Origin of the sequence: Pseudomonas lini, from assembly GCF_030812475.1 — a bacterium.
GTDB classification, from domain to species: Bacteria; Pseudomonadota; Gammaproteobacteria; order Pseudomonadales; family Pseudomonadaceae; genus Aquipseudomonas; species Aquipseudomonas lini_A.
This window is the reverse complement of the sequence record NZ_JAUSSR010000013.1, coordinates 55,532-113,202: the sequence shown is the minus strand read 5'-3', so window position 1 is coordinate 113,202 and position 57,671 is coordinate 55,532. Positions and strand designations below refer to the sequence as shown.

53 protein-coding genes (2 of these 53 running past the window's edge) are annotated in these 57,671 nt (G+C 59.5%); 36 read left to right on the top strand and 17 right to left on the bottom strand.

What is annotated here, in order from left to right; all coding sequences use genetic code 11:
• A protein-coding gene (locus tag J2W17_RS23540; RefSeq protein WP_307340150.1) for a LysR substrate-binding domain-containing protein crosses the window boundary here: on the bottom strand, positions 1-8 show its start. Its footprint begins 856 nt before the window's first position; the window shows 8 of its 864 coding nt (coding positions 1-8); its start codon is at positions 6-8; its stop codon lies beyond the left edge, outside the window.
• Between the two features lie 96 nt (positions 9-104).
• On the opposite strand from J2W17_RS23540, the gene J2W17_RS23535 reads away from it, so the two are divergent.
• On the top strand, positions 105-1,019 hold the full coding sequence (locus tag J2W17_RS23535; RefSeq protein WP_307340147.1) for a DMT family transporter: 915 nt from the start codon (positions 105-107) through the stop codon (positions 1,017-1,019).
• A 203-nt stretch (positions 1,020-1,222) separates the two neighbouring features.
• Here the strand turns inward: J2W17_RS23535 and J2W17_RS23530 are convergent, their stop codons facing one another.
• The gene (locus tag J2W17_RS23530) at positions 1,223-1,453 is read right to left on the bottom strand and encodes a hypothetical protein (protein WP_307340144.1); all 231 of its coding nucleotides are present in this window, start codon (positions 1,451-1,453) and stop codon (positions 1,223-1,225) included.
• 195 nt (positions 1,454-1,648) lie between these two features.
• Between J2W17_RS23530 and ampC the strand changes: the two genes are divergently transcribed.
• Positions 1,649-2,791: a class C beta-lactamase gene (gene ampC / locus J2W17_RS23525; protein WP_307340141.1), complete on the top strand. Its 1,143-nt coding sequence runs from the start codon at positions 1,649-1,651 to the stop codon at positions 2,789-2,791.
• Between the two features lie 79 nt (positions 2,792-2,870).
• Here the strand turns inward: ampC and J2W17_RS23520 are convergent, their stop codons facing one another.
• Entirely contained in the window at positions 2,871-3,230 is a 360-nt protein-coding gene (locus tag J2W17_RS23520; protein WP_307340136.1) for a DUF6124 family protein, read from the bottom strand.
• 520 nt (positions 3,231-3,750) lie between these two features.
• Between J2W17_RS23520 and J2W17_RS23515 the strand changes: the two genes are divergently transcribed.
• Positions 3,751-4,941: an AAA family ATPase gene (locus tag J2W17_RS23515; RefSeq protein WP_307340133.1), complete on the top strand. Its 1,191-nt coding sequence runs from the start codon at positions 3,751-3,753 to the stop codon at positions 4,939-4,941.
• 482 nt (positions 4,942-5,423) lie between these two features.
• Here J2W17_RS23515 and J2W17_RS23510 read toward each other — a convergent pair whose 3' ends face one another.
• Positions 5,424-5,972 (bottom strand): DUF4174 domain-containing protein, encoded by a 549-nt coding sequence (locus tag J2W17_RS23510; RefSeq protein WP_307340131.1) that lies wholly within the window; start codon positions 5,970-5,972, stop codon positions 5,424-5,426.
• Between the two features lie 179 nt (positions 5,973-6,151).
• On the opposite strand from J2W17_RS23510, the gene J2W17_RS23505 reads away from it, so the two are divergent.
• Positions 6,152-6,520 (top strand): VOC family protein, encoded by a 369-nt coding sequence (locus tag J2W17_RS23505; protein ID WP_307340128.1) that lies wholly within the window; start codon positions 6,152-6,154, stop codon positions 6,518-6,520.
• A gap of 19 nt (positions 6,521-6,539) precedes the next feature.
• Here the strand turns inward: J2W17_RS23505 and J2W17_RS23500 are convergent, their stop codons facing one another.
• Together J2W17_RS23500 and J2W17_RS23495 are read right to left on the bottom strand one after the other, a co-directional pair.
• Complete coding sequence (locus J2W17_RS23500) at positions 6,540-7,325, bottom strand: sulfite exporter TauE/SafE family protein (protein WP_307340124.1); 786 nt, start codon at positions 7,323-7,325, stop codon at positions 6,540-6,542.
• A 338-nt stretch (positions 7,326-7,663) separates the two neighbouring features.
• A complete protein-coding gene (locus J2W17_RS23495; protein WP_307340121.1) occupies positions 7,664-8,413 on the bottom strand; it encodes a hypothetical protein in 750 nt (249 codons plus the stop codon).
• 363 nt (positions 8,414-8,776) lie between these two features.
• Here J2W17_RS23495 and J2W17_RS23490 point away from each other — a divergent pair, with 363 nt between their 5' ends.
• Together J2W17_RS23490 and J2W17_RS23485 are read left to right on the top strand one after the other, a co-directional pair.
• Positions 8,777-9,598, top strand: coding sequence for an aldo/keto reductase (locus J2W17_RS23490; protein WP_307340118.1), 822 nt, complete (start codon positions 8,777-8,779; stop codon positions 9,596-9,598).
• Positions 9,599-9,628: 30 nt separating this feature from the next.
• Positions 9,629-10,078 carry a DUF1810 domain-containing protein gene (locus J2W17_RS23485; RefSeq protein WP_307340116.1) on the top strand — a complete coding sequence of 150 codons (450 nt, stop codon included), beginning with the start codon at positions 9,629-9,631 and terminating at the stop codon, positions 10,076-10,078.
• On the opposite strand, the gene J2W17_RS23480 is transcribed toward J2W17_RS23485, so the two are convergent.
• Positions 10,064-12,424: a DNA polymerase II gene (locus tag J2W17_RS23480; RefSeq protein WP_307340456.1), complete on the bottom strand. Its 2,361-nt coding sequence runs from the start codon at positions 12,422-12,424 to the stop codon at positions 10,064-10,066. The two genes, J2W17_RS23485 and J2W17_RS23480, sit on opposite strands and share 15 nt — an antisense overlap.
• Before the next feature lie 225 nt (positions 12,425-12,649).
• On the opposite strand from J2W17_RS23480, the gene J2W17_RS23475 reads away from it, so the two are divergent.
• Positions 12,650-13,990, top strand: coding sequence for a phosphate ABC transporter substrate-binding/OmpA family protein (locus J2W17_RS23475; protein WP_307340113.1), 1,341 nt, complete (start codon positions 12,650-12,652; stop codon positions 13,988-13,990).
• 237 nt (positions 13,991-14,227) lie between these two features.
• On the opposite strand, the gene J2W17_RS23470 is transcribed toward J2W17_RS23475, so the two are convergent.
• Positions 14,228-14,746: an ankyrin repeat domain-containing protein gene (locus J2W17_RS23470; protein ID WP_307340111.1), complete on the bottom strand. Its 519-nt coding sequence runs from the start codon at positions 14,744-14,746 to the stop codon at positions 14,228-14,230.
• A 96-nt stretch (positions 14,747-14,842) separates the two neighbouring features.
• Positions 14,843-16,678 carry a long-chain-acyl-CoA synthetase gene (locus J2W17_RS23465; protein ID WP_307340108.1) on the bottom strand — a complete coding sequence of 612 codons (1,836 nt, stop codon included), beginning with the start codon at positions 16,676-16,678 and terminating at the stop codon, positions 14,843-14,845.
• Positions 16,679-17,023: 345 nt separating this feature from the next.
• Here J2W17_RS23465 and J2W17_RS23460 point away from each other — a divergent pair, with 345 nt between their 5' ends.
• The gene (locus J2W17_RS23460; protein ID WP_307340106.1) at positions 17,024-17,302 is read left to right on the top strand and encodes a DUF3509 domain-containing protein; all 279 of its coding nucleotides are present in this window, start codon (positions 17,024-17,026) and stop codon (positions 17,300-17,302) included.
• A 268-nt stretch (positions 17,303-17,570) separates the two neighbouring features.
• Here the strand turns inward: J2W17_RS23460 and J2W17_RS23455 are convergent, their stop codons facing one another.
• The 3 genes from J2W17_RS23455 to aroC are packed head-to-tail and all read right to left on the bottom strand — an operon-like array spanning position 17,571 to position 20,419.
• Entirely contained in the window at positions 17,571-18,116 is a 546-nt protein-coding gene (locus tag J2W17_RS23455; RefSeq protein WP_307340103.1) for a 1,2-dihydroxy-3-keto-5-methylthiopentene dioxygenase, read from the bottom strand.
• A gap of 31 nt (positions 18,117-18,147) precedes the next feature.
• Entirely contained in the window at positions 18,148-19,293 is a 1,146-nt protein-coding gene (locus J2W17_RS23450) for an MFS transporter (protein WP_307340100.1), read from the bottom strand.
• Between the two features lie 34 nt (positions 19,294-19,327).
• Entirely contained in the window at positions 19,328-20,419 is a 1,092-nt protein-coding gene (aroC, locus tag J2W17_RS23445; RefSeq protein ID WP_307340097.1) for a chorismate synthase, read from the bottom strand.
• Between the two features lie 129 nt (positions 20,420-20,548).
• Here aroC and J2W17_RS23440 point away from each other — a divergent pair, with 129 nt between their 5' ends.
• Together J2W17_RS23440 and J2W17_RS23435 are read left to right on the top strand one after the other, a co-directional pair.
• Positions 20,549-21,502: an alpha/beta hydrolase gene (locus tag J2W17_RS23440; RefSeq protein ID WP_307340094.1), complete on the top strand. Its 954-nt coding sequence runs from the start codon at positions 20,549-20,551 to the stop codon at positions 21,500-21,502.
• A gap of 99 nt (positions 21,503-21,601) precedes the next feature.
• On the top strand, positions 21,602-22,393 hold the full coding sequence (locus tag J2W17_RS23435) for a hypothetical protein (protein WP_307340091.1): 792 nt from the start codon (positions 21,602-21,604) through the stop codon (positions 22,391-22,393).
• 205 nt (positions 22,394-22,598) lie between these two features.
• Here the strand turns inward: J2W17_RS23435 and prmB are convergent, their stop codons facing one another.
• Complete coding sequence (gene prmB / locus J2W17_RS23430; protein WP_307340088.1) at positions 22,599-23,507, bottom strand: 50S ribosomal protein L3 N(5)-glutamine methyltransferase; 909 nt, start codon at positions 23,505-23,507, stop codon at positions 22,599-22,601.
• Positions 23,508-23,747: 240 nt separating this feature from the next.
• Between prmB and J2W17_RS23425 the strand changes: the two genes are divergently transcribed.
• The 9 genes from J2W17_RS23425 to J2W17_RS23385 all read left to right on the top strand — a co-directional run bounded on the left by J2W17_RS23425 (position 23,748) and on the right by J2W17_RS23385 (position 34,918).
• The gene (locus J2W17_RS23425; RefSeq protein WP_307340085.1) at positions 23,748-24,338 is read left to right on the top strand and encodes a cysteine hydrolase family protein; all 591 of its coding nucleotides are present in this window, start codon (positions 23,748-23,750) and stop codon (positions 24,336-24,338) included.
• A 131-nt stretch (positions 24,339-24,469) separates the two neighbouring features.
• Positions 24,470-24,790: a hypothetical protein gene (locus J2W17_RS23420; protein WP_154852609.1), complete on the top strand. Its 321-nt coding sequence runs from the start codon at positions 24,470-24,472 to the stop codon at positions 24,788-24,790.
• 76 nt (positions 24,791-24,866) lie between these two features.
• Positions 24,867-25,424, top strand: coding sequence for a Smr/MutS family protein (locus tag J2W17_RS23415; protein ID WP_307340079.1), 558 nt, complete (start codon positions 24,867-24,869; stop codon positions 25,422-25,424).
• A 78-nt stretch (positions 25,425-25,502) separates the two neighbouring features.
• Positions 25,503-26,048: a GTP cyclohydrolase I FolE gene (gene folE, locus J2W17_RS23410; protein WP_154978015.1), complete on the top strand. Its 546-nt coding sequence runs from the start codon at positions 25,503-25,505 to the stop codon at positions 26,046-26,048.
• A gap of 100 nt (positions 26,049-26,148) precedes the next feature.
• Positions 26,149-26,520, top strand: a complete 372-nt coding sequence (locus tag J2W17_RS23405) for a glutathione S-transferase N-terminal domain-containing protein (RefSeq protein WP_307340074.1) — start codon at positions 26,149-26,151, stop codon at positions 26,518-26,520.
• Between the two features lie 485 nt (positions 26,521-27,005).
• Positions 27,006-28,355, top strand: coding sequence for an NCS2 family permease (locus tag J2W17_RS23400; RefSeq protein ID WP_150749124.1), 1,350 nt, complete (start codon positions 27,006-27,008; stop codon positions 28,353-28,355).
• Between the two features lie 64 nt (positions 28,356-28,419).
• Positions 28,420-29,049 (top strand): LysE family translocator, encoded by a 630-nt coding sequence (locus J2W17_RS23395; protein ID WP_307340071.1) that lies wholly within the window; start codon positions 28,420-28,422, stop codon positions 29,047-29,049.
• Positions 29,050-29,406: 357 nt separating this feature from the next.
• Positions 29,407-32,718, top strand: a complete 3,312-nt coding sequence (locus J2W17_RS23390; RefSeq protein WP_307340068.1) for a hypothetical protein — start codon at positions 29,407-29,409, stop codon at positions 32,716-32,718.
• Between the two features lie 295 nt (positions 32,719-33,013).
• On the top strand, positions 33,014-34,918 hold the full coding sequence (locus J2W17_RS23385; RefSeq protein ID WP_307340065.1) for a hypothetical protein: 1,905 nt from the start codon (positions 33,014-33,016) through the stop codon (positions 34,916-34,918).
• Between the two features lie 199 nt (positions 34,919-35,117).
• Here the strand turns inward: J2W17_RS23385 and uraH are convergent, their stop codons facing one another.
• Complete coding sequence (uraH, locus tag J2W17_RS23380) at positions 35,118-35,471, bottom strand: hydroxyisourate hydrolase (RefSeq protein ID WP_008146146.1); 354 nt, start codon at positions 35,469-35,471, stop codon at positions 35,118-35,120.
• Positions 35,472-35,903: 432 nt separating this feature from the next.
• Between uraH and puuE the strand changes: the two genes are divergently transcribed.
• The 8 genes from puuE to J2W17_RS23340 all read left to right on the top strand — a co-directional run bounded on the left by puuE (position 35,904) and on the right by J2W17_RS23340 (position 44,049).
• Entirely contained in the window at positions 35,904-36,830 is a 927-nt protein-coding gene (gene puuE, locus J2W17_RS23375; protein WP_307340060.1) for an allantoinase PuuE, read from the top strand.
• A complete protein-coding gene (gene uraD / locus J2W17_RS23370) occupies positions 36,827-37,342 on the top strand; it encodes a 2-oxo-4-hydroxy-4-carboxy-5-ureidoimidazoline decarboxylase (RefSeq protein ID WP_307340057.1) in 516 nt (171 codons plus the stop codon). Before puuE ends, uraD begins: the two co-directional genes overlap by 4 nt.
• 91 nt (positions 37,343-37,433) lie before the next feature.
• Entirely contained in the window at positions 37,434-38,429 is a 996-nt protein-coding gene (gene alc / locus J2W17_RS23365; protein WP_154852592.1) for an allantoicase, read from the top strand.
• Between the two features lie 132 nt (positions 38,430-38,561).
• The gene (locus J2W17_RS23360; RefSeq protein ID WP_008146154.1) at positions 38,562-39,065 is read left to right on the top strand and encodes an ureidoglycolate lyase; all 504 of its coding nucleotides are present in this window, start codon (positions 38,562-38,564) and stop codon (positions 39,063-39,065) included.
• Positions 39,066-39,115: 50 nt separating this feature from the next.
• Positions 39,116-40,420, top strand: coding sequence for a urate hydroxylase PuuD (locus tag J2W17_RS23355; protein WP_307340048.1), 1,305 nt, complete (start codon positions 39,116-39,118; stop codon positions 40,418-40,420).
• A gap of 139 nt (positions 40,421-40,559) precedes the next feature.
• Positions 40,560-41,918, top strand: coding sequence for a nucleobase:cation symporter-2 family protein (locus tag J2W17_RS23350; RefSeq protein ID WP_307340045.1), 1,359 nt, complete (start codon positions 40,560-40,562; stop codon positions 41,916-41,918).
• A 185-nt stretch (positions 41,919-42,103) separates the two neighbouring features.
• The gene (locus tag J2W17_RS23345) at positions 42,104-42,889 is read left to right on the top strand and encodes an outer membrane protein OmpK (protein ID WP_307340042.1); all 786 of its coding nucleotides are present in this window, start codon (positions 42,104-42,106) and stop codon (positions 42,887-42,889) included.
• Positions 42,890-43,263: 374 nt separating this feature from the next.
• Positions 43,264-44,049 carry an outer membrane protein OmpK gene (locus J2W17_RS23340; RefSeq protein WP_307340038.1) on the top strand — a complete coding sequence of 262 codons (786 nt, stop codon included), beginning with the start codon at positions 43,264-43,266 and terminating at the stop codon, positions 44,047-44,049.
• A gap of 252 nt (positions 44,050-44,301) precedes the next feature.
• On the opposite strand, the gene J2W17_RS23335 is transcribed toward J2W17_RS23340, so the two are convergent.
• Positions 44,302-45,474, bottom strand: a complete 1,173-nt coding sequence (locus J2W17_RS23335) for a patatin-like phospholipase family protein (RefSeq protein WP_307340035.1) — start codon at positions 45,472-45,474, stop codon at positions 44,302-44,304.
• Positions 45,475-45,649: 175 nt separating this feature from the next.
• The gene (locus J2W17_RS23330; protein WP_307340032.1) at positions 45,650-46,582 is read right to left on the bottom strand and encodes a lipid A biosynthesis lauroyl acyltransferase; all 933 of its coding nucleotides are present in this window, start codon (positions 46,580-46,582) and stop codon (positions 45,650-45,652) included.
• 117 nt (positions 46,583-46,699) lie between these two features.
• Here J2W17_RS23330 and minC point away from each other — a divergent pair, with 117 nt between their 5' ends.
• The 9 genes from minC (at position 46,700) to J2W17_RS23280 (ending at position 56,194) form a co-directional block, all read left to right on the top strand.
• On the top strand, positions 46,700-47,437 hold the full coding sequence (gene minC / locus J2W17_RS23325; RefSeq protein ID WP_307340028.1) for a septum site-determining protein MinC: 738 nt from the start codon (positions 46,700-46,702) through the stop codon (positions 47,435-47,437).
• Between the two features lie 201 nt (positions 47,438-47,638).
• Positions 47,639-48,451: a septum site-determining protein MinD gene (minD, locus tag J2W17_RS23320; protein WP_307340026.1), complete on the top strand. Its 813-nt coding sequence runs from the start codon at positions 47,639-47,641 to the stop codon at positions 48,449-48,451.
• Positions 48,452-48,706, top strand: a complete 255-nt coding sequence (gene minE, locus J2W17_RS23315) for a cell division topological specificity factor MinE (protein WP_307340023.1) — start codon at positions 48,452-48,454, stop codon at positions 48,704-48,706. It begins immediately after the preceding gene.
• A 193-nt stretch (positions 48,707-48,899) separates the two neighbouring features.
• Positions 48,900-49,535: an RluA family pseudouridine synthase gene (locus tag J2W17_RS23310; protein ID WP_307340020.1), complete on the top strand. Its 636-nt coding sequence runs from the start codon at positions 48,900-48,902 to the stop codon at positions 49,533-49,535.
• 33 nt (positions 49,536-49,568) lie between these two features.
• Positions 49,569-50,672: a hypothetical protein gene (locus tag J2W17_RS23305; RefSeq protein ID WP_307340017.1), complete on the top strand. Its 1,104-nt coding sequence runs from the start codon at positions 49,569-49,571 to the stop codon at positions 50,670-50,672.
• A 75-nt stretch (positions 50,673-50,747) separates the two neighbouring features.
• Entirely contained in the window at positions 50,748-52,037 is a 1,290-nt protein-coding gene (locus J2W17_RS23300) for a M18 family aminopeptidase (protein WP_307340014.1), read from the top strand.
• A 209-nt stretch (positions 52,038-52,246) separates the two neighbouring features.
• Positions 52,247-52,423, top strand: coding sequence for a hypothetical protein (locus tag J2W17_RS23290; RefSeq protein ID WP_307340011.1), 177 nt, complete (start codon positions 52,247-52,249; stop codon positions 52,421-52,423).
• Between the two features lie 77 nt (positions 52,424-52,500).
• Positions 52,501-54,657: a mechanosensitive ion channel family protein gene (locus J2W17_RS23285; protein WP_307340010.1), complete on the top strand. Its 2,157-nt coding sequence runs from the start codon at positions 52,501-52,503 to the stop codon at positions 54,655-54,657.
• A gap of 199 nt (positions 54,658-54,856) precedes the next feature.
• Complete coding sequence (locus tag J2W17_RS23280; protein WP_307340007.1) at positions 54,857-56,194, top strand: amidohydrolase; 1,338 nt, start codon at positions 54,857-54,859, stop codon at positions 56,192-56,194.
• 76 nt (positions 56,195-56,270) lie between these two features.
• Here J2W17_RS23280 and J2W17_RS23275 read toward each other — a convergent pair whose 3' ends face one another.
• Positions 56,271-57,671, bottom strand: partial view of a DEAD/DEAH box helicase gene (locus tag J2W17_RS23275; RefSeq protein WP_307340004.1) — the 3' portion only. The gene runs 273 nt beyond the window's last position; only the last 1,401 of its 1,674 coding nucleotides appear in the window; its start codon lies off the right edge, out of view; its stop codon occupies positions 56,271-56,273.

Sequence of the window (57,671 nt, the reverse complement as noted above, 5' to 3'; positions counted from 1 at the left end):
AGCTCCATACATCACCCAAAGTGAACGGTTAACGCAGTATAAGTCAGTTGTAGTGAATGGTTCGAATTCCGATACTCGGTGCACAGGCCCACAGGTATCCGACCATGCAAGCGCTCACCGCTGTCTCCCCCTCCCCCGTCAAGATCGTGCTGGCGATGGCATTCGTCGTCGCCTGCTGGGGCTATTCCCCGACCGGTATTCACCTCGGTTTACAAGCCTATGATCCGGGCCATCTGGCGTTGCTGCGGTTTCTGCTGGCCTCGGCATTCATGGGCGTCGTCGCCCTGATCCGCGGTATCCGCCTGCCGAGCCTAGGCGATCTGCCGCTGCTGCTGGCCCTGGGTTTCTTTGCGGTCAGCCTGCACCACGTGGCGTTGAATTTTGGCCAGCAGGGCGTCAGCGCTGGAGCGTCCAGCGTGTTGGCGCAATCCACGCCGCTGTTCAGCACACTGCTGGCGCGCTTCGTGTTCAAGGACCGGGTGACTGCCTGGCGCTGGGGCTGTGTTGTCCTGGGATTGCTCGGCGTGTTGATTGTGGTGGCTGGCGATCACGGTCTGGGCAGCATCAACAGCCACGGCTTGCTGATTCTGCTGGCGGCGTTGTCCTGGAGCTTTTACTTTGCGCTGCAGAAACAGCATGCCCGGCGCTACGACGGGTTGACGCTGGTGTGTTACACGGTTTGGTTCGGGACGCTGTTGCTGTTGGTCTATTTACCTGGTCTGGCAAGCCAGGTGGCCGCAGCGCCGATCGATGTGCAAGTGGCGGTGATCGGGCTGGGCGTGTTTCCGAGCGCCCTGGCGTACCTGGCCTGGGCGTATGTGTTGGCGCATGTGGATTTGAGCCGGGCGACGATGACGCTGTACCTGATACCACCCACTGCCATGGGGATCGCTTCTTTTGCGTTGGCAGAGCAGCCCACGTTGATGGTGTTCATGGGGTCGGCGATTGTGCTGATCAGTGTGCTGGCGTTGAATCTGGAGCGGCGGGTGGTGGTGGTGGTTCAGGGGGCCAGTGTCTGAAAAAAACCGCCACACTGACCAATGCCGGTCAGTTAAGCGAATGCGGTTCACTGTGGGAGCGAGCTTGCTCGCGATGGTCGTTAACGAAAACGCACGTTTACTGGCTAAACACGGCGCTCTTGAGTCCATCGCGAGCAAGCTCGCTCCTACAGGGGCTCCATTCGCTTTACTGACTGGCGGAAGGCGCACTGGCCGGGTTCTGTTTATCGCCTGTCATCGGAAAGCGGAGTAGGCTCATCCGCCGGTGGCACGTCCTCATCCGCCGTCGGGTCCATCCAGTCTTCCGGTCGATCGGCGTCTGCGCCGGTTGGGTCCCGGGTCGGGTCCATGCCGGGCGGTGCATCCTGATCCATGCTTGGCTCATCGGTACCGGGCATGGGCCTGGTGGGGTCGGTATCGGGTGTTCCACCCTGGAACGTTGATTCGTTAGCCATGACGCACCTCACAGGTGAGGTCCAGCAAATCTGGGCCGTACTGGTTGGAAGCAACGCCGTTGACGAGGTGCTATCGGGTAGACGGACGGTGATCCGCGATCCGCCGGGACCGGGACCGGGCGCGGCAGCCAGTTTGGAAAGCAGCCCGGCGTTTAGCGGTTAACATTATTGAAACTCAAGGACAGTGGCTCAGTCATGCTTGAAAAAAACCTGAAAAAACTCGCTTTCATACTGTTGCTCGGTGCCGGTCACTGCATGGCGGACGACCGCATCGAATCCATCGTCAACACCGCCATCGAACCGGTCATGCAGCAACAGCAGATACCCGGTGTCGCGGTCGCAATCACCGTCAACGGCGAGGCGCATTACTTCAACTACGGCGTGGCCTCGAAGGACAGCGGCAAGGCTGTCACCGAAGACACCCTGTTCGAGATCGGTTCGGTGAGCAAGACCTTCACCGCCACCCTCGCCGCCTATGCTCAGGCGACAGGCAAACTGTCCCTGTCCGACAAGGCCAGCACCGTCCTGCCGGAGCTGCGAGGCAGCGCGTTCGACAACATCAGCGTATTGCAACTGGGCACCTACTCGGCCGGTGGCCTGCCGTTGCAATTCCCCGAGGAGGCCGATGCACCGGACAAGATGCTAGGCTATTTCAAGCAGTGGAAACCGACTTACACCGCTGGCAGCCATCGCCAGTATTCGAACCCGAGCCTTGGGCTGTTTGGCTATCTGGCGGCCAAAAGCATGGGCGCGCCTTTCGATGAGGTGATGGAAAACACCCTGCTGCCGAAACTCGGATTGAAGCACACCTTCCTCAAGGTGCCGCAGGATCAGATGGGCCTTTATGCCCAGGGGTATAACAAGGAAGACAAGCCGGTGCGGGTCGGGCCCGGGGCGCTGGATTCGGAGGCGTATGGGGTGAAGACCAGTGCGGCGGATCTGCTTCGTTATATTCAGGTGAACATGAAACCGGCAGGGCTTGAAGCACCGTTGCAGCGGGCAATTGCCACCACGCACACGGGTTACTACAAAGTCGGTGACATGACCCAGGGATTGGGCTGGGAACTCTACGGCTATCCGGTCACCCTTGATCAGTTACTCGACGGTAACTCGACGCAGATGGCGATGGAAGCTCACGAAGTTCAGTTGCTGAACCCGCTGCAACCTCAACCGGACGTTGTGCTGGTCAATAAAACCGGCTCGACGGGCGGCTTCGGTGCTTATGTCGCGTATGTGCCCTCGAAAGCTATCGGCATCGTGATCCTGGCCAACAAGAACTATCCGAACGCGGAGCGGGTGAAAGTGGCGCATGGGGTATTGGGCGCACTGAGCAAGTAACTCAGAGCCCCCGACCTGTAGCAGTCATCAAAATGGGCGACCCCTTGAGGTCGCCCATTTTCATTGGTGCGCCTGCTGACTAAACAGCTGACGCGCCGTCGGGTGGATCGATATTGTCCAGTGCCCGGTTCACCAATAACTCGCCCACGACGGCCAACTGCTGAATGGATAGCGCCACGTTGCGGTTGGAGCTTTCCAGTTTGCAGGCCAGGTCCGTGACGAGGACGTTCAGCGAAGCGAGGGTTTCGCAGGCGTGGCATAGCAGGGTTACGGAGTCGACGTCGGGGACGATGGTGAAAATGTGGCTGACCGGGTCGGCGTGGTTGGGGTTGCGCAGACGAGCGCTGATGGCGGGCTCGGTGATGTCAGCAAGAGGAACGGGGTCGAGGGGGTCGGAATTCGCGGGGATTTCAGGGGGATTGGGACTTACTTTTTTCATGGGAGAAGATCCATTGGGGATTGTTGAAAAAACTACCCATCTCACTTCCACATGAGGGTGGCAGCTGTACGCAGGTGTGGAAGACCAGGCCAACCCACCAATACCCGGCGCACTCGAAAGTGCTCCCGCGTACAGCCGCCATAACGCGGCAATGTTGACATAAAAATGTCGACACGCGCTCTACGGGCATTGGTAGATGACTTTTACCAACGGACTTCCACATCCGACCACTGATTTTGCAGCGGCGGAACAAGGTTATCGGTGCGGTTCACAGAGCACCAGTTCACCAACACCGCCACGTTTTGCAGGAAATCTCCGAAGCAGGTGAAGGCCTTTGCCTACGTTCATTTTTCGGGCATGCCATTACAAATAACTTTTTACTTTTGATCGTTGTGATACAGCTGAAACCGTTGTATCTAATGGTCCTCGCAGCCCCAAACGGCATCGGATCAGCCCACGGCCGGGAATGACATACTGCGCGTTCAATAATTCAAACCGACTGACCCCAAAGTGCGTCGCAATGGAAATTTTCAGTTTCAAACTCACGGATGTCGGTCGGTTTACCGAATTGGACATACAGCTGGCCCCCACCGCCAAACACCCCTCGAACGTGACGGTGTTAGTGGGGGAAAACGGTGCCGGGAAAACCACCCTTTTAAAGTCACTGGCCACCTCGCTGAGCTGGCTGGCAGCCAGAATTCGTACCGAAAAAGGCAATGGCAGCCACTTGGCAAATGAGGACATTCGAAACGGCGCCTCACTTGCCACTGTTACGATTGCGGTAGTGGGCCGCTCACAGATACGTTCAGGTCTTACTGATGCAGTCCCTGAAGATATTCTGTTCATTTGGACCACTGCCCGCGTAAGACAAGGACGAAAGAGCGTTGTCCATAGCCAGTTAATGGATGCCAGTCGCCTAGCGGACCATTATCGGAACCAACTGACCGCCAATGATAAAGCCTCACTCCCATTGATCGCCTACTACCCAGTCGAGCGCTCGGTTCTGGAAATCCCGCTAAAAATCAGAACCAAACATACCTTTGATCAACTAGACGGCTACGACAACTCATTGAATCGCAGAGTCGATTTCCGACAATTCTTTGAATGGTTTCGCGAACGCGAAGACAGCGAAAATGAAAGCGGTGTGTCCGACACTGCGCTGGCCGAAATTTCCGAAAGGTTCGGCAAGGACAGTGACATCTGGAAAACCCTTTTCCAATTACAAGCCTCATCCCGCGATCGTCAGCTGACGGCGGTTCGCTCTGCTATCGCAGCGTTCATGCCTGGCTTCAGCAACCTGCGGTTGCAGCGCAAGCCGCGCCTGCACATGGCCATCGACAAAGAAGGCATGACGCTCAACATCGCTCAACTCTCGCAGGGAGAAAAGTCGATGATGGCGTTAGTTGGCGATATCGCTCGCCGATTGGCGATGATGAATCAGTCTTTGGACAATCCGTTAGAAGGTGACGGGATCGTACTGATCGACGAAGTCGATTTGCACCTGCACCCCAAATGGCAGCGCAGTTTGATTCGGCAGTTGAGCGAGACCTTCCCCAACTGCCAGTTTGTGCTGACAACCCAATCGCCGCTGGTCATCAGCGACGCAAAAGATGTGTTGGTTTACGTGCTGGACGATGGGAACCGTCCAAAACATTGGCAGCGCGCAACACGCCACCAAGAACCCCCGGGCGACACAATAGTGGAGTCATAGTGATGGCGGCTGACAAGCACAGCCTGTTCGTCGAGGGGATACACCAAGAGCAGCTTTGCCCGCGAAGGCAATTGATCATTCAACATCGATGCTGAATGACACGCCGCTTTCGCCGGCAAGCCGGTCTCGCTCCCACAGAGAATCTTCAGCGCACACACCAGATCGGTGAACGACGCTGATCCCGTGTAGGAGCCGGCTTGCTGGCGAAGACGCTGGCACATCCAGCAGAAGTGTTTGCTGGCAGACCGCTTTCGCTGCGGTGCGGCGAACCGACAAGCCAGCTCCTGCAAGGGGCTTCGTTGGACGCAAAATTGGCGAACGCCGGCGATCAACATGTGGGAGCGAGCTTGCTCCGGGCGGCGTTCCGACGATGGTCTCGAGGACGATGCGTTCATTCGGGGAAAACGCGTTATCGTTAACGTCCATCGCGAGCAAGCTCGCTCCTACAGGGAATTCATTTACCGTGAAGTTTCTGCGCGGATTCAATCGTCCGGCATTTCTGGCGGCTTGGCGGGCTTGGTCGGTTTGACCGGTTTTGTCGCCTTGGCGCCTTTGGCCGGGGCGGGTTCGGTCACCGGTGGTGGTGTCGGCGCCGTGGCCTCTTTCTCTGTCGCCGGCAATTCATCGATGGTTTTGAAAATGGCTTGCAGGTCGACCGCATCCGACTGCTCCAGTTTCTTTTCACCGTCCTTGCCGACCAGAATCACCTTGGTCTTCGCGCCGGCGCCCAATTTGAGCGAGCGGATCAATGCCGCCGTGTCTTGTGGCCCCAGGTCTTTGCCTTCGCGCTGGCCCATCAGGTTGAGCACGGTGTACAGGACCATGTTGCGATCGTCGAAACCCTTGCGGTTGGCCGGCTCATCCAGTGCCTTCTTCAAGCTGACCCATGTGGGATCGACCGTGCTCGGGGCGATGACGATCAACGGCCGGGCCCTGCCCTTGTCCATGTCCAGCGGTGAGTCGCCATCGGCGGCGAACAAGGTACCGGCGAAAGCCAGCAGGGTAGCCAGGGTCAATGACCTGATGAGCATGCGCATCTCCTTTTGATATCCACGCTCTAATGATTGCGCATCGCGGCGTTCGTTCCGGGGACGCTTCGCAATTATGTTTCGCCCTGACCCAAGCTTAGGTCAGGGCAGTCATTGCGCAACAGACTGGACTAATCTCATGGTTCAGTACTAGACACCTGAAACGCCGTGAGGGCCACGCCATGAGCGCTCAGCTGAATCACACCATCGTCTGGTGCCGCGACAAGCAGACGTCGGCCAATTACCTGACAGACATCCTCGGCCTGCCCGCTCCCGAGCCCTTCGGGCCGATGCTGGTCGTCAAACTCGACAACGGCGTGTCGCTGGATTTCTACAACAACGACCCGCCGATCGCGTCCCAGCACTATGCGTTTTTGCTTGGGGACGATGAGTTCGATGCGGCCTTCGCCCGTCTGCAGGCGCGAAAGCAACCCTGGTGGGCCGATCCCGGCAAGCAGCGTCCGGACGAAATCAATGACTACGGCGGTGGCCGGCGGGTCTATTTCGATGACCCGGACGGGCACCTGCTGGAGATTTTTACCCGTGAGTGATTGAGGCCTGCGGCAAACATCAGAACGCCAGTTTGTAGCCGATCAGCACCAGCATCGTGGCCAGGCATGGACGCAGCACTTCGTCGGAGATGCGGCCGGTGAGATGACTGCCCAGGTAAATGCCGGGCAGCGAACCGACTAGCAAATAGCCCAGCACGTGCCAATCCATGTTGCCCATGCTCGCGTGACCGAGGCCGGCGACCAGGGTCAGCGGTACGGCGTGGGCGATTTCCGTGCCTACCAGGCGACGGGTTGGCAGCATGGGATAAAGAATGAACAGGGCTACGGTGCCCAGTGCGCCAGCACCGATGGAGGTCAGGGCGACCATGGTGCCGAGCACCAGGCCCGTCAGCACGGTCATGCCGTTCAGGCGTGGGCCACTGGGATTGTAATTGCCGCCCGCCCGTTTGTGGGCGAAATCGAGCAAGCGCTTCTTGAAGAAAATCGCCAGGGCGGTGGCAAACAGAACGAAGCCAAGGGCCTGTTTGATCACGGCGTTCATGGCATCGGGGGATGTCTGCAGGGTGCTGAGGAACCACAGCGTCATCAGCACCGCCGGCACACTGCCGAGCGTCAGCCAGCCAGTGATTGCCCAATCGATGTTGTTGTTCTTTTTATGAACCAGAACGCCGCTGGATTTGGTGATGGCGGCGTACAGGAGATCCGTGCCCACCGCCGTCGCCGGATTGACCCCGAACCACAGCAGGATCGGCGTCATCAATGAGCCGCCGCCCACGCCGGTCATGCCGACGATGAAACCCACCACCAAACCTGCGACTACCAACCCGAAGTTAACGAATTCCATTAACACGCCCACAAAAATCGCATGAAAAAACTGGTCCGCAGCATAGCGATTTTTCTTATAACTACTTATATCGATGCGGTCTATCGTTATGCCTATGTGCGCTTAGATCCCTGTAGGAGCTGGCTTGCCAGCGAAGGTCTGAAGGGCGACGCGTTCATTCAGGAGAAACGCGTTATCGTTGACGTCCATCGCGAGCAAGCTTGCTCCTACAGGGGGATCGGGTACGGTCGAAATGGTTGCGTTGGCTGTCAGGACGCCTTCGCTGCGGTTCGGCGTTCCGACAAGCCAGCTCCTACAGGGGGGGGGCGGTTGATGGATCGGGGGGCAGGCCGCCAACGTTATTGTACGGGCAGGAAATTGAGGAACAGCAGGCTCTGGGCGTAATTCAGGCCGATCCGCCGGTAGCGCTCGTCGAGCATCTGGGTCAGCAGATCGAGGCGCGCGACGATCTTGCCGAACTCCACGGCAAAACTCAGGTTGCTGCCCTCCTCCGAGATCTCGTTGGAAAACAGCAAGGGCTCGCCTTGCTTGTTCTGCCGCTGGCTGAGGATCCAGGTGGCTTTCTCGATGTTGCGCGCGGCGTTGTTGACGAAGGTCGGGTTGATCGCATCGGTCATGTAGAACTCGAGACGATTGCCGTGGGCGGTGACCAGCATGCTGCCGATGGCATAGATGAAGGCGCCGACCCGGTCGCCGAGAAATTCCGGGCTCATGGCAAAGCTCAGTGCCGCCAGGTCTTTTTTACCGCCCAGGGTCGGCAGCGGCTGTTGCATTTCGATGGCCATGCGCACTTGCTGCCCGGCGGTGCGGGCGTCGAGGAAGCCGGACTTCTTCAACTCCTCGGGGTTGCGCAGGTAGAGCTTGCTCATGAGCAAATAGAGGCTATCGAGGTTGTCGCGCATCGCCAGGGTGGCCATGCGGTCGACGCTGGTCTGGAGGAATTCCTGGGGTTTGCCCTGGCGGAACTGGTCGATGATGTCGCCGCCCTGTTGATGGCTGCATCCGGTGAGGCAGAGCGTCGACAGACAGGCCAGCAGCAGGCTGCTACGGCGGATGTGCATCGTGATGTGGGGTAACACTCGAAACATGGGTGATTGAACTTGGACATGGGCTTGCGGTGGGGGGTCGCCGCAGGCTGGCCATGGATAGAGCCGGGAAATGGGGAAAAGTGCAGTACCGATGGTCTGTAAATGCTGGTAGGCGGACAGTTGAATCAAAAGATCAGCAGCCTGCGACAGCTCGCGCCGTACGCATACCCCTGTAGGAGCTGGCTTGCCAGCGAAGGCGGTGGATCAGGCAACATCGTGTTCGACACAAAGGCCGCCTTCGCTGGCAGCCCAGCGCCTGCAAGGGGGGCGGCGTACACTGGGATATTTGAGCTTTGCACGGAACCACTGCGCTATTGTGCTGCCAACCGAAGAGTATCCATCGAGCGAACAAAGGAGACGTGCATGCGCACCCTCGAACTGGCAGGCGTCAACGTACCGGTCATCGGCCAGGGCACCTGGCACATGGGGGAGGATCCATCGCAGCGCAGCCAGGAAGTAGCGGCGTTGCGCTTGGGCATCGAGCTGGGCATGACCCTGATCGACTCCGCTGAAATGTACGCAGAAGGTGGCGCCGAGCAGGTGGTGGGTGAAGCCATCGCCGGTTTGCGCGACCAGGTGTTCCTGGTCAGCAAGGTGTACCCGCACAACGCCAGCCGCAAGGGTATTCCCCAGGCGTGTGAGCGCAGTCTGCAACGGCTGGGTACCGACTACATTGATTTGTACCTGTTGCACTGGCGTGGCCAGTATCCCCTGGAGGAAACCGTCGAAGCGTTCGAACGCCTGCGCGAAGCCGGCAAGATCGGCCGCTGGGGCGTGTCCAATTTCGACCTGGCTGACCTGCACGAACTGGCCGCGCCGGCCTGCGCCACTAACCAGGTACTCTACAATCTTGAAGAACGCGGCATAGAATTCGATCTGCTGCCCTGGTGCCAGCAGCATCGCCTGCCGATCATGGCCTACTGTCCGATCGGCCAGGGTGGGCAACTGCTGACGCACCCGACGCTCCAGCGGGTTGCCGCCCATCACGAGGCGACGCCGGCCCAGATCGCACTGGCATGGATTCTTCGCCAGGACGACGTGATCGCCATCCCCAAAGCGGTCAGACCTGAACATGTGCGACTGAATGCGCAAGCCGTGCAATTGCGGCTTGAAGCCGGGGATCTGGAGGCGCTGGACCACGCGTTTCACGCGCCGCAACGAAAGCAGCGATTGGCCATGGTCTGAGCCATCGCGGTTTGGTCAGAGGGTTTGCGCATGAGAAGCACCGATCCACTCGACAGGTTCGACCTCAAACGCTTCATTCAGGCGCAGGACCCGGTGTTCGACCGGGTTCAGGATGAGCTCAGTGATGGCCGCAAGCGCAGCCACTGGATGTGGTTCATCTTTCCGCAATTCACCGGACTTGGCGACAGTGAGATGTCCCGTCGCTACGCGATTCGATCCGCCGCGGAGGCGCAGGCCTACCTCCAGCACCCCGTGTTGAGCACGCGCCTGCGCACTTGCACGCAATTGGTCCTGAACATCGAGCATCGCTCGATTGCGGCCATTTTCGGCCATCCAGACGAGCTCAAGTTTCACTCCTCGATGACGCTGTTTGCCCAGGTCGATACCGAGGACAACCTTTTCAACCGGGCGCTGGATCAGTATTTCCACGGCATTCCCGACGCCTGGACGCTGACGCTGATGGACTCAAAACAGGCCTAGTTGACCGCCAATCAGGGTTGAGAAGTCGTCGTCGACGAAGGGCAGGATCGCATCCGCCACCGGTTGCAATTGCCGGGTGACGTAGTGGTCGTAATCGATGGGCGCGCTGCGGATCTCCAGCGGTTCGGGCCCGGCGACGCTGATCACGTAGCTGATCCAGCCGCCGTTCTGATACTGCCGCGGCCGGCCCTGACGGTCGTTGTAGTCGTCGGCGATCCGCGCCGCGCGGACGTGGGGCGGCACGTTGCGCTGATAGTCGTCGAGGGTGCGGCGCAGGCGCTTGCGGTAGATCAGCCGGTCATCGAACTCACCGGCCAGGGTCTTGCGCACATAATCGCGCACGTAATCCTGATACGGCTGGCGATTGAAGATGCGCAGGTACAGCTCCTGCTGGAATTGCCGGGCCAGCGGCGACCAGTCGGTGCGCACGGTTTCCAGGCCCTTGTAAACCATTTCATCGCTGCCGTCGGCGCGGGTCACCAGCCCGGCATAGCGTTTCTTGCTGCCCTCCTCCGCGCCGCGAATGGTCGGCATCAAAAAGCGTTTGTAGTGGGTTTCGAACTGCAACTCCAGGGCGCTTTCCAGGCCATATTCCTGCCGTACATGTTCGCACCACCACTGATTGACGTGGCTCACCAGGGCGTGGCCGATCTGCGCCGCTTCCTGCTGACCGTGGGCGCGACGCAGCCAGACGAAGGTCGAGTCGGTATCGCCGTAGATCACCGTGTGGCCCTGGGCTTCGATCAACTGTCGGGTGCGCAGCATGATTTCGTGACCGCGCAGGGTGATGGACGACGCCAGGCGCGTGTCGAAGAAGCGGCAACCACTGGAGCCGAGCACGCCGTAGAAGGCGTTCATGATGATCTTCAAGGCCTGGGATAGCGGCGCGTTGTGTTCGCGCTTGGCGGTTTCCCGGCCTTCGGCGACGCGGGCGACGATCGCCGGGAGGCAGTGCCGGGTCCTGGAAAAACGCGCGCCGCGAAAGCCCTGCACCGACTCGCTGTCTGCGGGATGCTTGAGGCCCTCGATCAGGCCCACCGGGTCGATGAGAAAGGTGCGAATGATCGATGGGTAGAGGCTCTTATAGTCGAGCACCAGCACCGATTCATACAGCCCCGGTTGCGAGTCCATGACGAATCCGCCGGGGCTGGCTTGGGCGGGCTTGCTGCCCAGATTGGGCGCGACGAACCCCTGGCGGTGCATCAGCGGCATGTACAGGTGGGTGAAGGCCGCCACCGAACCGCCGCTACGGTCCGCTGGCAAACCGGTGACGCTGGCCCGTTCCAGCAAGAAGGTCAGCAGCTCGGTCTTGGCGAAAATCCGTGTGACCAGTTCGCAGTCCTTGAGGTTGTACTTGGCCAGGGCCGGTTTGTCCTCGGCGAACATGCGATTGATTTCGTCCATGCGCTGATACGGTGTACTGATCGCCTTGCCCTCGCCGAGCAGGGTTTGCGCGACGTTTTCCAGGCTGAACGAGGGGAAATTCCAGGTCGCCGAGCGCAGGGATTCGATGCCATCGATGATCAATCGCCCGGCGGCCGAGGCGAAATAATGGTTGCGGCTGCCATGTTCGCGCCACTGCATTTCCTCGCCGCCACGCCCCAGCTGCAACGGCACCGCCAGGCGCCGAGCGTGCTCGTGCAGCACGCGCAGGTCGAACTGCACGACGTTCCAGCCGATGATCGCGTCGGGATCATGGCGGGCGAACCATTCATTGAGTTTCTTCAGCAGCAGGGTTCGCGAGTCACAGTATTCGAGCTGAAAATCCACGGCGCTGTGGTCGCCGTTGGGCGGGCCCAGCATATAGACCTGGCGCTCGCCGCAGCCTTCCAGGGCGATGGAATACAACTCGCCCTGGGCGGTGGTTTCGATGTCCAGGGACACCAGCCTGAGCGCGGGCCGGTAGTCCGGATCGGGTTTCATCTGCGCGTCCAGCAACAGACCCTCGGCACCGGGCGTGCCGCCAAACACCACCGGCGCCGTGATGAACCGTTCCATCATGTAGCGTTCCGGTGGACGCACGTCGGCTTCGAACACATCGACGCCGGCCTTGCGCAGCGCGGTTTCCAGGCGCATCAGTTGCCCATGCTGCTGGCAATACAGGCCGAGCACCGGGCGATGCTCGAAATCCAGCAGGGCCAGCGGTCGAAGTTCGAGGTTTTTTTCGCCCTGCAACAGCGCCTCGGCCTGCTCGCGCTGAGCCGCCGGAATGAACGCCACCGAGGGCTGACAAGGCAGGCGGATGCGTCGGGGACCGGTATCGGTCGCCAACCAGAATTCGACTTCCGTGCCGGCCGGTGTGTCGCGCCAATGCCGGGTCAGGACGAAGCCCCGCTGTAAATCCACCACTGCAACCTCAAATCCGCTTCAAGCCGCAATTCTACGCGTCATTGATGGAACATGGCGCCGATTGCTCCCGCAGGTTCCGCGTTTTAACCGATTGGCATCAGGATGGGTCCTGCACCTGGCTGCATCGGCTGGCGCGCAGGTTGTGATCTTTTGATCTGTCATCTTTCGGACACGTTACTGACTTATTCTCCCGGCACTTTCCTGGTCTTTCAAGGTGCCGGCATGATGCTGCGCGTGTTGTTCCTGTGGGTGTTCTGCGCAAGCCTGCCACTGGTGGTTTCGGCCGGTGATCTATCGATACCCGAACAGGGTCCGGTGCTGCGCATCCAGGGTTCCAATACGATCGGCGCCGCACTCGGTCCGGCACTGGTCGAAGGCTTGATGCGCGAGCAGGGTCTGCTCAAGGTTCATCGCGAAGCCCAGGACACCGCCAACGAACTGCGGGTAGTCGGCGAAACCGTGCAAGGGCGGCGGGTGGTGGTGGACATTGCGGCCCACGGATCCAGCACCGGCTTCACCGCCCTGAAAACCGCCACCGCCGATCTCGCCGCATCCTCGCGCCCGATCAAGGACAGCGAACGGCTAGTCCTGCAACCCCTGGGCGATCTGAAACAACCCGGCGCCGAGCAGGTGATCGCCATCGATGGCCTGGCGATCATCCTTCATCCGCAGAACCCGTTGAATCAGCTCGACACCGAACAACTGGCGCGGATTTTCAGCGGCGAGGCCAGCACCTGGGAGGCAGTCGGCGGTCGCGGTGGGCCGATTCATCTGTATGCGCGGGATGACCATTCGGGCACGTATGACACGTTCAAGGAGCTGGTCCTCGCGGGGCGGGGGAAAAAGCTGAGCAGCACCGCGGAACGTTTCGAATCCAGCGAGCAATTGTCCGACGCGGTGAGCCTGGATCCGCAAGGCATCGGCTTCATCGGCCTGCCCTACGTGCGCCAGGCCAAAGCCGTGGCCATCGCCGACGGCCAGTCCCAGGCCATGCTGCCGCTCGACCGCCTGATCGCCACGGAAGACTATCCCCTGTCCCGTCGACTGTTCTTTTACCTTCCGCCCACCGGGAACAATCCCTGGGCCGACGCATTGCTTGCCTTCGCCCAAAGCCGGGAGGGTCAGGCCATCGTCACCGCCACTGGTTTTGTCGCCCAGACCGTCCAGGCCATGGCCGTCACGCCGAATGCGCTGATGCCCGAGGGTTATCAGGCGCTCAGCCGCCATGCCCAGCGGCTGACGGTCAATTTTCGTTTCGAGGAAGGCAGTGCAACCCTGGACAACAAGGCCCGGCAAGACCTCTCAAGGGTGCTCGACTACATCGAGCAGCAGGACAAGAGCCAGCGGCAGGTGACACTAGTGGGATTTGGCGACGCCAAGCGTGATCCGGCGCGGGCCGATCTGCTGTCGAAACTGCGCGCCATGGCCGTGCGCCGGGAGCTGGTGAAGAACGGCGTAGTGCTGCGCGAGATTCGCGGCTATGGCGCCGAGATGCCGGTGGCGGCCAATAACGCGGACGAGGGGCGAATCAGGAATCGGCGGGTTGAGGTGTGGGTGTATTGAGACTTTGGTTGATCTGGAAACACCCTTTGCGTCAGTGGACTCCTGCGGCGAGGGGGCAGGCCCAATGCCAGCCAGTCAAGCGCGGAACTTGTAGGAGCTGGCTTGCCAGCGAAGGCGGTCTGTCAGTTGATATCGATCTCGCCTGGCACACCGCCTTCGCTGGCAAGCCAGCTCCTACAGGTCCGCGTCTTAACTCCCCTCGCCGCAGGCGTTTGGCTTGCCTGAGGACGTTGCCGATCAGCCGAGCAATTTCTGCAATTGAGCCGTGGTATCCACCGCCCCCATGGTCTTGGCCGCATCCAGCGCAGTGACGCCATTGGCGTCCTTGGCCTTCGGATCGGCGCCCTTGCCGATCAGGTAGTCGACGATTTCGACGCGATTGAACATGGCCGCCATCATCAGCGCCGTACGCCCGTCAAAGGACGAACCTTCAACCTGCGCACCGCCTTCGACCAGCGCCTTGACCGTCGCCAGGTCGCCCTTGAACGCCGCGCCGGCAATCGGGCTCTGGCCGTTGTCGTTGCGGATTTCCGGATCGGCCTTGTGCTCGAGCAGGACTTTTACCGTCTCCACATGACCGTGGTAAGCGGCCAGCATCAACAAGGTATCGCCCTTGTGGTTGCGCAGGTTCGGCGGCAGGCCCTTGGTCAGCAGCGCAGCCATCATGGCCGCATCGCCCTCGCGCGCCTTGTTGAATACCTGTTCGGCAAATTCAGCGGCTTCTTCGGGGGTCATCTGGCGGCTTTGGTCTGACATCGGGGGCTCCACTTTCGGTTATTCGCAAAGCCGACAGTTTCCCGATGAGCCTCGAAGCTGTCACTTGTTTTTTCTCATGCAGCGCCATAGCCATCTTCAATAACGGTACTTGCCGCCATGAATGTCAGTCAGCAATTGCCCGGTGACCGGCACGTACGTCCCGGTCCCCGGCAGCCAGGCATAAATCGGATCATCACCGGTCCTGCCCGGGTCGAAGGCTTCATCCTTGAGCCGGGTTTTCTGGTATTTGAAGGTCCCGGTGGTCTCCATCTTCACTTTGACCCGCAGGAACAAGGGCACGGCATAGGCCGGCATCCGCTCCCGGGCAAAGGCCAGCAGTTCGCTGAAATCCAGGGTCGCCAGGGATTCGGCGGGGGTGATCGCGGCCATCCCGGCGCGACCGTTGGTGTTGCGGATCTCCACGCCATAGGCCACGGCTTCGCAAATGTTCGGGTGCTGCAGAAGGATGTTCTCGACCTCGGTGGTCGAGACGTTTTCGCCCTTCCAGCGATAGGTGTCACCCAGACGATCGACGAACCGGGCATGGCCGAAACCGATGTTGCGCATCAGGTCGCCAGTGTTGAAGTAGCGGTCGCCTTTCTCGAACACATCGTGGAGCACGGCCTTTTCGGTCTTCTGTGGATCGGTGTAACCGTCCAGCGGCGCCTTGTCGTCGATCTTCGCCAGCAGCAAGCCCTGCTCGCCTTTGGCTACCTTACGCATGAAGCCCCTGGCGTTGCGAGTCGGCAAGCCACTGTCGTGGTCGTACGCCACCAGTTCCCATGACATCAGGGAAAACCCCACAGTGTTGTCGAAGTTCAGCACGTTGGTGAAGCCGATGTTGCCGTCACTGGCGGCGTACAGTTCGCAGATATGTTTTACCCCGAATCGCGTCTTGAATTCGCGCCAGGCACCGGGGCGCAGGCCATTGCCGATCATCTTCGTCACGCTGTGCTGGTTATCGTCGCCAGCGGGCGGCTGGTCCACCAGGTAACGGCACAATTCCCCGACGTAGCCGAGGGTCGTCGCACGGTACTGGCGCACGTCGTTCCAGAACTGGCTGGCGCTGAACTTGCGGCGGATGGCAAAGCCCGAAGCGCCACTGATCGCCGAGCCCCAGCACACGCACAGCCCGGTGGCGTGATAAAGCGGCAAGGTGCAATACACGACATCCTCGGGTCGCATGGCCAGCGCGATCAAGCCGAAGCTGGCGGAACTGCGCATCCACCGGCCATGCTTGAACACACCGGCCTTGGGCAACCCGGTGGTACCGGAGGTGTAGATGTAGAAACAAGGGTCGTCGAGATACACCTGTCGGCTGCTGGCCGGGTTGTCACTGCACGCATCGACGCTGGCCGCCATCAGGTTGATGAACCCTTCTGGCGCAATGCCCGGATGGGTATAGGTGCATTGATCGGCGACGAACCAGCTGCGCGCAGGCGTGATCGACACCCGCTCGCGCACCGCCGAAAACGCCGGGACCAGTTCCTCGCCGACAATGATTGCCACGGGTGCCGCCAGGTTCAGGCTATGGGCCAGGGTGTCGCGGGTTTGCGAGGTATTGAGCAAGGCGCTGATCGCACCGACCTTGGCCACCGCCAGAATCGTCACCAGCAGTTCCGGGCGGTTCTCGATGAACACCGCCACCCCGTCGCCCTTGCGGATGCCTTGGGCAATCAAGTGATGGGCGATGCGATTCGCCCATTGATTGACCTGTGCATAAGTCAGCGCCACCTCGCCCTGCAGCAATGCCGGACCCTCGGGATTGCGCAAGGTCGCCTGCTCGAAGCTCCAGCCCAGTCCACAGGGTTGGGTCGGGTCTTTGACGTTGGCGGCTTTCATGCCTTTCACCACACGGGGGATGGCTTTGGCAATGGCCGGCAGCTTGCGGAGCATCATGCCCCAGGTAATCGTGTCGTGCGGCGTACTCATGCAGGCTCCCGTTCGATGTTTTTTATTTTCGGGCGGCGTTTGATTGAGGCCGAAAATACGTCAGGGCTTCCCGGGCTGTACACGCGGTTTTTGAAATGTTTTGTATCCACGATCCCGGCAGGCGAAATCGCGAGTATCGGGCTGGCTATTGGTTCCATTGAAACAACAGCAACCACGCAAAATGCAGGATGCACGATGACCGTTCATGCAGATTGCACGAGATACTGAAATCGCCGAGAAATTAAGCTATTGATTTAAAAGGGTTTTTTAAATTTCAAAGGCTGGCACAAAGGCTGCAACTACCTCTCCATGCTTGCCAATCAAGTGCTAACGGAGCCGATAGACATGAGCCTGATTCAAGAAAAATTTGCGTCCCTGTTCTCCAACTTCGAAGTGACCACCCAGCCACGTCCGGACGGTGGCATCCTGCTGACCCTGCGCAGCACCGAAGGCAAAGTGTTCAAGCGCTCGATTTCCTACCAGCAATTGCACGCTGGGGATCAGCTGTCGTGGGTGATCAGTGCGATCCGCCGCGACCTCGCGGAGCAGGCCAGCGAACTACCGCAGATCTCCATGCTGCAAAGCCAGCAACGGTTTGCCCTGCCGACTTATCACTCGGCGTAAACCGTTCCCGGGCTTTAAACACACAGGCCGTGAATGCTTTCGCTTCACGGCCTGTGTTGTTTCTGTAGGAGCCGGCTTGCCGGCGAAGGCGTCCTGACAGCCAACCTGGTCTTCCGGATGTACCCAATCCTACTGTAGGAGCCGGCTTGCCGGCGAAGGCGTCTTCATGGGCGCTGCATGGCTTCAGGCCGCCTTCGCCGGCAAGCCGGCTCCTACATTTTGATGCATGCGGATCAGAGAGCCCGGCCAGCCGGTAGGCCGCCTCTACTCAATCCTCAAGCAGCGCAAAGCGGCTGGCAATGTCCGCGCCGGTGAATTCAGTTTTCCCGCCTTCCGGCTGATTGAACAGACGGATCGCGACGAAATGCGGATGCTCACCGCTATCGAACCAGTGCGGCGTACCGGCCGGAATCGAGATCAGGTCGTTCTTCTCGCAAAGCACCGCGTAGACGTAATCGCCGATATGCAGGTTGAACAAGCCACGACCGGCAACGAAAAATCGCACGACGTCTTCGCTACAGCTTTGCTCCTTGAGGAGGCCGGCCCGCAGCTCGGCTGTTTGCGGGTGATCGCTGGTCTGGCTGACCACATCAACGTTGATATACCCCTGCTCGGTCATCAGCTCGTCGATCGGCGCCTGGTAGGCGCCGATGATGTCTTCCGGGCTGGCGCCGGGCTGGAGCCTGGTCGCGGCTTGCCAGCGGGCAAAGCGCACGCCCTGTTCGGCCAGGGTCGAGGCGATATCGTCGAAGTGGGTCAGTACCTTGTTCGGCAGTTCCGGACTGCTGACAGGGTAAACGGACAGGCTACTCATGGTTGTTTCCTCGAGTGTTCACAGGACAGGCTCATGGCCTGTCCTCTTGCATGCATGTCGCAATCATAACGGCAGCCGCGAACGCGGCGAGGCTGGCAATACTAAAGGTGAATGAGGCCCCGAGCGCATTCCAGCTATAACCTGCGTACAACGCCCCCAGTGCGCCGCCAGTGCCGGCCAGTGCCGCGTACAACGCCTGCCCCTGCCCTTGCTGGCGTGCACCGAAACTGCGTTGCACGAACTGGATGGCCGCCGCGTGAAAGCTGCCGAAGGTGGCCGCGTGCAGGACCTGGGCGAACAGCAATACCCACAGGTATTCAGCGAACGAACCGAGCAACAACCAACGCAGCGCCGCCAGCAGGAAACTCGCCAGCAGCACCCGCCGCACGGAGAAGCGCGCGAGGATCTTGCTCATCGCCAGGAACATCAGGACTTCGGCGACCACGCCGACTGCCCAGAGCATGCCGATCAAGCCACGGCTGTAACCGAGTCGCTCGAGGTGCAAGGTCAGAAAGGTGTAATACGGACCGTGGCTCAGTTGCATCAGTGCCACGCAAGCGTAAAACGCCAACACCCCAGGGCTGCGCAACTGCTGGAGAAACCCGTCCCCCGCCAGTCGCTCTCCTTGCAGCGGTTGCGCGTTCGGCACCCACAGGCTGCTGACCACGATCCCGGCCATGATCAGCACTAGCGCCACCGGATAGATGTCGAGGCTGAGCCATTCGAACAGGCGGCCCAGCGCGACCACGGTGATAATGAAGCCGATCGAACCCCACAACCGGATCTGGCTGTAGCGGGAGGTCTGTCCATTCAAATGCGCCAGGGTGATGACTTCGAACTGCGGCAGCACCGCGTGCCAGAAGAAGGCGTGCAAGGCCATGACCATCGCCAGCCAGGCGTAGGTCTTGCTGACGAATATCAAGGAAAACGTCAGCAAGGTGCAGACTGCGCCGAAGCGCACGATGGCCAGGCGCTGGCCGGTGTAGTCACCGAGCCAGCCCCAGATGTTCGGTGCCACGCAGCGCATCAGCATCGGGATCGCCACCAGCTCGCCGATGCGTGCGCTGGAAAAACCCAGGTGATCGAAGTACAGCGCCAGGAACGGCGCCGTCGAACCGAGCAAGGCGAAATAAAACAGATAGAAACTGGAGAGCCGCCAGTACGGGAGCGCCGCCACCGCAGTCAGACTGCAGCGGCTTTGATATTAGCCATTAAAGCTGACCCAGCACCGGCGTGCTCACCCGCACACTGGCGTTCTGCCCGCGGTGACGCAGCAGGTGATCCATCAGCACGATGGCCATCATCGCTTCGGCAATCGGCGTGGCGCGGATGCCGACGCAGGGGTCGTGACGGCCCTTGGTGATGACATCCACCGGGTTGCCGTGGATGTCGATGGAACGGCCCGGCGTGGTGATGCTCGAGGTCGGCTTCAGTGCCAGGTGCGCGACGATCGGCTGACCGGACGAAATGCCGCCCAGAATGCCGCCGGCATTGTTGCTGAGGAAACCTTCCGGGGTCATTTCATCGCGGTGTTCGGTGCCGCGCTGGGCAATGCTGGCGAAACCGGCGCCGATCTCCACGCCCTTGACCGCGTTGATGCTCATCAGCGCATGGGCCAGTTCGGCGTCGAGACGGTCGAAGATCGGCTCGCCCAGCCCTGGCATCACGCCCTCGGCGACGATGGTGATCTTCGCGCCAACCGAATCCTGGTCGCGGCGCAGCTGGTCCATATAGGCTTCCAGCTCCGGCACTTTGTCCGGGTCGGGGCTGAAGAAGGCGTTCTCTTCCACCGAATCCCAGGTCTTGAACGGGATCTCGATCGGGCCCAGCTGACTCATGTAGCCGCGAATGACGATGCCCTGGGTGGCCAGGTATTTCTTGGCGATAGCGCCGGCCGCCACGCGCATCGCGGTTTCCCGTGCCGAGCTGCGGCCGCCGCCGCGGTAATCGCGCTCGCCGTATTTGTGGTGATAGGTGTAGTCGGCATGGGCCGGGCGGAAGAGGTCCTTGATCGCCGAGTAGTCCTTGGACTTCTGGTCGGTATTGCGGATCAACAGGCCAATGGCGCAACCGGTGGTGCGACCTTCGAACACGCCGGACAGGATCTCGACTTCGTCGGCTTCCTGGCGCTGGGTGGTGTGGCGGCTGGTGCCGGGTTTGCGGCGATCGAGGTCGCGCTGCAAATCGTCGAGGGAGATCTCCAGCCCCGGCGGGCAGCCGTCGACAATGGCGACCAACGCCGGACCATGGCTTTCGCCAGCGGTGGTGACAGTGAACAGCTTGCCGTAGGTATTGCCGGACATGCGGGACGCTCCGTGAAATCGAACCTGAATACGTAATGCGCGCCAGTATACGCAGGCTACCCAAGTAGTTCATCCTCGAACCTTACGGGTGCCCGCGAGTCCAACCGGCACCTTGTTCATGATGGCGTGATGATGCTGCGAGTTCTAGCCTTGACCCTTACCTTGTTTACCGGCTTTGTACAGGCCACCGTCCTGCAACGGCCGATCACGCTGGATACCGGTAACGGCGAGCTTTTCGGCTCGCTGCTGCTGCCAAAATCCGAACAACCGGTGCCGGTCGTGCTGATCATTTCCGGTTCCGGTCCGACGGATCGCGACGGCAACAACCCCGACGGCGGACGCAATGACAGCCTCAAGCGCCTGGCCTGGGTCCTGGCCAAACACAACATCGCCAGTGTGCGTTATGACAAACGCGGCGTGGCGGCGAGCCTCGCGGCGACCCCGGACGAACGCAACCTGTCGGTGGAAGCCTATGTGGCCGACGCCCAGGCCTGGGGCCGGAAGCTGAAAGCCGACCCGCGCTTTGGCTCGCTGATCCTGCTGGGCCATAGCGAGGGGGCCTTGATCGCCAGCCTCGCGGCACCGAGTCTCGACGCCGCCGCGGTGATTTCCCTGTCCGGCAGCGCGCGACCGGTCGACCAGGTGTTGCGCCAACAGCTGGGCAACCGCTTGCCGCCCCCCCTGATGCTGCGCAGCAATGAGCTGCTCGACAGCCTCAAGGCCGGCCGCACCGACGACAACGTGCCGCCGCGGCTGCAGGTGATTTTCCGTCCGAGCGTGCAGCCGTACCTGATTTCGCTGTTCCGCCAGGATCCGGCGGCGACCTTCGGCCAATTGAAGATGCCGGCGCTGATCATCCAGGGCAGCAACGATATCCAGGTCGGCGTCAATGACGCGAGGCTGCTCAAGGACGCCAAGCCGGATGCCGAGCTGGCCCTGATCGAGGGCATGAACCATGTGCTGCGCATCGTGCCCAACGACGTGAAACGGCAGTTGGCATCCTATAAGGATCCGCAATTGCCGTTGGCGGCCGAGCTGGGCACGCGAATCCTCGGATTTATTGACGGGCTTCGCACCCGCTGAGCAATGTTTGCCCTCCAGTCCTGACCGAAACGGCCGATAAACCCTTGGCACCAGCGCTATCGCTGGCGTCAAGCAGGGCCTGGACAGGATCTCGCCGTCATGACTGATACCCCGACTTCACCCGACATCACCGCTGAAACAGAGACTGCGCCAATGGTCGAGCTGCCGTGGGCAGACGTGCAGGTCGAGCATCGCCGGTTGCTGCGCCTGACGCCGCTGCAAACCGACCGCACGACCGGTGCCCGCCCGCTGCGTTTTGTCGAATTCGGTTATGCGCATCGCCTTGGCAAGGAACACAGCCTGATGCGCATGAACATCACCCTGCCCGGCCAGCGCGTGCGCAAGGAACAGAATCATCTGGACGTATGGGTCGACCACAGCACCCAACGCGTGCATTTCAGCCCGGACAGCGGGTTACAGATCGAGCCGATGAACCGCGGGCTCGGCCGTTTCGTGGCGGCTCAAGGCATCGATTGGGCGAAGCAGCGCTGGCCCGGCTACACCGTCGACGGCACCGACCTGAACAACAAAGATGCATTGAATGAAGACACTCGTCTGCGCCGCGATCATTTTCTGCGGATGCAGGGTTTCGATGTGGTCTACGCCGATGCCCAGCGTTTGAAGGGTCGCGTCAAAGAGGTACGGGTCGGCGACCTGCTGGGGGACTGGAACGTCGAGAAAGTGCAACGGGTGGACATTATCGAAGCGGCGCAGATGCTGCAGCAAGCCGAACAGAATCTGGCGGAGCAGGAAGTGAAGCTCAAGCAACAGGAGGAACAGGTCAGCCAGTACAGGCGCGAAGACGCCGGGTTACGGTTTACCATTACCTGCCTGGTGGCGTTTGCAGTGTTTCAGGCGGGGTTGTTGATCTGGATTGCTACGCATCGGTGATGGCTTGAGACCGCGCTGCGGCCTTTGCGGCAAGCCCGCTCCCACAGGTATTGTGTGTGCCGCATCACTTAGGCACGGCACAGAACCTGTGGGAGCGGGCTTGCTCGCGATGGACGTCAACGATAACGCGTGTTTACTGATTAAACGCGGCGCTTTTGAATCCATCGTCGGAACGCCGCCCGGAGCAAGCTCGCTCCCACAAGGGTTAGACGCGGGACGCGAACAGTGCCTGATGATCCCGGCACTGCTGCGCCGTCAACATGAACACCCCATGCCCGCCACGCTCGAAATCCAGCCAGGCGAAGTCGACTTCCGGGTACAGCGCCTCGACGTGAACCTGGCTATTGCCCACCTCGATTATCAGCAACCCCTTCTCGGTCAGGTGATCCGCCGCTTCGGCGAGCATGCGCCGTACCAGGTTCAAGCCATCCTCGCCACAGGCCAGGCCCAGCTCCGGCTCGTGCTGGTATTCGTCCGGCATGTCGGCAAAGTCTTCTGCATCGACATAAGGCGGATTCGAGACGATCAGGTCGAAACGCTGACCCGGCAATCCATCGAAACCATCGCCCTGCACCGTGTACACCCGTTCGTCGACACCGTGGCGCTCGATGTTCCGGTTGGCCACCTCCAGCGCTTCGAACGACAGATCGGCCAACACTACTTCGGCGTTGCGGAACTCATACGCGCAGGCAATGCCGATGCAGCCGGACCCGGTGCACAGGTCGAGGATCCGCGCAGGCTCGCTGCCCAGCCAGGGTTCGAAACGTTTTTCGATCAGCTCGCCAATTGGCGAGCGCGGGATCAGCACGCGCTCGTCGACGATGAAGGACATGCCGCAGAACCAGGCTTCACCCAGCAGGTACGCGGTCGGGATGCGCTCTTCGATGCGGCGCTTGAGCAAGCGCTGCAGCTTGACCAGTTCATCGTCTTCCAGGCTGCAGTCAAGGTAGCTGTCGGCCATTTCCCATGGCAGGTGCAAGGCACCCAGCACCAATTGCCGGGCTTCGTCCCAGGCGTTGTCGGTCCCATGGCCGAAAAACAGATCCTCCCCATGGAAGCGACTGACGGCCCAACGAATATGGTCGCGCAGGGTACGAAGGCGGGAAGTGATCACGGCGGCAGACTCCAGAAAAAACGACTGGGGATTCTAACAGCCAAACAGTGCCACGACGACGCAGGAAAAAGCACCTGACCAGCTGTAGGACTATTCTCTTTTTTAGCTCAGCTATTGAACAAATCAGACATCTTGACAACCCTGCGAGCCAGCAACGACGGCGCCTACGATAGTAGCGATTCACAGAAGCGCTCAGCCAGAGGACAATGTCGCAAAAGCCCCACCCGAAGGAGCCCCAGAATGTCCGTTCCAAAAACGATGTTTCAACTCAGCGGCCGCGGTTACGCTGCAGCCAATCTGAGCAATGCGACCCTCGTCATCATCGATGCCCAGAAAGAATACCTGAGTGGTCCGCTGGCCCTGATTGGCATGAATGCTGCGGTCGCGAACATCAAGCAACTGGTCGCCGCTGCCCGCGCAGCCGGCCGACCGATCGTGCATGTGCATCACCTTGGCACCGTCGGCGGGCTGTTCGACCCACAAGGCGAGCGCGGTGAATTCATTCCGGGGCTCGAACCGCAACGTGACGAAACCGTCATAGGCAAATTGCTGCCAAGTGCTTTTCACGGTACCAAACTGCTGGAACACCTGCAGAACCTCGGCTCCCTGGATTTGATCGTCTGCGGTTTCATGAGCCATTCCAGCGTCAGCACCACCGTGCGCGCCGCCAAGAACCTGGGCTTTCGCTGTACCCTGGTTGAAGACGCCTGCGCCACTCGCGACCTGCCGTACAAAGGCGGCGTCCTGAGTGCCGAGCATGTGCAGCAGACCGAAATGGCGATCATGGCGGACAACTTCGCCACCCTCGCCATGACCCGCGAGCTGATTTGATCGACGCTCGGTGAGCGGTGCAGGACGCCGCTCATCCGCAAATGCCTCTGGTGTGCTGTAATTGTCTTAGCCTCAGGAACATCCCGGTCAACTCCCGGTCGAAGGGCCGATACCCATTGAGGAAGGTCGGAATGAAGTTATCCGATGGTTTTGACGCTCGCCGCTTGCGGCCCAAAGGCCGGAGCAACTGGCGTTTTCGCTTCGGCGCAGCCTTTGCCGCCTTGCTGGCGACCTGTGGCGTGCTGTTGGCGATGGCCGGTGCGGCCAGCCTGCTGGGCCGCCCACCGGCCCTCGGCGAGTTGAATGCCAGCCCGCTGGGCTCGGCCATCATGCTGGCGGTCGGCCTGTTCGTGCTGTACCTCGGCGTGTGGCTGTGGCGCCGCTGCCGTCGCCGTGCGCGTCAGTCGCGAGAGCTGAACATTGCTCCGCACCTGATGAAAAAACACGACTGAGTCGACCCCGCAGGCGTTTTGTCGCGCCCCATTCGTCTCGAGTTGGGTAAACTGGCCGCCCTTCGCGGAGGCTGACATGCAAGACGACGATTTTTCCCTGTTCAAAAGCGCGATCCAAGGCGTCAAGCCGATCAAGCACGATCGCGCCGAAACCGGCAAACCCAAAGCTGACCGCGCGCAGATTGCCAAGCTGCGCCAGGCCGCGACCGTGCGCACCGATGCCACTACCGTCGACGGGCTGTCCGATCAGTTCGTGATCGACGTCGGCCCGGAAGACGAGCTGATGTGGGCGCGCGACGGGGTGCAGGAAAGCCAGATGCGCAAGCTCAAGGTCGGCCAGATTCCATTCGAAGGCAGCCTCGACCTGCACGGCATGAATGTCGAAAAGGCCCGGGAAACCCTCTGGGCCTTCCTCGCCGAAGCGACGAAGTTCGAAATCCGTTGCGTGCGCGTCACCCACGGCAAGGCTGTGCGCCTGGACGGCAAGCGCCCGATGATCAAAAGCCACGTCAACACCTGGCTGCGCCAACATTCCCAGGTACTCGGTTTCACCTCCTGCCAGCCCAGACACGGCGGTGCCGGAGCGGTTTATGTGATGCTCAAACGAACCATGCTGGAAGGTCGCGACGAGTGAGGCTGTCGCTTCGTGCTTGCAGCGCCGTGTCCGCCACCGTACCCTTGGCCTTTGCGTAAAAATCCCACAGGTAGTTTCATGTCCCTGGAACAGAATTACACCGCGATTCTCGGCCAATTGGGCGAGGACGTATCCCGCGAGGGCCTGCTCGACACGCCAAAGCGTGCCGCCAAAGCCATGCAGTACCTCTGCCGCGGTTATGAACAGACACTGGAAGAGGTCACCAACGGTGCCTTGTTCAGCTCCGACAACAGCGAGATGGTGCTGGTCAAGGACATCGAGCTCTACTCGTTGTGCGAACACCACCTGCTGCCGTTTATCGGCAAGGCCCACGTCGCCTACATTCCGAGCGGCAAGGTGCTGGGGCTGTCCAAAGTCGCGCGGATCGTCGATATGTACGCCCGCCGCCTGCAGATCCAGGAAAACCTCAGTCGCCAGATCGCCGATGCGGTCCAGGAGGTCACCGGCGCCATCGGCGTTGCCGTGGTGATCGAGGCCAAGCACATGTGCATGATGATGCGCGGTGTGGAGAAGCAGAACTCGACGATGATCACCTCGGTGATGCTCGGTGAGTTCCGCGAAAACGCGGCGACACGCAGCGAGTTTCTCAGCCTGATCAAGTAATCTGCAGCACGAAGAAAACCGGCGTTCATCGCCGGTTTTTTTTCGCCTGGGAAAATCAGGTAAGCTGCGCGCCTTCCATTCGCCCTGTGAGGCTTATCCCGTGTTCGTTAAAGCGCTTCGTGTCGGCCTTGGCCAACTGATCATCTTCATCGACTTCATCACCCGTCCCGGCAAGAAGCAACGCCCGGCCGAGGTTCAGGCTCAGGTCAACTCGGCCGCCAAGGGCCTGACCCTGTATCAGTTCCATGCGTGCCCGTTCTGCGTGAAAACCCGCCGCACCCTGCGCCGCCTGAATGTGCCGGTGGCGTTGCGCGACGCGAAGAACGACGAACAGGATCGCCGCACGCTGCTGGAGCAAGGCGGCAAGATCAAGGTGCCGTGCCTGCGCATTGAGGAGAATGGGCAGACCACCTGGATGTATGAGTCCAAGGTGATTATTGATTATCTGGATAAGCGGTTTGCGGCGGCCTGATGGTTTTGCGGTGTCCTTGAGGACGCCTTCGCCGGCAAGCCGGCTCCTACACTGAACGGTGGCGCTCACCCAATCCTGTAGGAGCTGGCTTGCCAGCGAAGAGGCCGGCACAAACACCGCAATCTTCAGACAAAAATAAACCGGCTCATGCGCCGGTTTATTCGCTTCTGCCCCCCTCAGGCCGCGCTCGCCGCCTGAAACCTGCGCCCTCGCCGCCCAAAATCTACTTCCTCCACCAATCTCCTGTGGGAGCGAACCGGCTAGCCGGCGAACCCCGCCAGGCGCGCATATATCCCAATCACCAAACTTTTCGTCTAAACAAAATCAAAAACATTATTTGCATTATTTGTATACAAAAGCATAATCCACTTCGTGCGAGTTCTTGACCAGGCGGTCAACATATTTGCAAGCACCTCAAAGGGCCGCTGCCACCCTCATGGGTCCTGCCCTGGAAATAAAAATAAAACTCTTGAGGAGTACTCGCTGTGGAAAGCCGCAAATCCGAAGCCTCGACCCTGGAACTCTCGCCGCCGATACGCAACGGCTGGCTGGAGCGCATCTTCAAACTCAGCTTGCATGGCACCACGGTGAAGACCGAGCTGATCGCCGGTCTGACGACCTTCATTACCATGGCCTACATAATTTTCGTCAACCCCAACATCATGGCCGACGCCGGGATCGATCACGGGGCGGCGTTCGTCGCCACCTGTATCGCCGCCGCGCTGGGCTGCCTGTTGATGGGCCTGTACGCCAACTGGCCGGTCGGCCTGGCGCCGGGCATGGGCTTGAACGCCTTCTTCACCTACACCGTGGTTGGCACCATGGGCTACAACTGGGAAACCGCCCTTGGCGCGGTATTCGTTTCCGGCGTGCTGTTCATGTTCCTGACTTTCTCCCGGATTCGCGAATGGCTGCTCAACAGCATCCCGGTGAGCTTGCGCTATGCCATGGGTGCCGGTGTGGGCCTGTTTCTGGGGCTGATCGGGTTGAAAACCGCAGGCATCGTCGTCGATAGCCCGGCCACGCTGATCAAGCTCGGCTCCCTGCGCGAACCGGGTCCGTTGCTGGCTGCCATCTGCTTCCTGATGATTGCCGTACTCAGCTACCACAAGGTGTTCGGCGCGATCCTCATCAGCATCATCACCGTGACCCTGGCCGGTTGGGGCCTGGGGCTGGTGCACTACGAGGGCATCATGTCGGCCCCGCCGAGCCTGGCACCGACCTGGATGGCCATGGACGTCGCCGGCGTGTTCAACATCAGCATGATCAGTGTGGTGCTGGCGTTCCTGTTCGTGCACATGTTCGATACCGCCGGCACCTTGATGGGCGTGGCCCAGCGCGCCGGCCTGGTGAACGCTGATGGCAAGATCGAAAACCTCTCCCGCGCCCTCAAAGCCGACAGTGCTTCCAGCGTATTCGGTGCCGTGGTCGGTGTTCCACCTGTCACCAGCTACGTGGAAAGTGCCGCCGGCGTCGCCGCGGGTGGTCGGACGGGCCTTACCGCAGTGACCGTCGGTGTGCTATTTATTGCGGCAATGTTTTTTGCCCCGTTGGCCGGCATGATCCCCGCGTATGCCACCGCCGGTGCACTGATCTATGTGGCCATGCTGATGATGGGCGGTATGGCGCACATCGAATGGGACGAGGCGACCGACAGCATTCCGGCGATCGTTACCGCGATCATGATGCCCCTGACCTTTTCGGTCGCCGACGGCATCGCGCTGGGCTTTATCACGTATGTGGTGCTGAAAGCCTGCACCGGTAAGCACAAGGAAATTTCCATCAGTCTGTGGGTGCTCTGCGCGATCTTCATCGCCAAGTTCGTTTTCTTGTAAGCGTACACGCATCAATCCAGCCTCACCCCGTCGGGTGGGGCTTTCGTGCAAATGGAGGAAAGTGATGAGTCTGGAAACCTGGCTGCTGTTCAGCGGCGCTGCGCTGGTGGTGATCCTGATCCCGGGGCCCCTGTCTCTGTTGATGATCAGCAACAGTCTGAATTACGGTTTGTGCCGTTCGTACCCGGCGTTCCTGGGGGGCGTGTTTGCTTCTATCTGCTTGCTCAGTGCCTCGGCGCTGGGGCTGGGCGCGTTGCTGCTGGCGTCGGAACAGTTGTTCAGCGCCCTGAAGATCGTTGGCGCGCTGTACCTGTTCTACCTCGCCTGGCAGAGCTGGCAGCAGTCGCGTCAACCCTCGGTGGGCGCTGAAGTCCCCCTGGCTGCGCCGGTGCCGCGTTTCCGTGCCCTGTTCGGGCGCGCCTTTGTGTTGGGTGCCAGCAACCCGAAAGACATCCTGTTCTTCGCCGCGTTCCTGCCGCAGTTCTTGAGCGCCGAACAACCGTTCCTGCCGCAGTTGCTGGTGATGATCGCGACCTGGACGGTGTTGGATCTGCTGTGCAAGCTGGCTTATGGTCTGGGGGCGCATGGCGCGGCACGGTACCTGCGCAGTGGCAAGGGGCAAAGCTGGTTCAACCGGATCAGTGCCGGGTTGTTCGGCGGTGCGGGGGCCGCTTCCTTGTTGAGTAGCCACTGACGCCTTCGAGTTGTATCCGTCACTTCTGCTTTCCCTCCTCTGCTGCCCTCCTGACACTCGAAATCATTCAGGAGGGCAGAGTCACGCCCCTCCCCCAGTTCACCGACCGTAGATTTCCAAGTCCATGCGTCTGTTCGCGTGCCCCCGCGCCCCGCAACACATGGCAATAACAGCATATATATGTATGTCTTAATCTTTTTATTCTTTGCCATGCTGCCAAAACCCGAGTGACCTCTTGTTAGTCACGAAATCCGAACATTCTGGATTTAACAATTCAACATGATTTTCGGTGCGGGGCCTTACGACAATCATGATCTTCAATATTTCAATACTTTCTTTTATTCGAGAACAATACACATGGCTAAACCACCGAAAAAAACTCCTTCTTCCGATCCGTCTGACGGTACATCGACACCACCAAGATCCAACCCGGATAACACTTTTCTTCCCGGCTCCCGAGTCGCTATCGACCACCCGGATTTTTATTTTCCAAGAACAGATACAACACCCGGGATGCACTCTTCCAACGTCTCGCCAGGCAGCAATTCAGGTCACGAACCCCCGATCATTATCACGGACCTGCCGACTGCTGAACGCTCTTCGCCTGAGTTCCCTGACGATATGAAAATATACCGGCAGCACCCCGACAACAGACTGATGCCTCTTGGAGACTCCGGGCTTTCACGCAGTAGCGAAGGAGCACTGTATGCTCGAATTGAACATGTCGGTGATGTCGTCGTACAGTTGAATGCCAAGGGGCAATACGTGATTGCGACAGCTTCGCCCTATTCCGTGTCGTTGTCGAAAACCGAAGGGAAACCGCTGTGGCAGAAAAAAAATCACAGTCCACACTCGAATGAAATAGCCGGCAACGAGCCTGTTGCGGCTCTCAGACCAATAATAAGCCTCGACGAGCTCATTATCCCGAATAAATACGCCAGGACCCTGGAAGCTCCTGATAAGGATGGGATTCGGGCACACTCTTCCGGGAGGCTATATGTCGATCTGTTTAACAACACCACCGTCATGGTGGTGCGGATAGAGGAAGGGAAATACCAGGCGAGGGACAGCAAAGATGTGGACGGGTATGGACCGGTGCTTGAACGCATCGAAGGAACGTCGCAGTGGCAGCCAGAAGATTCCGAGCCGGGACCGAGCAAGCGCCCACGCCTTGAGCAGCCCGCCGGTACCGCACCCGCCACTTCACGCCCCGTATCTGTGGCCAGGGCGTGGGAGCCAAATCCCCATCTATGGCTGACGTGGGGAACTCCGGCAGCCGATAGCACTGGATCGATCAAGATCAACGAGCTTCATTATGAGGTTTATGAATTCAACAATGATGTCGAAAACCTCGCGGTCATCAAGCCCCCTGAGATGGGTGATACCTTTAACGACTTCGAACGCGTATTGACTGAGACACCATGGCTTCAACCCGTGGTTGCCTTTCGTAATGATAATAGCCAATGGACAGTGTCCAGCACGCCGATGTTTGAAAGGTCAGTCATCCAGTCAGTTTCAAACGCCTTCCAGGATTTTAGTGACATCACGTCAGCAGTCGTTGCCCACCGCCTGTTTACGCACAGCAGTGAAGGCACCGGATCAAGGCTATCCAGCCAATCAGTGTTAGAACTGTCAACCACGCTTCGATATTGGGAAAACCGAAGCGCTGAATGGCATTCTGGACCTACCGACCCCCTTCAACTCCTGGCGGTAACCCGAACCGAGAGTGTGTCAGGCAATGGATTATTATTCCGGTCCCCTACTGATGTCGAAAAGGTGCCTCGTCTGGACTTCAACAGCGAGCACTTCGTACAGCAATGGAATCAATTTAAAACAAGCCCGGACGTCCCGGGGCTGAGTCGGTTGTTCCAGACCTTGCTGGTTCGTAACGGGTATGAGGTCTTCCCCCCGCCCCCCGATCACCCGGTTGATGTGTTGATATTCCGACGCTCACACCAGATATACTTCATCAAACTTGATCTTTCGAGTCAATCCGCAACGTACGACTTTCCCGCAGACCTCAATAACCCACAGTTACTCGCGAGTATTGGCGACGATGGGCACAAGGCATTGATTGCCGCACATCGCCAAAACGAGGTCATATGGCTCAAGGGCGAAGTCGATTTGCCTGAAACAGGCAAAGAAGCGATATCCGTCATTAGAAGCTCCAGGACGCAATCCGATTCAGACACCGTGTGGAACGGGCGCTGGCAACCGGCAGAAGGAGGCACGATTCAGCCTTTCGCGTTAATTCATTCCAGACATGCAACGAAGTTCAGGGCTAAAAAAAGCACGTGGATCAAAAAAAACCCTCATTACCCATTCATTATAGAGGGAGACTTGCTGCCCCACCACCAAACTACTCTTGATCAGTCTGTACTACCGAAAACTGCCACCAACGCTGGAAATATCAGTCAAAAAATAGCAATGTACACCCAGATGGCAATGAAAATCGACATCCATGCCCTACCTTTTTTTAAAGTACCAGGTAACGTGACTGGGGAAGTACATAACCTCAACGGTGGACTGATCGCAGACCTTGTCAATCAAAAGTCAAATGGCGAACCGGTCATTCAACGAATAATAGAACCCATGGCAGGATCAGGCTTTTATTCAAACTTCGCCAGAGCCGTCGGATTCGACGGAGCCATAATACTGAATGATATAAACCCGTTGATTTCATGGACTCAAAAGGAAATGATCAATCAGCCAGATCGGGTAAAATATTACATTGACTTCATCAAAAATGATCTGATCGAATTGGGCAAGCAGTACAACTTTAATTTTGACAGCGACTTACTCATACGATTCAATAACAAACAAGACGCCAAGAAGTTTATTGGGATCGAGGTAGCCACCCGAGGTAAAAACAAAGCAAATGATTTATCCACGGAGGCGCAGAGAGCTTACGCTAACGCGATAGAAATGCGCAACACGGTGAGGAATTATTTTAATGAGATCTTGGAAGTTGTTACCGAAATAAAAGATGGCGAAATAATTATCAGTGCTCCACCCACCAAAGCTCATATTCTCGCTACAACACAGGGAAGTGATCTTGTTTTGAGCGCCCCACCCCGTGCAGCTGATGAACGAGCGCTGCTCGCGGCTGCATTTTATATCGCTCAAAATAGCAACCAACTTACCAACAACACCATCGCGATAAACAAGTTACAAAATGGCACCTACACGCTTCACTTCCCCTCCAACATGCTGATAGTAGAGGGATCCGCAGTAAAGCTATTTAGCCACGGACTGGCAAACACGAATAAAATTAATTACATCAGCCACCTTCATCAAAACGCAACACAGCCAACTCATTTCTCACATGAAAACGGCTGGCACTTGATGGACAATCTACGCAACCCCAAAGGTAACGAGCACGACCTTATTCTGCTAAGTGGACATTTCAGCAACGTGTATTTAAAGGAGAGCGATTTCATGATGAATATTAAAGAACATGTCGTTCCACTGAGTAACAAGGGCGCTAAAATAATCATCACAAATTCTTATTCAGAATATAAAGAAACGGCTTTCAATAACCTCGGATTTTACACTTTTAAACAATCAAGGCACGTTGAAGATGAAAGCGTACCCAAGGCCAAAGGCGATTATTTGTTAGCCATCAATAGACCCGCCATGCAAGCCGTTCAACGTCCGCAGGGCAGGTGATCATTACACCAGAGAGTCGGGGCGAGCGTACCGCGAATGAAGGCCGTTGCCTGGGATCAACTGCCGCGGTACGTGGGAGCCGATTCCTACCGGGAGGCCTTTACCCCGCCAGTAACGCTATATCGTTTTTTCCTGGTAGACATATATACCGCACGCACCTGAACTTACTTCATCAACATTCACTTCGAAGCAAGCATCGTGCAATCGCACGACTGGCAATGCTGTTCACGTCGCTCTTTGGCCTGGCTGTCAAGGTCAAAGCGTTCAATCAGTATTTTTTCAGAGTGAAATCAAAATGGCCAAGCCACCCAAGAAAGTTCCTGGTTCCGGTTCAACCGATCTGCCTTCTTCCACAAGATCGCCCCATACGGATAACTTGACCCCAGGAGAGCTTTTCAATACCGGCATTCCTGACTCACACGTGCAGGGCACGGATACAACCACGAGCACGCACTTATCGGATGTCTCGCCGGACACCAGCACCCATCAGCCATCCGTCATGGTGATCGATTTACCTGCCACAGGTTCCAGCACGGTCGCAACCGACCTCAGGTCGCTTACCTGGCCCGCAGATCAGACTCATCTGTTACGTCCAATCGGAACTGATACCGGGCTTTTCGAGAGTCCGGACGGCAATACCTACGCTTACCTTGGCGAGAATGGCCATGTCCGGGTCGAGCGTCGATACCAAGTGCCCTTGCGCGATACAACAGGCATGCCAGGCCCGCTTCTGATATCAGTCGACGGTCAACTGCGTTGGCGTGTCGAACCCGCTGACCGGCAATCGGCAGGATCCGGTACACAAGCTCAGGCTGTTCCATCACCGCTCAGGTACGTTCCAGCGCATCTTGCCGCCGTGCTGTCAAAAGCGGAGAACTCCATAGACGGGATCCGTTACGACAAGTACAAAAGGTCGTATGTCGATATGCAAAATGGCACCGTCCTGGTCCGCAAGAACAAGGACGGCCACTACCAGGCGAGCTCCGCCAGCGAGTTGATCCCGTCCGGTGCACTGCTCGAACAAATTCCCGGAACCAGACTTTGGCGACAAAAAGCACAGACCGTCACGGACCCACAACGAGATTCACCGCCAACTACCCGTCAACCGTCTGCCGAAACGGATGAACCTACTCCCGGCCCGAGCAAACGTCGGCGCCTGGATGAAGAAAGCAGCGACTCCCCCGACACAGACATCATTGCCGACACGCTTCTTTCAAATGAATCGATTGCACTGGATCTGTCCTTCGCTCAGTGGCGAAACTGGGGGAAAAACACTCAGCCTCAATCAGGTCAATCCATAGAAATAGACGGGCTTCACTATTCGATTGTGCCGCAAGACATGAAGCCGGGCACGCGTCTGGTCTATTTGGAACACCCAGGATTTTCACCCGGGCGATATGACGCCTTCGAACAGATGCTGTTGGACAATCCATCGCTGCAACCAAAGTGGGCCGTTAAAAAGGATGGCCGATGGAACACTGTGGAGAGACGCTTTCCGTTTGAAATGTCGCTGTCTCAATACGTCGCCAGTTCCTTCAAGTATTTGTCGAATCATTCAGCAAATGCAATTGCAAGAGCAGTGTTCAATCACGCCAGTCATTTCGCACCGATCAACGCGCATGGGCTCGCGCTGATGAGTCGGACATTTCACCACTGGGCAGATAGAAACACTGTCAATGCGCCCCGTCGGGAGTTGGCCGACCCGTTGTTGATGCTTCCTGTGCTGCCCACGACCCTGAGCGGCAGCGACACCATCATTTCATTGCCCACACCGTCGACCGAGGCATTGCTGCGACTCGACTTCGATCCAAAACAAATCCCTCAAGCATGGACGGAATATGTCACGAACGCTCCAGGCGCCAGTCTTCGAAGCCTGTTCAGCACTGTTCTGGAACATAACGGCTATACCGTGAATCGTACCACCCGTCTGCTCAGCGAAGACGCGTTGATGTTTCACCGGGAAGGACTTGATGCCGTATTCGTGTTGAGATTCCCCGTCACTACTTTACTGGGCAACATGAAACGCCACCGTGCGCCGGGCTCCGAACTGAACGATCCGGCGTACCGGGCCAGAATTGGCGAAACGCAATGGCAGGAACTGAGTAATCATCTGGACCTGACCAAGGTCATCTATTTGCTGGGCAATACCCAACCCATCAGCGCAGATCAGACCACCCTCGTTATCGTTAGAGAAGGTTGATGCCTCTCCCCTTCGCAACCGGGCCTTTTTGTTACCGGAGGAGACAGGGAAGGCCGCTGGACGTTCTCGCGAGATCCGTGCGGGAACGTCGCCAAAGGCGCCATGCCTGACGAAAAAAAAAGCCCGCAGTGTGAGCGGGCGAAAGACCAAAGAAGCTATATGCGCAGTCGCTTCCAGGTTGAGGCAGCTGCTTGGGGGATCAGCTGCCGCGGTACGTGGAGTAGCTGTACGGCGAAATCAGCAACGGCACGTGGTAGTGATCCTGCTCGGCAGAAATGCCAAACCGCAGCACCACCACATCCAGAAACGCCGGCTCCGGAAGCTGCACGCCCCGGGCGCGGTAGTAATCACCTGCATGAAACTGAACCTGATAGACCCCGGAGCGGTAGTCATCGCCTTGCAGCAGCGGTGCATCGACACGCCCATCGCTGTTGGTGATCGCCGTGGCGACCAGTTCCAGCTGCGAACCTTCGACGCGGTACAGCTCGACCTTGATCGAGCTGCCCGGGCAACCGTGTGCAGCGTCTAAAACGTGTGTAGTCAAACGTCCCATTGATTCTGCGCGCCTGGCTGCTTTGGCAGTCAGGCCTCGCGCCTCCCGAAGTCAGTTGAAAAGGAGACCGCACCGGTTCGGAGCACCAAACGCTGCGGCGAGGCATCGATTAAGACACTTTTCAAAAAAATTGTACACAATAAAAACGACATTTTTCCCCCTACCCCCGGCATTCGGAGATTCTCGGCGCATTTGTCTGCGCACCATGAAACCAACGGACCTTATATTCAATAGCTGACCGATCAGGCAGGTTTCTTGCTAGTTTCTTTATGGAGCAGGCCAAGATGACCGTTAGCGAAAAATGCGAAAAAACAGGCTTACAATGTGGATATAAAGTTGTATACAATCAGTCCATCGCTGTGACACCAGCCTGTCGCTCCAACCTCAGGGCCGTCACACAACCTGTCAACACGAACAAGAAGGAAGACTGCAGTGAGCGCTGACTATCCACGCGACCTGATCGGTTACGGCAGTAACCCTCCTCACCCACACTGGCCGGGCAACGCCCGTATCGCCCTGTCCTTCGTACTCAATTATGAGGAAGGTGGCGAGCGCAATATCCTGCATGGCGACAAGGAATCCGAAGCCTTCCTTTCGGAAATGGTCTCGGCGCAGCCGCTGCAGGGCGAGCGCAACATGAGCATGGAATCGCTCTACGAGTATGGCAGCCGTGCCGGCGTGTGGCGGATCCTGAAACTGTTCAAGGCATTCGACATTCCGCTGACCATTTTTGCCGTGGCCATGGCCGCCCAGCGCCACCCCGACGTGATCCGCGCGATGGTCGAGGCCGGCCACGAGATCTGCAGCCACGGTTATCGCTGGATCGACTACCAGTACATGGACGAAGCGCAGGAACGCGAGCACATGCTCGAAGCCATCCGCGTGCTCACCGAAATCACTGGCGAGCGGCCACTGGGCTGGTACACCGGCCGCACCGGGCCGAACACCCGTCGGCTGGTGATGGAAGAAGGCGGTTTCCTCTACGACTGCGACACCTACGACGACGACCTGCCCTACTGGGAGCCCAACAACCCGACCGGCAAGCCGCACCTGGTGATCCCGTACACCCTGGACACCAACGACATGCGCTTCACCCAGGTCCAGGGTTTCAACAAGGGCGACGATTTTTTCGAATACCTCAAAGACGCGTTCGATGTGCTGTACGCCGAAGGCGCTGAAGCTCCGAAAATGCTCTCGATCGGCCTGCACTGCCGCCTGATCGGCCGTCCGGCGCGCCTGGCTTCGCTCAAGCGCTTTATCGAATACGCTAAAAGTCATGAACAGGTGTGGTTCAGCCGTCGCGTCGACATCGCTCGTCACTGGCACGAAACCCACCCGTATCAAGGGGCCGCGAAATGAGCCAGTTCCAAACCCTGAAGCCCTCGACCCTGAGCCGCGATGAGTTTGTCGACGCCTTCGCCGACATCTACGAACATTCGCCATGGGTGGCCGAGAAAGCCTTCGACCTGGGCCAGGACGCTTCGATCGACGAGATCGAAACCCTGCACCAGCGCATGAGCGACATCCTGTTGAGCGCCGATCACGCCAGTCAGCTAGCACTGATCAACGCTCACCCGGACCTGGCAGGCAAAGCCGCCGTCCAGGGCCAGCTGACCGAAGCCAGCACCAATGAACAGGCTGGCGCCGGTATTCACCAATGCACGGCCGAAGAGTTCCAGCGCTTCACCGAGCTGAACGACGCCTACAAAGCCAAGTTCAGGTTTCCCTTCATCATGGCGGTAAAAGGCAGCAACCGGCATCAGATCCTCGCGGCGTTCGAAACGCGCATTCACAACCCGCAAGACACCGAGTTCAAATGCGCGCTGGCGGAGATCAACAAGATCGCGTTGTTCCGATTACTGACCCTATAGCAAGCCTGGCCCGAGTGAGTTCATGAACGCCGAACATCACCCGGGGCCTCGCAAGCATCCCAAGCCAACTTATAAAAGGCAGACTAGAAGAATGAAAGCTTACGCCGTACCTTTCGAGAAGTTCGTCAACCTGGCCGACGCCCGCCTGGGCACCAAGATCGTGTCGGTCACCGATGACTGGTTCGCAGACGCCAACCGTCTGTTCCAGCCGACCCCGGCCGTGTGGAAGGAGGGCGTGTTCGATGACAACGGCAAGTGGATGGACGGCTGGGAGTCGCGCCGCAAGCGCTTCGAAGGCTACGACAGCGCGGTGATCCGCCTGGGCGTCCCGGGTTCGATCAAGGGCGTGGACATCGACACTTCATTCTTCACCGGCAACTTCCCGCCGTCTGCGTCGCTGGAAGCCTGCTTCCTCGCTTCGGGCGAGCCGGACGACAACACCCAGTGGACTGAAGTACTGTCAGCCGTCGAACTGCAAGGCAACAGCCACCACTACCACGAAATCAGCAACGACCAGGCCTTCAGCCATCTGCGTTTCAACATCTACCCGGATGGCGGCGTGGCCCGTCTGCGCGTGTACGGCATTCCGTTCCGCGACTGGTCCGCTGTCGGCGACAACGAACAGGTCGACCTGGCTGCAGCGCTGAACGGTGGCCGTGCGCTGGCCTGCTCCGACGAACACTTCGGCCGCATGAGCAACATCCTCAACCCGGGCCGTGGCATCAACATGGGCGATGGCTGGGAAACCGCACGTCGCCGTACACCGGGCAATGACTGGGTGATCGTCGCCCTGGGTCATGCCGGCGAGATCGAGAAAGTCATCGTCGACACCCTGCACTTCAAGGGCAACTACCCGGACACCTGCTCGATCCAGGGCGCGTTCGTCAAGGGCGGCACCGACAGCCAGATCGAAACCCAATCGCTGTTCTGGCGCGAACTGCTGCCGGCGCAGAAACTGGAAATGCACGCCGAACACACCTTCGCCGAGCAGATCAAGGCGCTGGGGCCGATCACCCACATCCGCCTGAACGTGTTCCCGGATGGTGGTGTGAGCCGCCTGCGGGTACTGGGCAAGGTCGCGAAGTAATGCTGAGCCTGTAGGAGCCGGCTTGCCGGCGAAGGCGTCTGTACAGGCGGTGCAAGGCTTAAGGCCGCCTTCGCTGGCAAGCCAGCTCCTACAAAAGCAGCACCCCACACATTTGAGATTAAGAAGACCAGCATGCGCACACTGACGATTGAACCGCTGACCAAAGAAGCCTTCGCCCCTTTCGGTGACGTGATCGAAACCGACGGCAGCGATCACTTCATGATCAACAACGGTTCGACCATGCGCTTCCACAAACTGGCCACGGTAGAAACCGCCAAGCCAGAGGACAACGCGATCATCAGCATCTTCCGCGCCGACGCGCAGGACATGCCGCTGACCGTCAGCATGCTGGAGCGTCACCCGCTGGGCAGCCAGGCTTTCATTCCGCTGCTCGGCAACCCTTTTCTGATCGTGGTCGCGCCACTTGGCGATGAACCTGTATCGGGCTTGGTCCGCGCCTTCGTCACCAACGGCAGGCAGGGCATTAATTACCATCGCGGCGTTTGGCACCATCCGGTGCTGACGATCGAAAAGCGGGATGACTTCCTGGTGGTTGATCGCAGTGGCACAGGCAATAACTGCGATGAGCATTTTTTCAAAGAGGATGAGCGTTTGATCCTTGCCCCCCACCAATAAGAGAAGGTCTGATCACTCGACAACAGAGTGACAGGCGAGAGGTAAAGACTGTGGAAGCACATCTGTTGGAATGGCTGAACCTGAGCGTGCGCTGGGTTCACATGATTACTGGCGTGGCCTGGATCGGTGCGTCGTTCTATTTCGTCTGGCTGGAGAACAACCTCAATCGGGTCAACCCGAAAAGCGGCCTGGCCGGCGATTTGTGGGCGATCCACGGTGGCGGTATCTACCACCTGGAAAAATACAAACTGGCCCCACCGACCATGCCGGACAACTTGCACTGGTTCAAATGGGAAGCCTACTTCACCTGGCTGTCGGGGATCGCGCTGCTGTGCGTGGTGTTCTACTCCAACCCGACGCTGTACCTGCTCGCTCCGGGCAGCACCCTGAGCGGTCCTGAAGGCGTGGCCATCGGTCTTGGCTCGTTGTTCATCGGCTGGTTCATCTACTCCTTCCTCTGCGATTCGGCCCTGGGCAAGCGCCCCGCCCTGCTCGGCTTCATCCTGTTCGTGCTGATCATTGGCGCCGCCTACGGTTTCAGCAAAGTGTTCAGCGGTCGTGGTGCGTACCTGCACGTCGGCGCGATCATCGGCACCATCATGGTCGGCAACGTGTTCCGCATCATCATGCCGGCGCAACGTGCACTGGTGGCCGCGATCGCCGAGAACCGCACGCCTGATCCGGCGCTGCCGGCCAAAGGCCTGCTGCGTTCGCGTCACAACAACTACTTCACCTTGCCGGTGCTGTTCATCATGATCAGCAACCACTTCCCGAGCACCTATGGCAGCCAGTACAACTGGCTGATCCTGGCCGGGATCGCGGTGCTGGCGGTGTTGGTGCGTCACTACTTCAACACCCGTCACGACAGCCACAAATATGCCTGGACCCTGCCGGTGGCGGCGGTGGGCATGATTTGCCTGGCCTATGTGTCCGGGCCAAAACCGATGTCCAGCGCGCCTGAAGTGGCCAACGCTCCGGCGAAGATCGAATACCAGCCGCTGCCGGAAACAGCAGTGGGCGGTGGTTTGAAACCGGCCGAGGCAAAACCCGCAGAAGCGCCTGCCGCCGCACCGGCGCAAGCGTCCAACGCAGGTCCTGGTTTTGACAAGGTGCACAACGTGATCCAGGAACGCTGCACGGTCTGCCACTCGGCCAAACCGACCAGCCCGCTGTTCAGCGCGGCACCAGCGGGCGTGATGTTCGATACCCCCGAGCAGATCCGCCAGAACGCCGCACGGATCCAGGCGCAAGCCGTCACCAGCCAGATCATGCCGCTGGGCAACATCACCCAGATGACCCAGCAGGAACGTGACCTGATCGGTGCGTGGATTGTGCAGGGAGCTCCGACCAACTGATCGTTGAAAAGCATCGCCAGCAAGCCGGCTCCTACAGGGTTTCGCATGACCTGTAGGAGCTGGCTTGCCAGCGAATGGCCGCGCCGCGGTCAACCCCGATGCACAAAATCACAAGAATAAAAAAGATCCGAGGTGTTGCATGTCCGAGCTATCCGAAGCGCGCATCCCCGACGCACCCGCCATTCAGCGTTTGCCCCTCTTGCAACTGATCCTGGTCGGCCTGCAACACGTCCTGCTGATGTACGGCGGAGCCATCGCCGTGCCGCTGATCATCGGACAAGCCGCTGGCCTGAGCCGTGAAGAAATCGCCTTCCTGATCAACGCCGACCTGCTGGTGGCCGGTATCGCCACCATCGTCCAATCGCTGGGCATCGGCCCCATGGGCATCCGCATGCCGGTGATGATGGGCGCCAGTTTCGCGGCTGTCGGCAGCATGGTGGCCATGGCCGGCATGCCGGGCATCGGTATGCAGGGGATTTTCGGCGCGACCATCGCCGCCGGTTTCTTTGGCATGCTCATCGCACCGTTCATGTCCAAAGTCGTACGCTTCTTCCCGCCGCTGGTCACCGGCACGGTCATCACCTCGATCGGTTTGTCGCTGTTTCCCGTGGCGGTGAACTGGGCCGGTGGCGGTGCTGGCGCCGCACAATTCGGCTCGCCGATCTACCTGGCCATCGCCGCCCTGGTACTGGCCACCATCCTGCTGGTGCATCGCTTCATGCGCGGTTTCTGGGTCAACATTTCCGTGCTGATCGGCATGTGCCTGGGCTACGTGATCTGCGGCTTGATCGGCATGGTCGACCTCAGCGGCATGGCACAGGCGCCGTGGCTGCAAATCGTCACGCCCTTGCATTTCGGCATGCCGAAGTTTGAGCTCGCGCCCATTCTTTCGATGTGCCTGGTGGTGGTGATCATCTTCGTCGAGTCCACCGGGATGTTCCTCGCGCTGGGCAAGATCACCGGCCAGGAAGTCTGCCCGCGGATGCTGCGTCGTGGCTTGCTCTGCGATGCCGGCGCCTCGTTCTTCGCCGGGTTCTTCAACACCTTCACCCACTCCTCGTTCGCCCAGAACATCGGCCTGGTGCAAATGACCGGCGTGCGCTGCCGCTCGGTGACGATCGTTGCCGGCGTTTTGCTGGTGGTGCTGAGCCTGCTGCCGAAAGCGGCCTTCCTGGTGGCGTCGATTCCCCCGGCGGTATTGGGTGGTGCGGCCATCGCGATGTTCGGCATGGTGGCCGCCACCGGGATCAAGATTCTTCAGGAAGCGGACATCGGTGACCGTCGCAACCAATTGCTGGTGGCCGTCAGCATCGGCATGGGGTTGATCCCGGTAGTGCGCCCGGAGTTCTTCGCGCACCTGCCGTTGTGGATGAGCCCGATTACCCACAGCGGCATCGCCATGGCGACCTTGAGTGCCCTGGCGCTGAACCTGTTGTTCAACATCCTCGGCGGCGCCGAACGCGCGGCAATAAACGACTGCCACGCGCACCCGCACTGATCCACTGACGCCGCCCCCCCGAAACCCGGTAATGGCACAAACCCTGTAGGAGCCGGCTTGCCGGCGAAGGCGGTGTGTCAGACGACATTGATGGTGGATCTTCTGGCCTCTTCGCTGGCAAGCCAGCTCCTACAGAGGTCAGTGGCTGCCTGTGCCTCAAAAATAAAAACAAGAGGGAGCAACAGATGATTCGGACACAGACAAACATGTTGTTGGGCGCTGGCCTGTTGGCCGCCAGTCAGGCCATGGCCGGCGATTTACTTCTGTGGCAAACCAACAGCCTGAGCTACCTGTATGGCAAGGACTTCGCCGTCAATCCGTCGATTCAGCAAACGGTGACGTTCGAGCATGCCGATCGCTGGAAGTACGGCGACAATTTCCTGTTCGTCGACAGCACGTACTACAACGGCGAGAAGGATCGAAACAAAGGCGTGCACGCCTATTACGGCGAGTTCAGTCCGCGCCTCTCATTAGGCAAAATCCTTGACCGCCGCTTCGAGTTCGGCCCGATCAAGGACGTGTTGCTGGCCATGACCTACGAGAATGGCGAAGACGACACCGAGGCCTATCTGATCGGCCCCGGTTTCGACCTCGCGGTACCGGGCTTCAACTTTTTCACCTTGAACTTCTACTATCGCCAGACCGAAGGCTCGCGTCCCGGCGACGATGTCTGGCAGATCACGCCGGCCTGGTCCTTCACCCTGCCATTGGGCAATTCGAGCCTGTTGATCGATGGCTACATGGACTGGGTCGTGGATAACGACAAGAACTCGCATGGCAGCTATCACGCCAACCTGCACTTGAACCCGCAGATCAAATATGACTTGGGGAAGGCTTTGGGCTGGCGGGAGAAACAGGTGTATGTCGGCGTCGAATACAGCTACTGGAAAGACAAATACGGCATCGAAAACAACGGCAACCTCGACACTAATGAGAACACCACCAGCCTGCTGGTGAAGGTGCACTTTTAAGATGACCCGCCACCGCGCCCAGAATATGTCATCGGTGCGCTGTTGCAGGACACTTGAGACCTGGCCAAGGAGTCAGTATTCTCCGCCGCCGCCCGAATCCGCTTTAAAAAAAAGCCCGGATTTAATTCCTGACCAGAAAGCCAACTTATCCCGGCTCTGGACGGTTCCAAGGCAATCCACCCCCCCTCTCAATCGACTGCTCTTGAGCAGCCGAGCGGGAGTTTTTGTGTTTTCGAAAGCCTGGGCGCAGCGCTTGCCAACAGCACTGAAGCCGACCGATTGGATGATTTTTTACAGTTCAAGAAAAAGGCGCCAGACCAGAGCGCCGACCTTAGAAAAATAACGTGGAACACCTACTTTTTGGGAGCAACCGAATGAAACGTACGTGCACTAGCCTGATGCTCGCGGGATCCTTGCTGGCCGGTGGCCAGGCCATGGCCGCCGACTTGCTGCAATGGCAGAACAACAGCCTGACCTACCTGTATGGCAAGGACTTCCAGGTCAACCCGCGCATCCAGCAGACCGTCACCTTCGAACATGCCGACGCCTGGACCTATGGGGATAACTTTTTCTTCGTCGACAAGATCTTCTACAACGGCGAAAAAGACTTCAACGCCGGCCCGAACACTTATTACGGTGAGTTCAGCCCGCGTGTTTCCCTGGGCAAGGTGCTCGACCAGAAGATTGAATTCGGCCCGATAAAAGATGTGTTGCTGGCCATGACCTATGAGTTCGGTGAAGGCGATACCGAGTCCTACCTGATCGGCCCTGGTTTCGACCTGGCGATCCCGGGCTTCGACTACTTCCAGCTGAACTTCTATCAGCGTCATACCGAAGGCAGCCGTGCCGGTGATAACGTCTGGCAAATCACACCGGCCTGGTCCTACACCATTCCGGTCGGCGATTCGAACATCCTGATCGATGGTTTCATGGACTGGGTAGTGGACAACGACTCGAATTCCAAAGGCGACTACCACGCCAACCTGCACTTCAACCCGCAGGTTAAATATGACTTGGGTAAAGCGCTGAATTTCGGTGAGAAGCAGTTGTATGTGGGGGTCGAGTATGACTATTGGTCGGACAAGTACGGGATCAAGGACAGTCAGGTGTTCAAGACTGATCAGAGCACGACGAGCTTTTTGGTGAAGCTCCACTTCTGATCCGGCGGCGTCTATGAGGACGCCTTCGCGAGCAAGCCCTAATGTTAGACAGTTAAGCGAAATCCCTGTGGGAGCGAGCCTGCTCGCGAAAGCGGTGTGTCAGGCGACATCAATATTGACTGGGCCGCCGCCTTCGCGAGCAGGCTCGCTCCCACAGGTTTTGTGTCGTGCGCCAATCAGGTGAAGGACTCAAAACCCTGTGGGAGCGAGCTTGCTCCGGGCGGCGTTCCGACGATGGCCACACCGCCGATCTCAAGCCGGAACGACCGGCGCCGCCAACCCCAGAAACCGGGACAACTCCCCCCGCTTGGCCAGCGCATCCCGCCGCCCCAGATCAATCAACTCGCTGCAATACCCCGCCTCGAACAGCAAATAACTCAATACCCCCGCCCCGCTGGTCTTGGTCGCCCCCGGCCCGCGCAGAAACAGGCGCAACGCCGCCGGCAATTCCTGGCGATGGCGCGCGGCGATTTCGTCGATCGGCTGGCTCGGTGAAATCACCAGCACCTCTACCGGTGCCACGCCCAGCGCGCGGGTCGGTGTGCCGTCGGGCAGCAGATGACTGAACTGATTCAGACGCTGCAGCAACTCGATGTCGCTTTCCAGGCTGTCAATGAACGTGCTGTTGAGCATATGCCCGCCGATCTGCGCCAGGGTCGGCTGCTGACCGGTGTAGGCCCGTTGCAAAGGCTGCTGCGGATCGACGCCGCGCGGGTTGCCGCTGACACCCACCACCAGCACGCGGCTGGCGCCCAGGTGCAGGGCCGGGCTGATCGGTGCCGACTGGCGTACTGCGCCATCGCCGAAATATTCTTCGCCGATTTTCACCGGTGCGAAGAGCAAGGGAATGGCGGAACTGGCCAACAAATGTTCGACCGTCAATTGGGTTGGCACGCCGATTCGTCGATGGCGCAACCAGGCGTCTATGGTGCCGCCACCCTGATAAAACGTGACCGCCTGACCGGACTCGTAACCGAACGCGGTCACCGCCACGGCCTGCAGCTGCTTCTGCGCAATGGCCTCGTCAATACCGCCCAAATTCAATTTGTCTTTGAGCAACCCGCGCAGCGGCGAACTGTTGAGCAGGGCCACCGGAACCTGGGCACCGATGCCCATCAGACTGTGACTGACAAAACGGCTGGCCTGATGGATCACCCCGGGCCAGTCACTGCGCAGGACAAGGTGACTGCGAAATCCCTGCCAGAACGCGGTAAGCGCTTCGACGGCGCCGCGAAAATCCATCGCCCCGGAGGCCAGGCTGACTGCGTTGATCGCCCCGGCCGACGTGCCGACGATCACCGGAAACGGATTGCTCGCCCCCGCCGGCAGCAGCTCGGCAATTGCCGCCAGCACACCGACCTGATAGGCCGCCCGGGCCCCGCCACCGGAAAGAATCAAGCCTGTGACGGGTTCAGCAGGACTCATGGCAATCTCCATCGTGCTGGATTGAATGTCATTGCTCCCATCCTGCCTAATACAATACCGGTAACGTGTAGGAGCGAGCTTGCTCGCGAAAAACCTGAGAGCGCCGTGGGGTGTCAGGTTTCAAGCATTATCGTTGACGACCTTCGCGAGCAAGCTCGCTCCTACAAGGGATCGATCAACCGCGTTTCGCGTACAGTTTAGGCTCACCCGGCGGCCGGCTCTTGAAGCGGCGATGGGCCCACAGGTATTGCTGAGGACAGGCGCGCAACACGCCTTCGACCCATTGATTGATGCGAATGCAATCGGCTTCTTCGCTCTCGCCGGGGAACCCCTCGAGCGGTGCATGGATCACCAGTCGATAACCGCTGCCATCCGCCAGGCGCTCCTGGGTGAACGGCACCACCAGCGCCTTGCCCAGCCGGGCAAACTTGCTGGTGGCCGTGACGGTCGCGGCCTGAATGCCGAACAGCGGCACGAAGATACTTTGCTTGGCGCCGTAGTCTTGATCCGGTGCGTACCAGATGGCCCGGCCGGCCCGCAGCAGCTTGAGCATGCCCCGCACGTCGTCGCGCTCCACCGCCAGCGAGTCGAGGTTGTGCCGCTCGCGACCGCGGCGCTGGATGTAGTCGAACAGCGGATTCTTGTGTTCGCGGTACATGCCATCGATGGTGTGCTGCTGGCCGAGCAGCGCCGCGCCGATTTCCAAAGTGGTGAAATGCACGGCCATCAGGATCACGCCCTTGCCTTCACGCTGTGCCTTTTGCAAATGCTCCAGCCCTTCGACATGGGCCAGCTTCGCCAGGCGTTCGCGCGACCACCACCAGCTCATGGCCATCTCGAAGAAGGCGATGCCGGTGGAGGCGAAGTTTTCCTTGAGCAGGCGCTTGCGCTCGGCGGCGGTTTTTTCAGGGAAGCACAGCTCGAGATTGCGCTTGGCAATGCGCCGTCTGTCGCCCGCCACGCGATACATCAATGCACCGAGGGCGCGGCCGATTCCCAGCAATGCCGGGTACGGCAACTGGACAATCAGCCACAACAGCCCCAGCCCGCACCACAGCGGCCAGAAACGCGGAGAAAGAAATGCTGTTCGAAAACGCGGGCGATCCATTAAAGCTTCCGTCAAGACAGTGGCCGCGCATTCTACATCGTTCGACCCGGCTTGCGGCCCGCGGGCGTTCTCGTTATAAGTCTCGGCACTTTTAGTGACAAGCCGTTGTATGCCGACATGAGCAAATTCGATCCGCTAGACCAAGATCCCGTGTTCCAGTTGAAGGGCAGCATGCTTGCCATCACGGTGCTGGAACTGGCCCGTAACGACCTCGAGAACCTCGATCGGCAACTGGCCGCCAAGGTGGCCCAGGCGCCCAACTTCTTCAGTAACGCGCCATTGGTGCTGGCCCTGGACAAACTGCCGCCCCACGAAGGCGCCGTCGATCTGCCCGGCCTGATGCGTATTTGCCGCCAGCATGGCCTGCGCACCCTGGCGATCCGCGCCAGTCGCATCGAGGACATCGCCGCCGCCATCGCGGTTGACCTCCCGGTGCTGCCACCGTCCGGTGCCCGGGAACGTCCGCTGGACCCGAACGAAGGCGAGGTGAAGAAAAAACCGGAAAAACCGCCGGAGCCGACGATCAAGCCGACCAAGATCATCACGTCGCCCGTACGCGGCGGCCAGCAGATTTATGCCCAGGGTTGCGATCTGGTGGTGGTCTCGTCGGTCAGTCCAGGGGCGGAACTTCTCGCCGATGGGAACATCCATGTATACGGCCCGATGCGCGGTCGTGTGTTGGCCGGCGTCAAAGGCGACACCAAAGCCAGAATTTTCTGTCAGCAGATGAGCGCTGAACTGGTCTCCATCGCAGGCCATTACAAGGTTTCGGAGGATCTGCGGCGCGACCCTTTGTGGGGGTCGGGCGTGCAGGTCAGCCTGTCGGGCGACGTGTTGAACATCATTCGGCTTTAACGGATACTGCCGCATTTTCCAAGCATCTCTAAAACGTAGCGAAAACGGCTCAAACGAAGTAGGAAAAAGGCTACAAGTAGTGTTTACCGCAGGTAAGTGCCGCTCTGAACCGGATTCCAGCCAAGGCTGTCCGACTGCAGTAGTTTTTCAAGAGATGTTTTTCAGGGGCTAAATGTCCTTTTTCCTTAGGGGTGAAACACCTTGGCCAAGATTCTCGTGGTTACATCCGGCAAGGGTGGTGTGGGTAAGACCACCACCAGCGCCGCTATCGGTACCGGCCTCGCTCTGCGTGGTCACAAAACAGTTATCGTCGACTTCGACGTCGGCCTGCGTAACCTCGACCTGATCATGGGTTGCGAGCGCCGCGTGGTGTATGACTTCGTCAACGTGGTAAACGGCGAAGCGAACCTGCAGCAGGCGCTGATCAAAGACAAACGCCTGGAAAACCTCTACGTTCTGGCCGCCAGTCAGACCCGCGACAAAGACGCGCTGACTGTCGAAGGCGTGGAAAAAGTCCTGATGGCGCTCAAGGAAGACTTCGAATTCGTCGTCTGCGACTCCCCGGCCGGCATCGAGAAAGGTGCTCACCTGGCGATGTATTTCGCCGATGAAGCGATCATCGTGACCAACCCGGAAGTGTCCTCGGTCCGTGACTCGGACCGCATGCTCGGCCTGCTGGCCAGCAAATCGCGCCGCGCCGAGAAGGGCGAAGACCCGATCAAGGAACACTTGCTGTTGACCCGCTACAACGCACAACGGGTCAGTGACGGCGAAATGCTCGGCGTCGAAGACGTCAAGGAAATCCTGGCGGTGACCCTGCTGGGGGTCATTCCGGAATCCCAGGCGGTACTCAAGGCTTCCAACTCCGGCGTGCCGGTGATTCTCGACGATCAGAGCGACGCCGGCCAGGCGTATAGCGATGCGGTCGATCGCCTGCTGGGTAAATCCGTGGAACATCGCTTCCTCGATGTCACGAAGAAGGGATTCTTCGAGCGCCTGTTTGGAGGTAGATAAATGAACATTTTTGACTTCTTTCGTGCCTCCAAGAAGCCAAGTACCGCCTCGGTAGCGAAAGAGCGTCTACAGATCATCGTGGCGCATGAGCGCGGCCAACGCAGTACGCCGGACTACTTGCCAGCCTTGCAGAAGGAACTGGTGGAAGTGATCCGCAAGTACGTCAATATCGGGTCCGATGACGTGCACGTCGCCCTGGAAAACCAGGGCAGCTGTTCGATCCTGGAACTCAATATCACCCTGCCTGACCGCTAGTCGATCAGACAGGAGCCACGGCGGCTCGATCAATCGGGCGCCCTTTGTCCTGTAGGAGCCGGCTTGCTGGCGATAGCATCAACGCGGTGTATCAGTAACACCGCGTTGCCCGCATCGCCAGCAAGCCGGCTCCTGCAGAAAGGGGCGTACAGATGATCGAGCCGCCGTTGGCGTTTGTTACGAGGCTGTTTTAATGCCGTTGTCCAACATCCGCATCATCTATCAGGACGCCGCCGTACTGGTGGTGGATAAACCGACCCTGTTGCTCTCCGTCCCTGGCCGGGCCGATGACAACAAAGACTGCCTGATCACCCGCCTGCAGGAAAACGGCTACCCGGAAGCGCGAATCGTCCATCGACTGGATTGGGAAACATCCGGCATCATTCTATTGGCCCGTGATCCGGACACTCATCGCGAACTGTCGCGACAATTTCACGACCGCGAAACGGAAAAAGCCTACACCGCACTGTGCTGGGGCCAACCGGTACTCGACAGTGGCAGCATCGACCTGCCCCTACGATACGACCCGCCTACCAAACCACGCCATGTGGTGGACCATGAGTTCGGCAAGCACGCCCTGACTTTCTGGCGCGTGCTGGAACGTTGCGGCGACTGGTGCCGCGTCGAACTGACACCGATCACCGGCCGCTCCCATCAGCTGCGCGTGCACATGCTGTCCATCGGTCATCCGCTGCTGGGTGACGGCCTCTATGCACACGAACAGGCCCTGGCTGCCTGGCCGCGCCTGTGCCTGCACGCCAGCATGCTCAGCTTCACCCACCCGCAAACCGGCGAACGCTTGCGTTTCGAATGCCCGGCACCGTTTTAAGTACACTGCTTCAGAGAAAGGATTGTTATCCGGATGAGTTGTACCGATTTCCTGGCGATACCCGTCGAAAAACCCCGACACCAGCTGCTCTACCTGATCTACGGCGACCATGAGGTGTATCGGCGGGAAGCCAAGTTCAGTATGTTGACCGCGCTGGCCCATGCCACGAACGGCCAGCAGCCGAGCATCAGAATCCTCACGGATCGTCCGCAGGACTATGCCGGCTGGCCAGTGGAAACCGTCACCCTGACCCGGGAAACCCTGACCCGGTGGCAAGGCGAAAACGGCTATCACCATCGCCGCAAGGCCTGCGCGATTGCCCATGGGTTGACGCTGGCGCAAAAGACCTTGTTCGTCGACACCGATACCTTGTTCACCCGCGACCCGATGCAGCTGTTCGAGCGGATTGAACCCGGGCATTACCTGATGGACCGGTTCGAATACGACTGGAAAGACGTCCACGAACGCCCTGACTATCTGAAGCTCGGCGGCCGCCTGCGCGCTCACGGCGTTACTGCGCAAAACGGTTTCAAGCTGTTCAACAGCGGCGTGTGCGGGGTGACTGACCGCGATACCGCGCTGTTCGACGCGTCCATCCGCTTCATCGACGAATGGACCCGCGACGGCTTCGACATCCACACCATCGAGCAGATCGCCCTGTCGTTCGCCCTGCACGGCAAGCCTGTGGATGAAACCAGGAAGTCCATCTATCACTACTTTGCCGATAAACGCTTTTTCCATGCGATGCAGGCGCATTTCTTCTCCCTGCATGGCGAGACGTTCAATCAGCAACTGGTCGAGCTGTGCCGTGATGTGCCGCGCGCGAAACCCTTCCCTTCGGCCTGGCAGCGGCTGAAAATAAAATGGAAGCTGCGGCACCAGCGCGGCTCGCTGAGAAAGGTCGGGCGCGATCTGCTCTACGGCAGCGCGGCCCCCGATCATCCGTACTACACAGCGTGCCGCCACGAATGGTGGGAAAGTGCCTCGCGGGAGATTCTTCGCTGGGACCGCGGCCGTCAGAAAAAGCTGCTGGAGACGAAGCAGGGCTGGCCCGCGCAACTGCCCCGGCCCGAAAAGCCCGAGGATGAGCGGATTATCATGAAGTACCTGATAAACCGGGTCGAGGCGGCGAGCTGACGTGAGCGGGTCACGTCGCGCCCAAAGCCCCCGACCAATACGTTAAACTGGCTCCATTGCTGTCTGGAGCTATTTATGCGCGAAGAGTTGAACCAAGGCCTGATCGACTTCCTCAAGGCCTCCCCTACCCCGTTTCATGCCACCGCCAGCCTGGTACAGCGCCTGGAAGCGGCGGGCTATCAACGTCTCGACGAGCGCGAGCCATGGACCACCGAGACCAATGGTCGCTACTACGTCACCCGTAATGACTCTTCAATCGTCGCGGTCAAAATGGGCCGTCATTCACCGCTGCACGGCGGGATTCGGCTGGTCGGCGCCCACACCGACAGCCCGTGTCTGCGGGTCAAGCCCCAGCCGGAACTGCAACGCCAGGGCTTCTGGCAACTGGGCGTGGAAGTCTATGGCGGCGCGCTGCTGGCGCCGTGGTTCGATCGTGATCTGTCGCTGGCCGGTCGCGTGACCTTCCGCCGTGACGGCAAGGTCGAGAGTCAGCTGGTCGACTTCAAGACGCCGATCGCCACCATCCCGAACCTGGCCATTCACCTCAATCGCGAAGCCAATATGGGGTGGGCCATCAACGCCCAGACCGAGCTGCCACCGATCCTCGCGCAATTTGCCGGTGACGAACGGGTCGACTTCCGCGCCGTACTCACCGACCAGTTGGGTCGGGAACACGGGCTGAACGCCGACGTGGTGCTCGATTACGAGCTGAGCTTCTACGATACCCAAAGCGCCGCGATCATTGGCCTGCATGGCGACTTCATCGCCGGCGCGCGCCTGGACAACCTGCTGTCCTGCTACGCCGGCCTGCAAGCGTTGCTGACGACCGAGACCGACGAAACCTGCGTGCTGGTGTGCAATGACCACGAAGAAGTGGGCTCCAGCTCCGCTTGCGGTGCCGACGGCCCGATGCTCGAGCAAACCCTGCGCCGCCTGCTGCCCGAAGGTGATGAGTTCGTACGGACCATTCAGAAATCGCTGTTGGTCTCGGCCGACAATGCCCACGGCGTACATCCCAACTATGCCGACAAGCACGACGCCAACCACGGCCCGAAACTCAATGCCGGCCCGGTGATCAAGGTCAACAGCAACCAGCGTTACGCCACCAACAGCGAAACCGCCGGGTTCTTCCGCCACCTGTGCATGGCCGAAGAAGTGCCGGTGCAGAGCTTCGTGGTGCGCAGCGACATGGGCTGCGGCTCGACCATTGGCCCGATCACCGCCAGCCACCTGGGCGTACGCACCGTCGACATCGGCTTGCCGACGTTCGCCATGCACTCGATCCGCGAGCTGTGCGGCAGCCATGACCTGGCGCACCTGGTCAAGGTGCTGGGCGCGTTCTATGCCTGCCGCGAGCTGCCGTAACCTCGCATGACCCTGTAGGAGCGAGACCGGCTTGCCGGCGAAGTACCTGAGAGCGCCACGGGGTGTCAGGTTTCGAGCGTTATCGTTCACGTCCATCGCGAGCAAGCTCGCTCCTACAGGGATTTGCGTAAACCTGTAGGAGCAAGCTCGCTCCTACAGTTGAAAAGCCACCTAGACTTCAAGCATCCCTCCCGACAAGGTAGTCGCCCATGATCACGATGTCTTCGTTCCACGCCATGCTGATCCCGATTCTCGCCGGGATGATCATGCTGGCGATCGGCTTCAATTTTCGCGACAAGAACGCCGGCGTGTTCGCGATGTGGATCGGCATGCTGACGATCCTCGCCACCGTGGTGTTCAAGATCCTCGCCAAACTCAACGAATAAATCCTCAACCCCGGCTCGCATTGATTTTGACGGGCTCGTACACTCGGTCGATCCGCTCATCCGAGGTTGACCGCCTAGTGTTCGCTCGTCTTTTTGCCCTGCCATCCCTTTTCCTCGTCTGCCTGATGACGCTGCTGCCGCTGGCCCCTGCCCAGGCGGTGGGCTTGCCGGGCATGCTCGGCGGTTCGGCGAAAACCCAGCCGGAGGCGCAGGAACCCCTGGGCCAGTCTCTGGACGAAGTCATCAAGTCGCTGGAGAACGATCAGCAGCGGACCCAGTTGCTGACCGACCTGAAGAAGCTGCGCGACGCCACCCTGAAAGTCCGGCCCGCCACTGAAGAAGGCGTCCTGGGCCTGATCGGCGGCACCCTGGCCAGTTTCGAAAAACAGTTCTCCGGCGCCGACAGCCCGCTCACGCGCTGGACCCAAGAGTTCGAACTGGCCGAGGAGGAACTGGCGGCGCTGGTATTGCCGGCCAACGAATGGCTGCCGATCATCTTTGCCTTCGCCATGATCCTGATGATCTGGAGCCTGCTGGCCGCCGCGCTGATCTGGCTCGGTCACCGGGTGCGGATGCGCTTCGGCCTGACCGAAGAACTGCCGCAACACCCCAGGGCCCTGGATATGCTGCGCTTTGCCTTGCGCAAACTCGGGCCATGGCTGATTGCCCTGGTCATCACGGTGTACATGAGCTACGCCCTGCCCTCGTCACTGGGCAAAAGCCTGGCCATGGTGCTGGCCTATGCGCTGGTGGTCGGTACCTGTTTCTCGGCGATCTGCGTGATCGCGTTTTCCGTGCTCGACGGTCCGCACCGCCACCGTGCCTTGTACATCCTGCGCCATCAAGCCTTCCGGCCGCTGTGGCTGATCGGCAGTTTCGCCGCCTTCGGTGAAGCCCTGAGCGACCCGCGACTGGTCGCCAGCCTCGGCACTCACCTGGCCCATACCGCCGCCACCATCGCCAACGTGCTGGCGGCGCTGTCCACGGGGTTGTTCATCCTGCGGTTCCGCCGCCCGATAGCTCATCTGATCCGCAACCAACCGCTGTCCCGACGCCTGACCCGACGCGCCCTGAGCGACACCATCGATATCCTCGGCACCTTCTGGTACGTGCCGGCGCTGGTGCTGGTGGCCATCTCCCTGTTCGCCACCTTCGTCTCGGCCGGCGACACCAGTACGGCGTTGCGCCAGTCGCTGATCTGCACCGTGCTGCTGGTGCTGTGCATGGTCATCAACGGGCTGGTGCGCCGCCACTCCCTCAAGCCGCAACGCAGCGCCAAGCGGCATGCGCTGTACTCCGATCGCCTGAAAAGCTTCTTCTACACCCTCGCCCATCTGCTGGTGTGGCTGGCGTTCATCGAGCTCGGCCTGCGGGTCTGGGGCCTGTCGTTCATCGCCTTCACCGAGGGCGAAGGCCATGAAATCAGCGTCAAACTGTTCAGCCTCGGCGGCACGCTGATTTTTGCCTGGCTGATCTGGATTCTCAGCGACACCGCCGTGCACCACGCCCTCACCCGCTCGCGCAAAGGCCTGGCCAATGCCCGGGCGCAGACGATGATGCCGCTGATCCGCAACGTGCTGTTCGTGGCCATTTTCATCATTGCGCTGATCGTCGCCCTGGCGAACATGGGCATGAACGTCACGCCGCTGCTGGCCGGTGCCGGGGTGATCGGCCTGGCCATCGGTTTCGGTGCGCAGTCGCTGGTGGCCGACCTGATCACCGGGCTGTTCATCATCATCGAAGATTCCCTGGCCATCGACGACTACGTGGACGTCGGCGGCCACCTGGGCACCGTCGAAGGCCTGACCATCCGCACCGTGCGCCTGCGGGACATCGACGGCATCGTCCACACCATTCCGTTCAGCGAAATCAAAAGCATCAAGAACTACTCCCGGGAGTTCGGCTACGCGATCTTCCGGGTAGCAGTGCCTTCGAACATGGACATCGATAACGCGATCAAGCTGATGCGCGACGTCGGGCAGAAGATGCGCAACGATCCGCTGCAACGACGCAATATCTGGTCGCCCCTGGAGATCCAGGGGGTCGAGAGTTTCGAGTCGGGCAACGCGATCCTGCGCGCCCGGTTCAAGACCGCGCCGATCAAGCAGTGGGAGGTTTCCCGGGCGTTCAACCTGTCGCTCAAGCGCCATCTGGATGAGGCCGGGCTCGATCTGGCGACGCCACGCATGAGCGTGCAAGTGATCACGGCCGGTGGCGGCCAGGTGCAGGAATAGCACTTACCTCCAGCACTCGGATGACCTTCATCAATTCCCCCCCGACACAGCAACCCCTGTAGGAGCTGGCTTGGCAGCGAAAGCGGTGTGTCAGTTAATACATGTGTCGACTGACACACCGCTTTCGCTGGCAAGCCAGCTCCTACAGGGGACCGTGTTGGCACTGAAGCCAAAAAAACAACAATCATGGAGATTACCCATGCAGCTGACCCGCATTGCCCAAACCTGCTTGCTGACCCTGTTCGGCGCACTGGCCGGCCACGCCGGCGCCGATACACTGGAAGGCGCCCGCACGCACATAGCCGAACAGGCCAAGGCCCTGGAGCCCGAGCTGCTGGAAACCCGCCGCGACCTCCACGCCCACCCGGAACTGGGCAACACCGAACAACGCACCTCTGAACTGGTCGCCAAACAACTACGGGCCATGGGCCTGGAGGTGAAAACCGGCGTCGCCCGCACCGGTGTGGTGGCCATTCTCAAAGGTGCCCTGCCCGGACCGACCGTGGCATTGCGCGCCGACATGGATGCGCTGCCGGTCAAGGAAGTTTCGGACCTGCCTTTCGCCTCGAAAGCCAAAGGCACCTACCTTGGTAAAGAAGTCGACGTGATGCACGCATGCGGCCACGACGCGCACACCGCCATCCTGCTGAGCACGGCGAAAATCCTCACCGGCATGCGCGACACCTTGCCCGGCACGGTGGTGTTCTATTTCCAGCCGGCAGAAGAAGGCCCGAGCGATTTCATCCCCGACGGTAAAAACACCTGGGGCGCGAAAATGATGATCGAAGAAGGCGTGATGAAGTCGCCGAAACCGGACGCGGTGTTCGGCCTGCACGTCTGGGCTGGCGTTCCCGCCGGCCGGATCGCCTATCGCCCTGGCCCGACCCTGGCCAGCTCCGATGACCTGCGGATTAAAATTCTCGGCAAGCAGACCCACGCCGGGCGCCCGTGGGACGGTATCGACCCGATCACCGTCGGTGCGCAGACCATCGTCGGCCTGCAAACCGTGGTCAGCCGCCGTACCGACATCTCGTCTTATCCGTCGGTGGTCAGCATCGGTACGATCAACGGTGGCACCCGCTACAATATCATCCCCGAGTCCGTGGACATGAGCGGCACCATTCGCTCCTACGACTACGGCATCCGCCAGAAGCTGCACGCCGACGTACGCCAGACCGTGGAGAAAATCGCCGAAAGCGGCGGCGCCAAGGCTGAAGTGACGATCATCGAGAAGTATGACCCGACGATCAATAACCCGGCGCTGACAGAGAAAATGCTGCCGACCTTACGCTGGGCGGCCAAGGACGACGTGGTGCAGGGGCCATTAGTGGGCGGCGCCGAAGACTTTTCCTTCTACGCCAAAGAGGCGCCGGGGTTGTTTGTATTCTTGGGAGTGACACCTAAAGACCAGGACATGAGCAAGGCCGCGCCGAATCATAATCCGGGCTTCTTTGTGGATGAGGCGGCGCTGGTGGTCGGCGTGCGCACGCTGGCATCATTGGCCACGGACTATCTCTACGCCAACGCCAAGCCCTGAATCAAAACCCGGGCATAAAAAAATCCCCGAACCAGTCGGGGATTTTTTATGTTCGATCAATCAGCCCGGGAGCGGATCAATCTTCGCGATAGCGACGCAGCTTCAACTGCTTGCCGGCAACGCGAGTGTCCTTCAGCTTGGTCAGCAGACGCTCCAGACCATCTTCCGGCAGCTCGACGAGGCTGAAGCTGTCACGCACCTGGATGCGACCGATTGCTTCGCGGGCCAGGCCACCTTCGTTGAGGATGGCGCCCAGCAGGTTCTTGGCAGCGATACCATCACGCGCACCCAGCGCGGTACGGCAACGGGCACGACCTTCGGCCAATGGAACCGGAGCACGACGCTCGCGATCACCACGGTCCGGACGATCACCGGTACGCTCTGGACGATCGCCACGGGGTGCGTTGTTCGGCACCAGTGGACGTTCTTTCTCGATGGCGGCCAGGGTCAGCGCCTGAGCGTTGGTTGCCTTGCGCAGCAGCGCGGCAGCCAGTGCACGCGGGGTGCAACCGATGTCGGCAGTCAGGCGATCCAGCAGATCACCGTGGGTCGACTCGGCATCGCCAACCAGCGGCGACAGGCTGTTGGTCAGCTTCTTGATGCGGGCATCGAGAACGGCCTGGGCGTCCGGCAGGCGAACTTCGGCAACCTTTTGACCGGTTACACGCTCGATCACTTGCAGCATGCGGCGCTCACGTGGCGTCACCAGCAGCAGTGCACGACCTTCGCGACCGGCACGGCCGGTACGGCCGATACGGTGCACGTAGGACTCTGGATCGTACGGCATGTCAACGTTGAACACGTGGGTGATACGCGGAACGTCCAGGCCACGAGCGGCAACGTCGGTCGCCACAACGATGTCCAGACGGCCATCCTTGAGGGATTCGATCACGCGCTCACGCTGGTTCTGGGCAATGTCACCGTTCAGCGCAGCGGCTTTGTAGCCTTTGGCTTCCAGGGCACTGGCCAGGTCCAGGGTCGCTTGCTTGGTGCGCACGAACATGATCAGGGCGTCGAAATCTTCCACTTCCAGCAGGCTCAATACAGCCGAGGTCTTCTGGTCAGCGTGAACCAACAGGTGAGCCTGTTCGATCGCGGTAACGGTCTGAGTCTTGGTCTGGATCTTCACGTGTTGCGGATCGCGCAGATGGCGTTCGGCAATGGCACGGATCGACTGCGGCAGGGTGGCCGAGAACAATACGGTCTGACGGGTCGCTGGCAGGGCCTTGAAGATGACTTCCAGGTCGTCCATGAAGCCCAGCTTCAACATTTCGTCGGCTTCGTCGAGAACCAGGTGGTTCACGGTCGACAATACTTTTTCGTCGCGACGCAGGTGGTCGCACAGACGGCCCGGCGTGGCGACAACGATCTGTGCGCCATTACGGATTGCTTTCAGTTGTGGACCCATAGGGGCGCCGCCGTAAACGGCCACAACGGTAACGCCCGGCATTTGCTTGGCGTAGGTTTCGAAAGCGGT

Bases quoted from the DNA above. Each gene is read 5' to 3' on its own strand.
- folE (WP_154978015.1), top strand. From the start codon at position 25,503: ATGTCCCTGGAACAGAATTACACCGCGATTCTCGGCCAATTGGGCGAG.
- J2W17_RS23495 (WP_307340121.1), bottom strand. From the start codon at position 8,413: ATGTTTCGAGTGTTACCCCACATCACGATGCACATCCGCCGTAGCAGC.
- ampC (WP_307340141.1), top strand. From the start codon at position 1,649: ATGCTTGAAAAAAACCTGAAAAAACTCGCTTTCATACTGTTGCTCGGT.
- J2W17_RS23490 (WP_307340118.1), top strand. From the start codon at position 8,777: ATGCGCACCCTCGAACTGGCAGGCGTCAACGTACCGGTCATCGGCCAG.
- J2W17_RS23300 (WP_307340014.1), top strand. From the start codon at position 50,748: ATGCGCGAAGAGTTGAACCAAGGCCTGATCGACTTCCTCAAGGCCTCC.
- J2W17_RS23385 (WP_307340065.1), top strand. From the start codon at position 33,014: ATGGCCAAGCCACCCAAGAAAGTTCCTGGTTCCGGTTCAACCGATCTG.
- J2W17_RS23500 (WP_307340124.1), bottom strand. From the start codon at position 7,325: ATGGAATTCGTTAACTTCGGGTTGGTAGTCGCAGGTTTGGTGGTGGGT.
- J2W17_RS23535 (WP_307340147.1), top strand. From the start codon at position 105: ATGCAAGCGCTCACCGCTGTCTCCCCCTCCCCCGTCAAGATCGTGCTG.
- J2W17_RS23440 (WP_307340094.1), top strand. From the start codon at position 20,549: ATGATGCTGCGAGTTCTAGCCTTGACCCTTACCTTGTTTACCGGCTTT.
- J2W17_RS23435 (WP_307340091.1), top strand. From the start codon at position 21,602: ATGACTGATACCCCGACTTCACCCGACATCACCGCTGAAACAGAGACT.
- uraH (WP_008146146.1), bottom strand. From the start codon at position 35,471: ATGGGACGTTTGACTACACACGTTTTAGACGCTGCACACGGTTGCCCG.
- J2W17_RS23330 (WP_307340032.1), bottom strand. From the start codon at position 46,582: ATGGATCGCCCGCGTTTTCGAACAGCATTTCTTTCTCCGCGTTTCTGG.
- J2W17_RS23515 (WP_307340133.1), top strand. From the start codon at position 3,751: ATGGAAATTTTCAGTTTCAAACTCACGGATGTCGGTCGGTTTACCGAA.
- J2W17_RS23520 (WP_307340136.1), bottom strand. From the start codon at position 3,230: ATGAAAAAAGTAAGTCCCAATCCCCCTGAAATCCCCGCGAATTCCGAC.
- J2W17_RS23510 (WP_307340131.1), bottom strand. From the start codon at position 5,972: ATGCTCATCAGGTCATTGACCCTGGCTACCCTGCTGGCTTTCGCCGGT.
- J2W17_RS23350 (WP_307340045.1), top strand. From the start codon at position 40,560: ATGTCCGAGCTATCCGAAGCGCGCATCCCCGACGCACCCGCCATTCAG.
- J2W17_RS23465 (WP_307340108.1), bottom strand. From the start codon at position 16,678: ATGAGTACGCCGCACGACACGATTACCTGGGGCATGATGCTCCGCAAG.
- J2W17_RS23470 (WP_307340111.1), bottom strand. From the start codon at position 14,746: ATGTCAGACCAAAGCCGCCAGATGACCCCCGAAGAAGCCGCTGAATTT.
- minC (WP_307340028.1), top strand. From the start codon at position 46,700: ATGAGCAAATTCGATCCGCTAGACCAAGATCCCGTGTTCCAGTTGAAG.
- minE (WP_307340023.1), top strand. From the start codon at position 48,452: ATGAACATTTTTGACTTCTTTCGTGCCTCCAAGAAGCCAAGTACCGCC.
- J2W17_RS23505 (WP_307340128.1), top strand. From the start codon at position 6,152: ATGAGCGCTCAGCTGAATCACACCATCGTCTGGTGCCGCGACAAGCAG.
- J2W17_RS23305 (WP_307340017.1), top strand. From the start codon at position 49,569: ATGAGTTGTACCGATTTCCTGGCGATACCCGTCGAAAAACCCCGACAC.
- J2W17_RS23390 (WP_307340068.1), top strand. From the start codon at position 29,407: ATGGCTAAACCACCGAAAAAAACTCCTTCTTCCGATCCGTCTGACGGT.
- J2W17_RS23530 (WP_307340144.1), bottom strand. From the start codon at position 1,453: ATGGCTAACGAATCAACGTTCCAGGGTGGAACACCCGATACCGACCCC.
- J2W17_RS23290 (WP_307340011.1), top strand. From the start codon at position 52,247: ATGATCACGATGTCTTCGTTCCACGCCATGCTGATCCCGATTCTCGCC.
- aroC (WP_307340097.1), bottom strand. From the start codon at position 20,419: ATGTCCGGCAATACCTACGGCAAGCTGTTCACTGTCACCACCGCTGGC.
- J2W17_RS23425 (WP_307340085.1), top strand. From the start codon at position 23,748: ATGTCCGTTCCAAAAACGATGTTTCAACTCAGCGGCCGCGGTTACGCT.
- J2W17_RS23310 (WP_307340020.1), top strand. From the start codon at position 48,900: ATGCCGTTGTCCAACATCCGCATCATCTATCAGGACGCCGCCGTACTG.
- J2W17_RS23395 (WP_307340071.1), top strand. From the start codon at position 28,420: ATGAGTCTGGAAACCTGGCTGCTGTTCAGCGGCGCTGCGCTGGTGGTG.
- J2W17_RS23340 (WP_307340038.1), top strand. From the start codon at position 43,264: ATGAAACGTACGTGCACTAGCCTGATGCTCGCGGGATCCTTGCTGGCC.
- J2W17_RS23460 (WP_307340106.1), top strand. From the start codon at position 17,024: ATGAGCCTGATTCAAGAAAAATTTGCGTCCCTGTTCTCCAACTTCGAA.
- J2W17_RS23485 (WP_307340116.1), top strand. From the start codon at position 9,629: ATGAGAAGCACCGATCCACTCGACAGGTTCGACCTCAAACGCTTCATT.
- alc (WP_154852592.1), top strand. From the start codon at position 37,434: ATGAAAGCTTACGCCGTACCTTTCGAGAAGTTCGTCAACCTGGCCGAC.
- J2W17_RS23475 (WP_307340113.1), top strand. From the start codon at position 12,650: ATGATGCTGCGCGTGTTGTTCCTGTGGGTGTTCTGCGCAAGCCTGCCA.
- uraD (WP_307340057.1), top strand. From the start codon at position 36,827: ATGAGCCAGTTCCAAACCCTGAAGCCCTCGACCCTGAGCCGCGATGAG.
- J2W17_RS23360 (WP_008146154.1), top strand. From the start codon at position 38,562: ATGCGCACACTGACGATTGAACCGCTGACCAAAGAAGCCTTCGCCCCT.
- J2W17_RS23415 (WP_307340079.1), top strand. From the start codon at position 24,867: ATGCAAGACGACGATTTTTCCCTGTTCAAAAGCGCGATCCAAGGCGTC.
- J2W17_RS23335 (WP_307340035.1), bottom strand. From the start codon at position 45,474: ATGAGTCCTGCTGAACCCGTCACAGGCTTGATTCTTTCCGGTGGCGGG.
- J2W17_RS23420 (WP_154852609.1), top strand. From the start codon at position 24,470: ATGAAGTTATCCGATGGTTTTGACGCTCGCCGCTTGCGGCCCAAAGGC.
- J2W17_RS23345 (WP_307340042.1), top strand. From the start codon at position 42,104: ATGATTCGGACACAGACAAACATGTTGTTGGGCGCTGGCCTGTTGGCC.
- J2W17_RS23280 (WP_307340007.1), top strand. From the start codon at position 54,857: ATGCAGCTGACCCGCATTGCCCAAACCTGCTTGCTGACCCTGTTCGGC.
- J2W17_RS23455 (WP_307340103.1), bottom strand. From the start codon at position 18,116: ATGAGTAGCCTGTCCGTTTACCCTGTCAGCAGTCCGGAACTGCCGAAC.